Below are 57,671 nucleotides of genomic sequence, written 5' to 3' on the forward strand. Positions count from 1 at the left end.
CGGCCACCTTCAAGGCCGACAGCTTTACGATAACTTCAGACAACGGGTATAAGTATGTTTTCGATAAGACCGATATGGCCAAATATGACTGTGGAGATCACTGGCTGGGAAAAGATTACAAAACGGCTTACTACCTATCCAAAATCCTGAACCCGATCGGGGCGGAAGTTGCCACAATGGAATATGATGAAAGAAAAAAATATAAGGGGACGAGCACTTCTATTATGCTTTCACTTCAGAACAAGCTGAAAAGCATCACCAGCCGAAATGGTCAGGTGGTATTCGATTATGTCTACACTGAATCACTGGAATCTACCGATGGAGAAGAACTCATCAGCGATCCGTATAGCCTGCAGAAGATAAGCCTCAAAGACCCCACAGGAAATGAATTGTATTCTTATGTCTTTAATTATACGATGCTTTCCAAAGGTGCCGAAGCTTATAAGAAACTGAGGATTCTCAACTCCGTATTTAAAAACGATAAGAACGGAAACTTGCTGGAAAACAACTGGTTTACCTACCAATTTCCTAGTGGAGAAGGAAACCTTTCCAAAATGATTTCGCCAACCGGAGGGGTCACAGAATACAATTACGAAAATGGGGAACAATACTTCAATTATAATGACCCGGCTTTCCTGGCTTCCCTGGTAGGAACATCTTCTCTGAGATATCCTGGAATACAATACTTTTCTCCTATTACCAACGGTACTTTCAATACGACCCAGAGCCTCTCGTACCCTATTGTCATCTCCGGAAATACTGCTCAGAAAAAGAACTTCAGATTTGTTCTGAATCTTGAGGATTATACATTTCCAGAGCCTTCTACAGGGTTTCCTGGGCTCCCCGGCATTCCCGTTCCGCCTGTTAACCTTAAGATCACGCTGAAAAAAGGATCTGAAGTTGTTATTCCAACCATGACCATTACGGACAATTATACTATGGAACGATGGATCAATAATTATCCGGGAAACTATACCCTGGAGATCGTCTCGAATGGCGGCGCTACAGGTACAGTTACTTTTGGAGCCTCAGAAATCAAGGTCAATCCCGGGCCGTTCAGAAATGCAATGTCAGGTCCCGGAATTCGTTTGAAAAATATTAAAATTTATAAAAATATCAATGACAGTTCACCATCCCGCACGATAAATTATGAATATGATTCTTTTGAGTTACCCAACAGCTCCAGCGGATACGTCTATTCAAATACCGTTGATTCGGAAGATGAATTCGGCTCAAATTATACGCTGTATAAAAATGTAAAAGAATCGGAAACCGGAAAAGGATCGGTTCGCTACACCTTTAAAACCCCGGATGACTATCCTAAGCAGCAAACCGGGGGAACAACATTAGAGCCACAATACTTCTGGCCCTTTTATGATATGACGAAAGGCGGACTGATGTCTAAAAAAGAAACCTATGATGAGCAAAATGTGCTTTTAACCTCCGAGCAGTATGATTACGAGCTGGATCATTATTCTGATGTGGAATACAGCTTTAACGGAGGCAATAAAATCTCTTCAAAGCCATCTTATGTTAAAAAAAGTATGGTGACCAGCAAAGCGTACCTGGCTGATAACGGGATCCTGGAATCAAGTTCTGAAACCTGGATCAGCCCATCGAATATGAAGCCGTATTATACCAAAAATGTGGCGGACGGCGATATTTCGGAACAATTCATCACCTATGCCACAGGGCAAGCCGGATACAGCCATCTTGAAAATGCCTTTATGACCGGAATCCCTGTGATCCAGGAGCAAAAAATGAACGGGAAAACCCTTTCCAAAGCCATTACCCGGTACGAGAATGCTTCCCTGCTGCCAACTTCTGTATATGCTGCCAATATCAGTGACGGAAGCCTGAAGCTGAAAGGAAAAATGGATGCCTATGATGATAAAGGAAATATTGTACAGGCCTCTTCCGGAACGGGAACGCCTACCGCATTCATTTACGGATACAATAAAACGCAGCTGATCGCTAAAATAGCCGGTGCCAAATATGACGACGTAAAAACCAATGCCCTGGTGGTGGCCGCCATAACGGCCTCTGACAATGACAACACCAACCCTGCGACAGAAAGTGCTTTGGTCACCGCCCTTGAGAATTTAAGAACGCATTCTTCCATGGCCGCGTACCAGGTCACCACTTACACGTATGATCCGCTGATAGGCCTCACCACGACGACCTCCCCTAACGGACAGCGCGAAATGTACGAATATGACAGTGCAGGAAGGCTGAAAAAAGTGAAAAGTGCAGAAAGAAACAATGCGGGAGGTATCGTTGAGAAGACCCTGAAGGAATATCAATACCACTTTAAACCTTAGCCGACTTTTTTTTTAATTTTTAAAATGATAAAAGAATGAAAAAATTTCTAAATATACTGGGGACCTTACTGGTCATCTGTGTCTCCGCCCAAACGAATCTTACCGATACCCAGCACTACATCTACACCAAAACCTGCCTGACCGGCGACTGCACCAAAACCTCCGAAACGGTACAGTATTTCGACAGCTTCGGAAAGCCGTTCCAGACGGTCAGCATCAAATCGAGTCCTACGGGAAAAGATATGGTGCAGCATATTCCCTATGACCGCTTCGGAAGAAGTGTCGACAGCTGGAATCCTGTTCCGATGATCTCCCTGGGAGGGGCGCTTCAGGACAGCAGTGCCGTTAAAAACGCTGCCGTATCCGTATATGGGGACAGCCGTCCTTTTTCACATAGCGTGCTGGAAAAATCTCCATTAGGCCGTCCGCTCAGCAGCATCCCTTCAGGGCAGGAATGGCAGAACCATCCCGTAACCATGGGTTATTATGCCAATAAAGCCAATGAGGTAAAAAAATATACGGTAACCACCGGCTGGACGGAAGGCAGGACGGATGATGTGCTTTCATCGCCAGGGTTTTATCCTGCCAATACCCTCGTTAAAACTTCAGTAACCGATGGAGACGGCAACAAAACCGTTGAATATAAAAATAAAGCCGGCCAGGTGGTGCTTGTAAAGAAAGGAGTCGGAACGGATGAGGAAACCGATACCTACTATGTGTACAACGAATACAACCAGCTCGCTTTTTTGATCCCTCCGCTAGCCGTGAATGCGCCGATGAACCAGGCGACCTACGACAAGCTCTGTTACCAGTACCGGTATGACGGATGGAACCGCCTGGTAGAGAAGAAAGTTCCGGGAAAAGGCTGGGAATACATCATCTATGACCAGCAGGACCGGCCGATCATGAGCCAGGATGCCAACCTGAGAACCACAGACAATACGTTTAGGGCAAAAGGCTGGATGGTTAATAAATATGACAAGTTCGGAAGGACCGTCTACACCGGTTTTTTCCCGAGCACCGATTCCAGGGCAACCCTGCAGAACAATGTGAACAACCTTACCGTCAATGCGGAAAACAACGAGACAAGAAGTACCTCATCGTTCACCACCAACGGAATGGCGGTTTATTATACCCAAAATGCTTTTCCTGCAGGAGCGATCACGGTATTATCGGTAAATTATTATGACACCTACCCTTCCTATAGCTTCAACCCTTCTTTCCCGACGTCCGTATTCGGCCAGGAAATAATGACGAATGCCTCCAATTCGCCAATAAGTACGAAAAACCTGCCGACCCTGAGCCTGGTAAAAAATATTGAAGATAACAACTGGACCAAAAGCTATGTCTGGTATGACACCAAAGGGAGATCAGTTGCCACTTATGCCATCAACCATCTTGGGGGCTATACCCGTACCGAATCGGAGATCAACTTTGCAGGATGGGTAAAACAGACCAAAGCCTACCACAAAAGACTCGCGGCCGATACTGAAAAACAGATTACCCAGACGTTTGAATATGATGACCAGGGAAGACTCAAAAAACAATACCACCAGGTCGGCAGTAATGCGCAGGAACTTCTGGCAGAAAATACATATAATGAGCTTTCGCAGCTGGTCAATAAAAAAACAGGGAACAACCTCCAGAGTATCGATTACACTTATGATGTAAGAGGCGGACTGAAAAAGATCAATGATCCTTCCAATTTGAACGGGAAACTTTTTGCCTATGAAATCAAAACCAATACACCAGCTGTTGCTTCCGCAAAATACAATGGAACAATCACAGAGATTGACTGGCGAACGTCATCTGACAGTGTTTTGAAGAGATATACCTACCAGTATGACGGGCTGAGCAGGCTACAAAAAGCGACTTACTCCGAACCGAACGCTTCGGTCCCGCAGAATGGTTTTTATAACGAAGAGCTTACCTATGATCTGGGTGGTAATATTCTGGCATTACAGCGAAACACCAAAGGATTTTCCGGTATGAAAGAGCAGATTGATGATCTTATATACATCTATGATGCCAACAAACTTCTGACGGTCGCAGATCATTCTGCCAATTATGCCGGTTATCCGGATACTTCCGGGAATCTGATCTCCTATGATGACAATGGCAATATGACGAGCCATGAAGATAAAGGCATTGTAAACATACAGTACAATTACCTGAATCTTCCGGAAAATATAAAGTTTAACGCTACCTATCTTATCCGAAACCCGGCGACCGGAGAAGATGAAACAAGAAATGTAAGAACCGAGTATATTTACCGTGCAGATGGGACCAAGCTTCGAAAAAAATATACCATTTACGCTACAAAATTTAAATCAGAGCGTGCAACGACTACAGATTATTTAGATAGTTTCCAGTATACGATTAATTATCTGGGAGCCGTTTCTTTAGACTTTATTCCTACTTCAGAAGGTTATTACGATTTTGTAAAAAATAAGTATATTTACAGCTATACCGACCATCTGGGAAATATCCGCCTGAGCTATTACAGAAATACGACCAGTGGCAGCGCAGAAGTTCTTGAAGAAAACAATTATTATGCTTTCGGGATGAAGCATGATTGGAATAATGCATTAGCGGTAAACCCAGCCTATAATTACCAATATAACGGTAAAGAACTCCAGACTGAGACAGGTTGGAATGATTATGGAGCAAGGATGTATATGTCTGATATCGGAAGATGGGGCGTCATTGATCCGTTGGCAGAGCAGATGAGAAGATATTCTCCGTACAATTATGCCTTTAATAACCCGGTGATGTTCATAGATCCGGATGGAAGGAAACCGCATAACCCATTAGAATTCTATGGTCCGAACTCTGCTTTTAATCTTGAATTTGACCCTCTTACCAGCTTATATGGCACACCATTTAATGACGTAGGAAGAAGTCCCTATCTTCGAAGTTCATTACCCAATCAATGGTATTATGGCGGAAGCGGTGATTATTCCGATGATAAACCGGAGCCCGCTGGTGCAACCAGTACTGGAAGCAGTGATGGCCTTGGTGAATATTTAATACAAGAAGTTGTTCTATCAGGTAATCATTCTAACTGGGGGAAAGAGATATTAGAGGCTTTCGAGGATTCTATGAAAAATTGGGATATTGATTGGCATAAAACTTCTCAAGGATTTAGAACCTGGTCTGGAAATGCTTTTTCTATCAATAAATATCTTTTACAACCTGCTGCTGACAGAGCTTTATTATATGGTGCCGGAGAAGCTTATTCTACTACTAATTTAGTTTTTGAACAAGCACTTCCAAAAATATTAGGTTCACAAAAAATATATGTTCCATTGATAGAAATAAGTGCTGTAAAAGCACAAAGATTCGCTGCAGGAACTAAAATTGCAGGAAAAGTTTTAGGGGGTATTGGCATAGGGTTAGCTGGGGTCGATATGAGTATTAATGGAGTAAATACATCTAATTCATTAGATCTTGTTATGTCTGTATTAGCTGTTTCACCAACAGGCTGGGGACAGGCGATAGCTGGAACTTATTTTACAGCAAATTTTATTGTTACCTTAGCTACCGGCAAAGATATTGGACAACATATTGAAGGAGCGGTGAATAAATACTATAACGATGGTGTGAGAGCAGAAGAACAACGAAAATTTAATGCGGCCATGGGCTATTAAATATTATATATGATACTTACTGATTATTTATATTATCAAATTACCAACTTTTATTATCATTTTGAAAAAGATGGAACTCATAAAGCTTCAGGAATTATAGGAGTTTGTTCCTTACTTTCATTTAATTTGATATTTATATTGATGTTTTTAAATCATTTTTATGATATGAACACCTTGCCTTCGAATAAATATATTGTAATAATTTATTGTTTACCAATTATTTTATTAATAAGCTTGAGATATTGGAAATTTACTTCCTATGAAGAAATTAAAGATAAAGTAAAAGATTTTAGTAAGACAAAAAAAATAATAGCTGACATTCTAGTAATTGCTTATGCTGTCATTTCATTTTTTGGATTTCTAATCTTAAGTCTTTATATAGGCACATTAAAAAATACATTTTAATAATTAAGAAATTAAAATCAGGGCATTGTTATTAGATGCCTTGGTTTTATTTGTAAGCTAAGCCAGTAAATGATAGAGCTTATGATAAACCGCAGCCTGCTAGTGCTGCCAGTAATGGAAGTAGTGATAATCTTCTAGAAATTTTAATTCAAGAGATAGTTCTATCAGGTAATCATTCTCTTTAGGGAAAAGAAATACTTGAGGCCTTTGAAGCTTCGATGATACGATGGAATCGTCAAACTGACCCTATGGTCTGGGTAAGGAACGATGGGCCAATAAAAATGATGGGTAGTCCTGGTGATCCTTTTGCAATTTGGGAAGGTATAGGTATGGCTCTTTCATCTTCTGATAATAAAGCCATGAATTTGGCAGCATTACCACTAATGGTAATGACTAAAAATGGTGATGATGCACTTAAATTGTTAGCAGCGGAGAAAGGATTACTAAAAAATACATTACCTGTAAGTACTGAAGGAAAATTATTAGGTTCCATAACTAATGGACAAGTCATAATGAATGGTAATACTCAGGCCGCAGGAATGTTTGATTTTGTTATAACTCAATCTGGAGAAACATTATTAGGTAGAAAACATACATTTTTGTCGCAAGGAGCCGATGTATTAGCAGCTGGCGAATTAAAGATGAGAAATGGTAATATTGTAGGTATTAATAACCTATCTGGTCATTACGCTCCTAGTACTAATGCAGCAAATATGTACTTAGATATTTTTAAAGCTATAAACATCAATGTTTCCAAGGCTCATCTCCAGGTATATAACTCACAAGGTCAAATAGTTAATCATATATTACCAAAATGAAAAAAATAATTTTAAAAAATAAAAACTCGGAAATAATAGTAGATTCTAATTTATCATATTATTTATTTTCACATTTTTTAATGTTTTTCATAGAAGACGAAAATAAATTAAAAAATTATACACTTTCAAAAGATAAAATAAAGGATTTATATAATATTTTAGAAAATTATTTAAATGAAATATTGGAAAAATGGTATAAAGAACCTAGCGAAAAAGAATTTCAAAAACATTCTACTCGATATGAAAAAGTTAATCTAAATACAACAACTTATAAAATCAATTATAGAATGTCTGAAATAGGGCGTTTAGTATTCTTGCTAGATAAACTTTTAAAAATGATCGATGAGACATTTGTTAATAATGAGGAATTAAATATTATAATTAATGATATTTCATAAATGGAGGAGAGCTTCGTATTAACCGATACAGACAACTTTGGTCGTGTATCAAAGTTAGTGACGGCATAATTCCCAATCATTAATTTATTGAAAATCAACAAAATTTAAAATACATCAATAGAAAATAAGAGTAGGTATTCCCTACTCTTGTTTATTTTTGTCGATAAAAACATTCCTAAATGATTAAATATCATTCCTCATGTATCAAAGTTATTGCCCTCCGAAGGCTATTACAATTTTGAAAATAATCAATATATTTACAGCTATACAGACCATTTGGATAGACGAGTGAAAGAGAAGCTTTTACGAAGGCTACGAACGCAGTTCAATACGCCTGAGCTATTTCAGAAATACAGCCAGTGGCAGCGCAGAAGTTCTTGAAGAAAATAATTACTATCCGTTTGGATTGCGACATGATATCAATATTCTTTCAGCAAGCAATTCTTCCTACAAGTACCAATACAACGGTAAGGAACTCCAGACTGAAACCGGTTGGAATGACTATGGAGCAAGGATGTACATGAGTGATATCGGAAGATGGGGCGTGATCGATCCACTGGCAGAACAGATGAGGAGATATTCTCCGTACAATTATGCGTTGAATAATCCTGTCAATTTTATAGACCCAGATGGAAGGAAACCGCATAATCCATTAGAGTTTTATGGTCCTAATTCTGCTTTTAATTTTGAATTTGACCCTCTTACCAGCTTATATGGTACACCATTTAATGACGTAGGGAGAAGTCCCTATCTCCGAAGTTCATTACCCAATCAATGGTATTATGGTGGAAGTGGTGATAGTTCTGATGAAGCAGCCAGCCCTGCCAGCGTTGCCGGTAATGAAAGCAGTGATAATCTTCCAGAAATTTTAATTCAAGAAGTTGTTCTATCGAGTAATCATTCTGTCTGGGGAAAAGAGATATTAGAAGCTTTTGAAGCTTCTATGAGTAACTGGAATAATACTAACTGGTGGTCTAATACCAGCGCAATGGCATATACTGGTACTTTAACTTTACCCACAGGTGGAGGAGCTTCAGCAGGAACCTGGGGATCAATTAGAGGATTATCGGGCAGACTGGCATTAGGACTTAGAGCTGGTTTATGGGCTTTACCACTAATCTTAAATGGTGACAGTTCTCATGCGCGAGGCTATGATATTCCTTTGACAGGAACAACTGATGAACCTCAGAGTAATTTGTATTTATATAGAAACATGAGAAGTATAGTGGGAATGCCAGAATTAGGAAATTCTTTAAATACATTAGGTGTAAGATCAACTGATTTTTTACCGAATGTTACCGATTCAGAATATGTATTTGGCTCATCTGGACAAGGGATGTCAGTAACACCTGGATATGGAAACTTTATTCCTCAAACACCATTTGCCAATCCAGGTAAAACAACTTTATTTAGAATAAAAGCTACAGATGTTTTTATGTCAGGTTTAGGAATAAATATCGATGCTGTAGACCATGCTAATATAACACCAATAGGCAGAATGACATTACAACAATTTAGACTAAGAGTACAAGCAACTGCACCATTATGGAAACCAATAAAATGATAAATCAATTAAATATTTTTTTTAAAGCACTAGACTTTGAAACCGTTTCATCATTAAGCAATGAAGATTTTAAAATATTAATATTAGATTTTTTTTCAAAAGTAAAAGAACTAAAAGATAGAGGTTTGAGTCTTAATGAAGATTTAAAAAATTTTATAGATAACAAGCATATTGAATATTATGATTATTATGAAAAAAATACAGTTTATGAAGAAAGAATACAACTTATTCTTTCTGAATTAATTGGATTCTGTTCACCTCCAAGATTTTGGGAAACCTCTTTTGGTGATTATATGTTGAAAAAGTGGGGAATAACTCTAGCTAAATAGGTTGCCAAATACGGCAAACTCTTATTAGCTGATCACGTATAAAAGGTTAGTGATGGATAATTCTTAATAAATAACCTATTAGAAATCAATAAACATTAAAAACAAATTAACAGAAAATAAGAGTAGGCATTCCCTACTCTTGTTTATTTTTGTCGATAAAAAACATTCTTAAATGATTGAAGATCATTCCTCCTGTATCAAAGTTATTGGCCTTCGAAGGCTATTACAATTTTGAAAATAATCAATATATTTACAGCTATACCGACCATTTGGATAGACGAGTAAAAGAGAAGCTTTTACGAAGGCTACGAACGCAGTTCAGTAAGTTTGAACTATTTCAGGAATACAACCAGTGGCAGCGCAGAAGTTCTTGAAGAAAACAATTATTATGCTTTCGGGATGAAGCATGATTGGAATAATGCATTAGCGGTAAACCCAGCCTATAATTACCAATATAACGGTAAAGAACTCCAGACTGAGACAGGTTGGAATGATTATGGAGCAAGGATGTATATGTCTGATATCGGAAGATGGGGCGTCATTGATCCGTTGGCAGAGCAGATGAGAAGATATTCTCCGTACAATTATGCTTTTAATAACCCGGTGATCTTTATAGATCCGGACGGAAGGAAACCGCATAACCCATTAGAATTCTATGGTCCGAACTCTGCTTTTAATCTTGAATTTGACCCTCTTACCAGCTTATATGGTACACCTTTTAATGACGTAGGAAGAAGTCCCTATCTCCGAAGTTCATTACCCAACCAATGGTATTATGGTGGAAGCGGCGATTATTCTGACGATAAACCCGAGCCCTCTAGTGCTGCCATTAATGGAAGCAGTGATGGCCTTGGTGAATATTTAATACAAGAAGTTGTTCTATCGGGTAATCATTCTAACTGGGGGAAGGAAATATTCGAGGCTTTTGAGGATTCCATGAAAAATTGGGATACCGTAGCAATGGCATATACAGGTACTCTAACTTTCCCCACAGGAGGAGGAGCTTCGGCAGGAACATGGGCATCAATTAGAGGAGTATTGGGTGAACTAGCAGGATTATCTAGATTCGGAATATGGACTTTACCACTAATGTTAAATGGTGATAGCTCTCATGCGCGTGGATATGATATACCACTTACAGAAGCAACGGATATACCAGCTGATAGACCTCAAAATAATTTATATTTATATAGAATTATGAGAAATGTAAACGGTCTACCTATGGTTGGAACTGGTTTAGATAAACTTGGACTAAGAGATAGGGATATTAATAACCTTCCTAACTCTAGTAGAATAACAAATCTTTTTGAAAATGGGTTATCTGTAACTGCAGGCTATGGTAATGTAATACCACCTAATGTTCCTGATTTTTCCGGAGGGAAAGGAACACTTTTTAGAATACCGGCAAGCTCTTTAATATCTTATGGACTAATAGGAGTACCTGTTCCAAATGCTAATATTCCAAATTATGGACAAATACGTCCTGCAGTTCCTATGACTGTAGGTGCATTTAGAGCATTAATTCAAAGTACTGCTCCAGCTTGGCAACCTGTAAAATAATTAAAATATGGAAGAAAAAAATATCATTATTAGAAAAATTTTAGAAAAATTGTATATAGAATTCAATCCAGAAAATCTCTCTAAATTAACTCTGGATCAATATAGAGATTTCTTTTTTTCAATATTTGGATATATAAACTTTTATAAAAATAAATATCATTTGATTGAAGAAGACTTTGTGGAATTTAGCAAAAATATTCATCACAAATATAATTATGATGAATATGAAGATAATTGTTGGGAAAGAGTGGCTTTTTTTATGGATGAGTTGATATTTCGTTTTTCTACATCTCCTCCGTATTTTTTTCATTCTAACTTTGAAGATTTTAAAAATAAATTAAAAAGAGATTTTACAGAAGGTAATGGTTTGTAAAACTTGGAGTTAATGTATCAGAATTAGTGATGGCATAATTCCCAATCATTAACCTATTGAAAATCAATAAAAATTACACAAGAGTGGGCATTGCCTGCTCTTGTATATTTTTGTAGATAAAAACATTTTTAAATGATTGAAGATCATTCCTTGTGTATCAAAGCTATTGGCCTTCGAAGGCTATTACAATTTAAAAAAGACAGTATATTTACAGCTATACTGACCATTTGGATAGACGAGTAAAAGAAAAGCTTTTACGAAGACTACGAACGCAGTTTAGTACGGCTGAACTATTTCAGAAATACAGCCAACGGCAGCGCAGAAGTTCTTGAGGAAAACAATTACTATGCTTTCGGGATGAAGCAGGATATCAATATTCTTTCAGCAAGTAATTCGTCTTATAAATACCAGTATAATGGTAAAGAACTCCAGACTGAGACAGGCTGGAATGATTATGGAGCAAGGATGTATATGTCTGATATCGGAAGATGGGGCGTGATCCATCCTTTGGCAGAGCAGATGAGAAGATATTCTCCGTACAATTATGCCTTTAATAACCCGGTGATGATCATAGATCCGGATGGAAGAAGATCCATGATTTACAGTGCCGGGGGAATTATGCGCTGGGATTTTGATCCGATGACGACAATAAATGGTATTTCATGGTTCGAGGATTCTATTAATTATATTAGTTCAGGCAGATCCAGATTTCAAGCTGATGCAGGTGGTGGAGATGGTTCTGGAGATGCACTCTCACCTGGGGGAGCTTTTGTAGATTCGCAAGCCTTTAGAGATGTCATGGAGGCCATTTCTGCTGGCGGAACGGGTGGATTAACAAATATCGATGGGATATTACGCTGGTGGACAGATTTTGGACAGGAGGATAAAGGATTAATTGGATCTTTCAATATGTTGAAGTTGAAATCTTATGGTGATAATACTAATTGGGATGCTGGTGAAAATTGGTATAACTCTGGACCTGATGCTGTAAAAACGAGTTTTAACTGGGTCCAAAACAATCCAGGGAAATTTACTTCCATAGCTGGTATCATACAGGCTGGGTCTACAATAGCTGAAAAAGGATTGGCAAATTGGAATGCGCCATCCAGTATAACAAAAAGCAAGGTCTTTGCAGAGACCATAAGCACAAAACTACCTGCCTCTGCTAAGGCATTGGGAAATGCATCAAAAGTTTTTGGTATTGCTGGAAAAGTTGTTGGGGCTGTTGGTTTATTAAATACAGCCTACCAATATAGAGAAGGTAATATCTCAGGAATGAGAGCAGTTGTTGATGGGGTAATGGGAGTTGCCGGTTTCTTTCCAGCCACAGCTTGGGTATCCTTAGGTTATTTTGCCGCAATGGCGATTTATGAAACGTATTATAACGATGGTAAACCCGCATTTTAAGATGATTAGATTTATAAGATTACTTTTTTATCATATTTATATGTACTATGATAAATCAGAAAAATTAGGAAAAAGTTTAACTAAATTTTCTACATTTTGTGTTTTTGTAGTTATAATTTCTGTTTTGACAACAACTATTTACGATTTGTTTTGTCAATATTACGATGTTAACTACACTACGCTTTCAGGAAAGCCATACGTAATTGTTTGTGTTGTCATCGGCATTATTATCGCTTACTATCTGTATAAAGAAGGTTTTGAGGATTTTAATGAATATACTGATTATCATAAGAAGTATTATTTATATTTTTTTATTATAGTATTATTCACTCTTGGTCTATTTATCTATGAGAGTAATATTAGTAGAGAAAGAATTTTCAAGCAAAGAGCAATGAACAAAGAGCAAGTTGAAAATATGGAGAATAAATGAGAGTTAATTAGCTTCTTTCCTGCCACAACCTGGGTGTACTTAGATTATTTTAGGTCGCGATCAAAGTTAGTGACAGTATAATTCCCAACCATTAACCTGTTGAAAATCAGTAAAAATAAAAAAATACATTAATAGAAAACAAGAGTAGGTATTCCCTACTCTTGTTTATTTTTGCCCATAAAAATATTCTTAAATGACTGAAGGTCATTCATCGTGTATCAAAGTCGGTGATATAAGAATTTGTACTAATGCTACTTTAAAAATATTGTAAAAAAAGCAATCAAGGAATGTTTCTTACATCCGAAGATTATTATGATTTCATAAAAAGTAAGTATATTTACAGCTATACCGACCATCTGGATAGACGAGTAAAAGAGAAGCTTTTACGAAGACTACGAACGCAGTTCAGTACGCCCTGAGCTATTACAGAAATACGACCAGTGGCAGCGCAGAAGTTCTTGAAGAAAACAATTATTATGCTTTCGGGATGAGGCAAGATATCAATATTCTCTCGGTCAGCAATTCGTCCTACAAATACCAATATAATGGCAAGGAATTCCAGACAGAAACCGGCTGGAACGACTACGGAGCAAGAATGTACATGAGTGATATTGGAAGATGGGGTGTGATCGATCCGTTGGCAGAAGAGATGAGGAGATATTCTCCTTACAATTATGCCTTTAATAACCCGGTGATGTTCATAGATCCGGATGGAAGAAAATCCATGATTTACAGTGCCGGAGGAATTATGCGCTGGGATTTTGATCCGATGACGACGATAAATGGCGTTTCATGGTTCGAGGACTCTATTAATTATATTAGTACCGCTAGAACCCGATTCCAAGCTGATGCAGGTGGTGGAGATGGTTCTGGAGATGCACTCTCACCTGGGGGAGCTTTTGTAGATTCGCAAGCCTTTAAAGATATTATGCAGGCTCTTTCTGCTGGGGGAACGGGTGGATTAACAAATATCGATGGGATATTACGCTGGTGGACAGATTTCGGGCAAGAAGATAAAGGGTTTCTTGGTTCATTTAATATGTTAAAATTAAATAGTAGCACTAAAACAACAACATTTGCAAAAGTTACCAATCTTCTTGATGAAAATCCTTTTTTAAAAGCAGAAAATACAGTATATCACACCAAAGGAAATGCAGGAATATCAAATGTAGATTACCGACGTGTTACAAATATCAGTACAGGAGTCAGCAATAATTTAATATCTATGCAATTAAACTTATCTTTTCTTAATATGTATAATGAGCTTACTGCCGGATATGATACTAATGGATTTATGGTAAGTATTGGTGACTACTCATTTGGAGGTTCAGGAACCCTCTCTTTTGATATTATTAACAGTGACCTTTCATTAAACTTCGGGCAGAAAATGGATAATAATACAACAAGTATTAATTCGTATGGGATAAAACCGGGTACTGCTGCAATGGCTGTTGCAACTTATCTTTTATATAGATTGGTACCACCAACAATTATAAATCCCGCTCTTAATTCAGGTACAATTTTAGATAATCGAATAGTATTGTAAATAAACAAATTATGAGAAAGAAACTTTTATTAGTATACTGTTTTATCGGATTAATCGTAGTATGCTATCTGATTTACAGAACATTTTTGTTTTCGGAAAATAACGACAGACTAAAAGTTAATAATTCCAAACCAGAAGTAACATTAGAAATGCTATTGAATAACGATAGTATGAAAATTATTTATCTTAATAGCTTTACTTATGATAAAAAAAGTATAGGATTTAATGCAATAATAAGTAACAAATATTATGTTACCGCTACAAAATTAGGTAAGATTGAAAATAGTAAATTAATACTAACAAAATCCTCTAAAGGTTTTGAAAGAAACAGTGAAATAATTGGTTTTCCACCTATTGATATTGAAGAAAATGTCAGCAGATTCTTTGGATTTTATTATTATCCATTTCATATAAAAAATATAGAATACTACATAGAAGGAAAAGAACAAGCAAGATTTAACAATGGTTTCACAGAAATTATTTTCAAAGGTAATTTTATAGACTTTTCATTTAATAATCAAAACAGAAGAGATTTTGGTTATGTAACATCAAACGAAGAAATGTCGTTAAGTTTTATTGTATATAAGCATGACTTATATGCTATTAATACGAAGACATATAAAAACAGTGATTTTAAGAATTTACATTATCTGATAAGCGACAATAAGCAGCAATGAAAAAGAAACTTTTATTTTTATATGCCATAATAGCATTATCTATTATAGTATATCTTGTTTACAGAACGTTACTCTTCTCAAAATATGAAAACAAATTAGTAATTAACAAGTCCACGCCAGATTTTACTTTAGAGGACTTGCTAAATAATCGTAATATAAATGTAAAATATATTAAAAACTTTAATTATAATAAAAAATGTATTGGTTTTGAAGCTATAGTTAACAATAAAAATTATGTGATAGTAACAAAACTTGGTAAACTTAATAATAATCACTTTACCATTGATAAATCAGAGAAAGATTTTACAATCAATTATGAAATAACTCCTTTTCCACCCGATGTAAATGTTCAGATAGGGCAATATTTCAGTTTTTACGATTTTCCATTCCGTATAAAAAATACTAAATATTATTTGATGGGGACAGAGCTACAAAAAATCGAAAGTAGGTTTACAGAAATCGTTTTCAAAGGAAGTTATATTAATTTTTCATTTAATGGAAGTCAAAAAAAGGATTTTGGATATTTAACTCCCAATGAGAAAATGTCAGTAAGCCTAGTATTATTTAATAATGAGTTATATTCCGTTATTACAAAGGGGTATAAAAATTATCCTTTTAAGAGTTTACATGTATTAACAACTGAAAATCAATAAAAGGAAAAATCAAAAGAAAACAAGAGTAGATATTCCCCACTCTTGTGTATTTGTAATAATGAGATATTTTACAATTATCGTAGTTTGGAAAGTATTCCTCCGAGACATTTCAGAAATACGACCAACGGCAGCGCAGAAGTTCTTGAAGAAAACAATTATTATGCTTTCGGGATGAAGCATGAATATGTATAACCTGGTAGGGAACAATCCTTCTTACAATTATCAGTACAACGGCAAGGAACTCCAGAGCGAAACCGGATGGAACGACTACGGATGGCGACAGTATATGCCTGAAATCGGAAGATGGAACGGCATGGATCAGCTATCAGAGAATTATTATCCTACCAGCCCATTTGCCTATGTAGCGAATAACCCGATATCTTCTTTTGATGTTGACGGAAGATGGTTTAATCAGGATGGAAGTATTGATAGTTCTGGGCAAGCAGACCCTTTTAGGGTGATGGGAAGAAAATCCATGATGAACCAGGCTTTGGGAATGTTCCCGGAACAACGCGGTGGGGGAAGTGGCACTTTCGGAGAAACACAAGCCTTTAAAGATATTATTCAGGCTCTTTCTGCTGGGGGAACGGGTGGATTAACAAATATCGATGGGATATTACGCTGGTGGACAGATTTTGGACAGGAGGATAAAGGATTAATTGGATCTTTTAATATGTTGAAGTTGAAATCTTATGGTGATAATACTAATTGGGATGCTGGTGAAAATTGGTATAACTCTGGACCTGATGCTGTAAAAACGAGTTTTAACTGGGTCCAAAACAATCCAGGGAAATTTACGTCCATAGCTGGTATCATACAGGCTGGGTCTACAATAGCTGAAAAAGGATTTTCAAATTGGAATGCGCCATCAAGCATAACAAAAAGTCGTATTTTTGCAGAGACCATAAGTACAAAATTACCTACATCTGCTAAGTTTTTAGAAAGAGCTTCAACGGCTTTGAAATGGGGAGGAAGAATAGTTGGTGCAGTGGGTGTTGCAAATACGCTATATCAGGGAATTGAAGGTAATATATCCGGGACCAGAGCAGTCGTCGATGGTGTAATGGGAGTTGCCGGTTTCTTTCCAGCCACAGCTTGGGTATCCTTAGGTTATTTTGCCGCAATGGCGATTTATGAAACGTATTATAACGATGGTAAACCCGCATTTTAAGATGATTAGATTTATAAGAATATTATTTTATCACATATATTGGTATTATTACAAAGTTGATAAGGAAAGTAAAATATCTGCGAAAATAGCCACTTGGTTAGTTTTCACACTGTTATTTGGTGTAATTTTATATTCTGGATATGTTTTCTTACGTGTTACAAATAGCAATATTATTGTTCATACTCCTTATATTTATTATATAATATTTTTTATTGTAATTGGATGTTTGGTGGGAATGTATATTTATAATGAAGATTTTAAAAAATTTGATTCATTTAGAGATTATCACATAAAATACTATTTATATTTTTTTCTAATAGCTGGTCTTGCTATAGCTTTAGCTTTTTATTCGGGTAATATTAATAGGGAAAAGATTTTCAAGCAGAGAGAAATTGAGAAAGAGCGAATTGAAAATTCAAAATAATGGTCATTTATCATATTTAGTGATAAATAATTTCAGTGATTAACACTCAAAAAATAAAAAAACTAAATAATAAACCCCACCGCATTTGGACTGCCCCCAAAAAGTTAGACACTTTTTAGGGGCATTTTTATTTTATGTAAGTATCAACAAGATCGTAAAGTGTTTGTTTCGTACTTTCTTCAAGTCCAAATCCTTAATTCTGTCAACGTTCTTTTATCGAAAGACACTTGGCTGGTCTCTCCCAAGAGATGATCTAAAGTAACGCCTAAAGCATCGGCAGGAGAAATACTGTCTGGCCGCTCTGATACTTCAGGAAATGTAATTTCCTATGATGACAGTGGGAACATGAAAAATCATAAAGATAAAGGTATGGCATAAAACTAAAAAAAGTATATAATTACTTCACGGGCCGTAACAGGACAAATGCCTCACAGACCATTGAATATTTAGACGGATTCCAATACCATACGACCACTACGGGAGGCGGGACTATTCCAAATGGGTTACAGTTTATCCCTACTTCAGAAGGGTATTATGATTTCATAAAAAGTAAGTATATTTACAGCTATACAGACCATCTGGGAAATGTACGCCTGAGTTATTACAGAAATACAGCCAATGGCAGCGCAGAAGTTCTTGAGGAAAACAATTATTATGCTTTCGGTATGAAGCAGGATATCAATATTCTCTCAGCAAGCAATTCGTCTTATAAATACCAGTATAATGGTAAAGAACTCCAGACAGAAACCGGCTGGAATGATTACGGAGCAAGAATGTACATGAGTGATATTGGCAGATGGGGAGTCATCGATCCACTGGCAGAACAGATGAGGAGATATTCTCCTTACAATTATGCCTTTAATAACCCGGTGATGTTCATAGATCCAGATGGAAGAAAATCCATGATTTACAGTGCCGGAGGAATTATGCGCTGGGATTTTGATCCGATGACGACGATAAATGGTGTTTCATGGTTCGAGGATACTATTAATTATATTAGTTCAGGCAGATCCCGATTCCAGGCTGATGCAGGTGGTGGAGATGGTTCTGGAGATGCACTCTCACCTGGGGGAGCTTTTGTAGATTCTCAGTTGTTTAAGGATGTGATGGCATATCTAGAAGAACCTGGATTTGATTTTTCTCAGTTTGATTTTTCGAAGTTTGGAAATGACCTAGGGCCTGGACCAGGACCTGCGAGTGCTATAGCAGGAATATTAACTAGAGGCACTGGACTTATAGGGGCTGCAACAGCAGGCGGTATTGGAGCACTATGGTATAGTGTTAATACAGCTTTTGGCTCTGCCCACGTTCCGCAATGGGCTGGAACAAGGTATTCTTATAGTAATATTGGAAGTAAAACATTTAACTTTGAGCAGGTAAAGACAGAAGCAAGATCTACTCCTGTAAGAGAAAGAATGGGACAAGTAGGATCTTATACAATTATTTTTAGTAACAATCAAAAATATCATGGCAAAGGCTCACTTGAAAGAATGTTAACATCAGCAATTTTGAAAATGACTATGCATCATACAACAGTCAAATCTTTAGATTGGTTGCCTTCCGTTTCCAATAGAGAAGCTTTTAAAGCCGAATACAGAAGAATGCAAACAGACGCAACAAAACAATACCCAAAAGGTGTTAATAATCCAATAAATTATAACATTCGGCAATCACCCGGATACTTATACACTTTACAAGATGGTTTCTAAAATATATTATGATCAAAACGATCCAGGGTTACTTATTACAAGTAATATAGAAAAGTTTCATAAAAACATGAAATTAGGAATATTTCCAAAAACTAATTATGAAGAAATTCCTATCGAAAAAATACATCAATACAAAATAAAGGACATTGCTTTTGACGAAATCGATAACGCTTATTTCCAAAGTATCAAAGAGATATTTTCGAAGTGCAAATTTGAAGCAATAGCTTTTCATGAAACCATAGCAGATTTATCAGAAGTTGTTTTGGATGTAGAGCATTTAATTGTAGGCGATAAATCCAAAATCAATTTATCATCAAGTAATTTCAAGAATTTAAAAGAAATTACATTTTTGTCCGTAAAAACTTTTAAAGGAAAAATTTTAGATAAGTTTAAAAAAGTCGAAAAACTCATCCTTTGGTATGAAAACCAGAAATCTAACATTATTTTAGAAAACTTTCCAAATCTTAAAGAGTTTTATATTTATAATGGCTCAATAGTACAACTTGACTTAACTAAAAATCCTTTGATCGAGAGATTGCAACTTCATAGAGCATTAAAAATGGAAAAAGTATTGTTACCACCAACAATACATCTAAAAAGAGTCATTGTAGAAGCTTGTAATAAATTAGATACATCCAACTTACCAATAAACTAAAACAGAATATGAAAAAAAACAGCATTTTATTAATATTATTGGTTCTAGGGATATTAGTTTTAGGATATTATATTTACACATTACAAATAAAATCAGAAATAGCAAAGACTGAAAAAATTACATCGACGGGAGATAAAGAACTTGATAATTTAATCATCAAATTAAAGAAATCAATGGAAAATTATATGAAAGAAGCTAACCCTTCTTACTCTCAAAAAGATGTTAATGAATGTATATCTTTATTATCAAATTATGTGATAAACATTTTCAAAACTCATTCAAAAGATGATGCACTGTTAATTATAAAAACTACGGTTTTAAAATTAAATGATTTAAATGAGAGATGTGATCATTCTTTAATTGAAACAAATGAAAGAGAGCAGATTGCTGAAATAATCATTTTGGCAGGCCATAAAATGAAGTATAATTCTTTGAATGAAGATATTACTGAGAAATGGAGAGAATGGTAAAATAGAACCACTAAACGGCAAAGCCACCAGAAGTTCTTGATGAAAACAATTACTATGCGTTTGGGATGAAACACCTTTCCGGAGGATACGCAGTATACAAATACCAATACAACGGCAAGGAACTCCAGACAGAAACAGGATGGAACGATTACTGAGCCAGAATGTATATGTCCGATATCGGCAGATGGGGGTGATCGATCCGTTGGCAGAGCAGATGAGAAGACATTCTCCGTATAATTACGTCCTTAATAATCTACAATGAATAAAATGACTTATAAAATATTAAAAATTCAATTCTTTATTTTTTTTGCTATATCAAATAATATTTTTTCTCAAATAACTGTCAAATGGCAATTAGATTTACAGGATCAACAAGCTAAAATTGAGATTTATAATCAAAGCAATAAAAAAATAGCATTGCCTCTTGACACAACATCTTTTCAAGCCTACTACAAGGACAATTATGTTATATCCCGGTCCGAATGGAATAAAGATTATCCCTTTTATTCTTTCACTATAAATGCTTGTGATGCATCAACGAACAAGAGAATAGAAACTCATTCAAGTGCACCATACATAGATTTATCCGATTTTGAAAAGCAACGATCGAACATTGAATCTGCTAATGAAGATTACAATTCCAAGATAAGTTTCTGGAAAAAAAACAATAATCTGACAAGCGATTTAAGCGCTGAAATAAATTATTATTTACTTCACAATTTAATGTTTTTACAACCTAAAGAAACAAAAATATTTCATGTACCCTATAATTTGAAAAACATAACGAATAAAGATAATACAGTCCATGACTCATACCTTCTTGAGGAAGATAAGAATTATAATTTATTCTTAAGTTTACAGGTTAAAAATGATATATATAATTATTTAACTCCCCATCAAAAGCAAAAATTAAAAAAATATAAACTGTTTACAGGATCATTGGAAAGTAACAAAATTGAGATCAAGCGATAAAGGACAATCCGATTTTCTGAAAAGCAGGTATTGTTTTAGTGGAGTACTTTTATAAAATGACCAATATAGATACCTTACAAAATTAAAATAATGGAAAATAAAAGTATCGAATAACAGAATTACTTATCAGGATTAATAAAGAATCATTAGGAAATTATAGAATTGTTGATTTTTGGGAAGCCGATACGACAGCTATTTGTATCATAAAAGGAAACATTTTAATATATGTATCCTCTTTTAATTATGATAGAACCCATAAGTATAATGTCATTACTGAAAAATACGACACAGGAGAAATAATTAACACGGAAAAAGAATATGTTAACGATGAATTGGTAGAAATCATAAAAAGATTCAAAATGTAAATCAGTAATATTGCACAACTATTCCGTTCATTGGTAGTAAAAAAAGATTAAACGAATGATATGATTGATTTTATATTTGGAGGATTTGGAATATTCATAAGATGGATGGTCATCTATAAATTTAATTCAAAAAAAATGGCAGAAGCTTATAATTCAAATATAGCAGAGGAAGGAGCAAAAAATAATATGGCCGGTTTATTTTTAATACCAATAGCGATGATCATTGGTTTGTTGATAAATTATTGAGCCTTTTTTATCTTCTGCTCTGTTCATTGCGGCCTGTTTGAATGACTGGAAAAGTACGATGCCTTAATTCACCAATCATTTTAAAGGGCTGATTTTCAAATTTCGGAAATACCCCTCTGTACCGACATCGACAAATAAGCCGACGCCACCCGTTGTATCAGGACCTTGTTTAAGGTCATTCACGATGAGCGACGGATATTTGTTCTTATTTAAAAACAGTTTTGCCTGGCTGCCTCTGACTTCAATTTTTAAGGTGATCCATTCATCCAGGCCCATGTCCGCATAAGATTCATATTTCTCGGGATCTTCTTTCCTAAGCCGCTCATATTTAAAACCAGGGTAAGAAAAGTATTGAATCGAGTGATTGCGTCTCACCTGGTCTTCAGCTCTGCCATTCGTAGGGCGTATGTAGATGGATTCAAATCTGGAATTCATGTCATTAATCCTGAATGCCAATCCGATAAATCCGCGGTCTGTCGCAGAAGCCGTTGGGAGAAGCCGGCTTAGAACTTCTACCTCGATACTGCCATTTTTGAAGTTTGTGTTTTTTATCTTAACAAATGTAGGTTCGTCCGCTTCTTTCACGGTATTGTCTTTCACGACCCTAACGACTTTTTCTCCTTTCAGATCAACGATTTGACTATAGACTTTATGAGGGATAAGATTGCTCTCTTCCAAATTTATTTTTTGGCTAAATGCACTCTCCGTGGCTAACATGCAAAGAAACAGGATCGTTTTTAATTTTTTCATACCCTTTACTAATGATTTCAGATTGTTATACATTACATCTTATTTTTTAAAAAGCCCGGCATTCAGATCAGAACCCAAAGAACCTTCTGCCAGTTGCAGGTAATTGCGCTTACTCTGATCCTTTTCAATGACTACGGTTCCGCTGGTCTGTACGTTTTTCATTTCAAGAAAATCTGTGGAGGTTGGGATGCTGTCACTCAATGGACCGCTTCCATATCCTGCCAGTTTTTTATAATTCACAAAAATGCAGTCAGAAGCTTTGTAGCGGCGTGTGCTTCCTTTTTCCCTGATCCACACGGTGCTGGTATTGGCGATAATATTATGATGAAAGTCGAAATCATCGCCATTCGTGCCCTGAGTCGTCCATACTCCGCAGAAATAGCCGCCATAGACCAGTGAATGTTTCATGGCGCTGCGGCTCCCGGTCTTTCCTTCATTTTTCCAGAAGACCACAGGAATTTTACAATTGAAGAAAACGCAATGGTCAATAACCAGGCCATAGCCATTGGCGATCACCCCTACATGCAGTGGCAGTACCTCTTCATTTCCGGCGAAAAGGCATTGGGTAACCAGCAAATCGTCCAGTTTTTTTCCGTCGCGCCAGATCGGATATGAACGGCGCAGATTATCGGCATCAAGATAAGTATAATCAGGGCTGCCTGTAAACTTCAGACCTGCAATGGTAACGTGGCTTACCTCGGGTTGGATGCCTCTGGCCTCTTCTCCCCCCACACCGGGCTCGGGCGGCACAACAGTCATGATAACCGGCATCTTTTTCGGGGTCCATTCTACATCATCCGGCATCACTTCCGCACGAATGGTTAAACGGTTGGTAAACGTGTATTTATCGTTATTAAACAGTACCGTTTCAGTGATCAGATGCAGTCCCTCTTCAAGGATAATTGTTGTTTCTCCTTGGGCTTTATTTGAATTAACGCGCCTGGCAGCTTCTGAGAGCGACTTTAAAGGTTGTGCCTTTATTCCTGAATTCATATCATTGCCTGTCAGCGGATTAATATATAATTCTTCTGCCTTTATGGAAAATAAGCTCATTATGAAGAATAAAAGACATAGGGTCACAGATTTTGTCATTTCCTTTTTTTGGTAAAATTAGGAACATTCATGCCCTTCAAAATGGTCATTTTATCTTCAGAATTGTCAATTCATATATTCTTTCGGTATTGCTGGGGCGTGATCTGTGTCATTTTTTTGAAGAAACGGTTAAAGTTGGAAGGATCTGAAAATCCAAATTCGTAGCAGATCTCTTTTGCAGATTTATTCTGGTGCAGCTGTTTTTTGATCTCTGAAATAAGCTTGTGATGAATCATCTGCTGTGCGGTTAATCCGCTGAATTGCCTGCAGATTTTATTAAGGAATCCGGAACTTACGTTAAGCATTTTGGTGTAAGCTTCAACGGTTTGATCTTCTAAAAATTTCTCTTCCAGCAAAGAGCGGAATCTGTAGAAATCTGCATGGACGTAAGTGTCCCGCTGAACGTTATAAATTCCGGCGTAATAACGGTTGAGAACGATAAGTAACTGATAAAGAACCGACCTGATCAGATGATTGCTGTCATTCTGAATCTGTGCGAACTCCTCTTCTATTTCCTGTAAAAGTTCAAGGCATTTTCCGAATTCCCCTTCGTCGATCTTCATTTCGGCGGGCTGCGAATACTGATGAAAGTACTGAAACCGGTACAGAAACAACTCATCTGAAAAGAAAAGATGAAGAAAGTCTTTTTCAAAAAACAGCGTATAGCCTTTTATTCTTTCTTTAACTTCCCATCGGCGTATTTGTCCGGGACTGATAAAAATAATGGTCTGCGGAGCGATAGACATTCGTTTTCCATCCAGTGAAAATGTTCCCGATCCCTCTTCAATAAAAACAATTTCATAAAAACTGAGCTGATGTAATGTGCGGTCCCGTACATAATTTTTCAAAGTTTCAATGCGTCCAAGGTCCAGCAATAATTCCGAACCATATTTACAGGGCAGAAAATGATATGTTTTTATGGGGGAGGCTGTTACCATATTCTATACTTTTTATAACAAATCACGTGTTAAAAATACAAACTTTTGTTTAGTAATTATATTCACGCTGTTTAATGGTAATAAAAAAAAGAAATGACAGAAAGATTGTTTAGTTGTTTAAATGGTGAGTTATACGGAAGTTTTTAATATAAATCTGTTTTAAGATAAAACTTACCCATCGTCAATTTTTGTTCGGATACTTATTCCTAGCTTTGAAAAGATTGATTTTACAATCCTTTGGATGAATGAAACTTTCATAATAACTGATATGAAAAAGATAACATTTTTACTTGTTGTAAATATCCTGATCCCTTTTCTAATTCGGGCACAGACCACGTCGAAACAACTTGTACATGATTTTAGAAAAAATGAAGGTATCTGGACAGGGTCTTTAACCTACCTGGATTACGATTCCGGCAAACCTTATACCATGGCCGCCAATCTTGAAAATAAAAAGAATTGATAAAACCCAACAGTTTCTTTTTATCAATACTTATCCAAAAGAAAAAAGTGCAAATTCAACAGATACTGTAGCCATCTCAGCACACGGAAAATTCATTGCTAATACATTGGTGATCTCCAGAAAAGACCTGGCGGGAGACGGAGTGCAGATTATTACTGAAAAAACGGATGAGGATGGAAACAACGGAAGAAAAGCAACCATCAGGCAAACTTATACATTAGGAAAATACACATTTTCCGAACGTAAAGATGTAAGATATGCCAATGAAAAAAACTGGATCAAAAGACATGAATTTATCTATATCAGAAAAGATCGATCCGGTAAGATTCCCTTTTCCAGGATAGATTCGATCATGCAGGTTGCGTATGGTTATGGTATTTTCAATGGAAATATTCTCATTGCAAAAAACGGTGAAGTTATCTATCAGAAATCTTTTGGATTTGCCGATGGCAGAAAAGAAAATCCACTTAACCTGAGTATGAAATTTGATGTCGGTTCAATCAGCAAGGAATTTAACGGTGTAGGCATTATGCTTCTCAAAGAAAGAGGAAAACTCTCATTATCGACCCCTTTGTCCGTATTCTTCCCTGAATTCCCAGCATGGGCGCAAAAGATACAGATCAAACATCTCATTAACTATACCAGTGGAATTCCACAATCTCCCGGCAGTATAGCCTATGGAGGAGACTCTCCTTTATATGATTTTCTGAAAAAAACAGACAGCCTCTCCTTTGAGCCGGGGACACAATATGATTATAACTATGCAGATGTTTATCTTCAGCGCCAGATCATAGAGCGTGTCAGTAAAATGACTTATGCAGATTTTATAAAAAAAAATATATTTGATAAAGCAGGCATGAAAGCTTCCTTGGTAGACTATCCTGTCTCGTCGCAGGATATGGCTCAGTCTTTTAATGATGAAGGCATCCATACGCCATATCCTGCACATTTTACGGGATATATAAGATTTCCCATACATGATCTCTTCTTATGGGAAAAGGCACTCTGGAACGTACAGATTATTTCCCAGGAATCACTAATGCAGCTATCATCAGTATTTCCAACCGGAGAATCGAGCCTGGGCAGGGTCACTTTTATCAACGGCCGGCCTGAAAAGCACACGCATCAGGGTTCGAATAGTAATTATGAAGCTTTGGTAACAAAAACATTTGGTGACGATGTCATTATTGTAATGATGACCAACAACCAGCAATTAAAGGTTCAGGCTTTAAGCGAAACCTTGTCACATGCATTGCAAAATGACACATTTACCATACCACGAAAATCATTTTACCTGTCGGTCCGTGAAAAACTATTCATGAATGTAGATGAAGGATTAGCTTACTATAAAGACCTGAAAAATAATCATGCAGATGTTTATGATTTCTCTTTCGAAGTACCCGATTTGCTGAATTGCGGAAAATTTCTCCAGAGAAGAAAAAAGAATAATGAGGCCATAAAAGTTTTTGAGGTTGCCTTAAAGCTTGATACAAAGAAGGAAGATCTTTCATATGCCTATGAACTCATTGGAGATTCTTATATTTCTCTTAGGCAGCAGGAAAGTGCGTTGGAAAATTACAAGAAAGCAACCGAATTGGATGAGGGGAATAAAAATGCAGCAAGCAAATACCTGAAACTTTCACGTTAAAAATCACTTACCAATCAGGGATGTCTTTATTTTATCTGATTTTCCGAACGACCTCAAAAACCTATAAAATAACAAACACCATCCTAAGATAATTACAGGAGCTGCACAAAGAAAAAGCTGCCCCTAGAGACAGCTTCATCGATTTTATGATCTAACAATATTATTTCTTAGCTTTTACATCAACAGCAATTTCGATGTCCTTGCTGATCATCCATTCTGCAGGATCAGCCTCGGAAGTACCGAACTTGATTCCCCAGTCGGCTCTGTTTACCGTGAACTTAGCCTGGATCGAAGCAGAAGTTTCTGTAACGTCAACTTTAGCCGGGAAAGTTACGTTCATGGTTTTTCCTGATAAGGTAAGGTTTCCGCTTACGGTTTTATTGGCGCCTGCAACCGCATCAGCCGGAGCATTTTTAAGATCCGTTACGCTGGTGATTTTAAATTCCGAAGTAGGATTCTTTGCGGTATCGAAGAAATCAGGTGTTTTAAGGTGTTTTTCAAGATCTTCAGGTTTTTTGTCTTTCTCCGTTACGGAAGCCGGATCTACTTTCAGAGAGTTCATATCGATCACGAAATTTCCTGCTGCAACATTTCCGTTTTCAACACTCAGATCTCCGGATTTCACCATTAAAGTTCCCCAACGAGGAGCCATTCCTCCTTTATGGAAAGCTTTCCAGTTTACAACAGAGGCTGCTGTATCTACAGGCAGTACTTCTCCTTTACTTTCAGCAACCGTCTGTTCCTGAGCTGTTGTTGCATTTTCTGCAGACTTTTCCTTATTACAAGATGCGGCAAGAAGACCCACTCCTACCAATGCAATGACACTTAATTTTTTCATATTATCTAATTGTTTAAAAGTTTATTATTTACCGTGAAAAATACTTTACTGATTCATACACTTCACTTTCTGATGTCCAAAAATAAAGAACTTCGTGCTTCAGACCATTAACATACATCAATAAAATATGAACAAATCATTAACAAACATATAAAACATTGATTTACAAAGCAAAAACTTAACATGCATATTTAAAATATCATTTGTAAAAATTTTGGAAAAATTGTAATTTTGCGCGCTCAAAGTGTATAAACACTCTATTTTATGATAAAAAAACTAATACCGCTAGTACTTGTTGTCAATACAATCAGTTCAGTATGCGCACAGAACAACGCTGAAAATGCCATTGCAACATTTTCTGAAAAATATCCACAGGAAAAAATACATATCGTACTTAATAAAAACAGCTATATTGCCGGTGAAAACATCTGGTTCAAGTCCTTTGTGTTCGATGGCTACAGCCCTTCCCAGGTTTCTACCACTTTATTTGCCGAACTGTATGACCACAATAAAACGCTGATCGCTAAGAAATTCCTTCCCTTAATTAACGGAGAAGGCAACGGAAGCTTTACACTGCCCGAAAACTTAAAAGAAGACGTATACTACATCAGAGCCTATACTACCTGGATGAGCAACTTCAGTGAAGAATTTCAGCCTTTAAAGCCCATCACCATATACAATCCCTCCTCAGATGAAAAACTGACGAAGGCTGTTGATACCCCCTGGTCGGCATCTGCTTTTCCTGAAAGCGGAACTTTCATTGAAGGAATACCTACCAAATTCGCAGTCCGTCTTCAGTCCGAAGGCTCTACTCCCGGCGATTGGTCCGGCTACATAATCGATACAAAAAAACCGGACGTAAAAATAACATCTTTTAAAGGTTTTGACCAGAATGTAGGTTTATTCACCCTGACACCCGATGCCGGCGCTGCTTATCAGCTGGTCGTTACAGATTCTAAAGGAAAGCAGCAAACGGTCGTTTTACCCGAGCCCAAAAATTCAGGGGTCAACCTGCAGGTGGCTGTAACCAATGAAGCTATAAAATTTAAACTAAAATCAAAAAATATCGGCCCGTCAACAGCTTATAAAATCATCGGAACTTTGGGGAACGAAATGGTTTTTAAAGTAAATTCTGATAAGATCCTGGAACACTCCTTTTCCATTCCGACCAAAGAATCGATGAATGGAATTCTCCAGCTTACGGTTTTTGACGACAAAGAAAATATCGTGGCCCAAAGGCTCTGCTTTGTCAAGCCTGATGTGTTAAACGTAAAAAAATCAGTGATGCAGTCTGTATCTCTTCAGGAATCACCAAAGGCTCTGAATACTTTTAAGGTATCCTCTGTCGGGTATACCGCCTACACCGTTCTTGTGATGGACGGAATCTCTGAAAGTTCAGAAGATGAAAACAGCTTGCTCAGTACTTTATGGCTCACCGGTGATCTGACGTCTAAAATATACACGCCTTCACAATATTTTAAAGAAAATCACAACTCGGAAGCCCTGGATGCTCTGTTGATTTCTGAAAAATGGAAAAGATTCGACTGGAAAAATATCATAGCCGGAAACTATCCGACAATCAGATACCAGCCTCAGCCGTATGTGACGTATAAGGGAAAAGTAAGCATTAACGGAAAACCTGCCGTCTCTTCAGATCTCAACCTCCTTTTTGAAATGCCCGACCACGCCACAAGGTTTCATCAGGTAAAAACGGATGCCAATGGTTTTTTCTCTCTGAACGGACTGATCTTCGAGGATAACATTAAAGTTTCTTATCAGCTCAACGATCTTAAAATCCCAAAAGAACAGGTACAGGTGATCTTCCAGCCGGATAATACTTTTGTTCCTTACAGAAAAAGCCTTCCTTCAGACGGGTATATGCTTGAAAAAAGAATAAGCGGAGAGCCATTGCCTCCTCAGGTTACAAGATATGTGGCAGAAAAACAGACCCAGAGCTCCATCAATGAAAAGGTAACATTGATTGAGGAAGTAAAATTAAAAGTTAAGAAAAAAGATAAAACCCGCCTGCTTAATGAAAAATTAAGCACCTCCATGTTCAGAAGTTCCGATGAGCAGGTTTTTGATTTTGTGAATGACAATACAACACTGGGCTTTGCAAATATACTGATGTGGCTGCAGGGTAAAGTTGCAGGATTGGCCATTACAACCAATATGGGAAATTATAATGTAAAGTTAAGAGGATATGAAATTCCTATCTATTTGGATGAAATGCAGCTTGATCCTTCGATGATATCTTCTATTTCTTCTTCTGATGTGGCCATGATAAAAGTGATCAAAGGCTTTTTCTCAGCAGGATTCGGTGGGGGTTATGGCGCTATTGCCATCTACACTAAAAGAGGCGGAATGACGGGATATGTTCCGGACAATTCTTCTCCCAAACTTAATAAATATACATTAAATGGATTTGATAAGGTAGCTCCGTTTGCAACACCATCTTACAACGATGAGAGCTTTAAAAGCATTTCCAATGACGTACGCAGTGTTCTATACTGGAATCCGTATCTGCTTACTGACCCAGAGACGCCTGCCAATGTACAGTTCTACAATAACAACGACGCAAAAAACTATAAGATCATTATCATGGGGTACGACAATAAAGAAAATTTACCCGTTTATTACAATGCACTTGTACAGTAATTAAATTGATCGTGTGAATAAATAAAAACAGTCTTAATCAAGGCTGTTTTTTTGTTTTAAATTACAACCTCATTTAGAAGGATAAATTGAAGGCAGGTCACGTTTACAGACTAAACTTTATACTTTAATCAAATATGATCATCAAACCGATTATAAAAATATCTTATCCCATCCGAGAGGTCGCAATATTTTATAAAAAGTCAGTATTTTAGCCGCTTAAATTTTACAATGAACGCCACAAGCTATATCCGTCAGACCCTTGATATTTCAGAAAAAAGCATTACTTCTACCCTTCAGCTGCTTTCGGAAGACTGTACGATCCCCTTCATAGCACGCTACAGAAAGGATAAAACAGGAAACCTGGATGAGACACAGATTGAACAGATCTCAAAAATCAACAGGCAGTTTGAAGAAATCATCAAAAGAAAGGAAACCATTCTGAAATCTGTGGAAGAGCAAGATGCCCTGACTCCGGAATTAAAGCAGCGAATCGAGACAAGCTTTGATCTGCAGGAACTGGAAGATCTTTATCTCCCTTTCAAAAAAAGGAAAAAAACAAAAGCCGATGCCGCCAAAGAAAAAGGCCTGGAGCCTTTAGCAAAAATCATCATGAGCCAGAAAGCGCAGGACCTTAATTCTTTAGTAGCATCCCGATACCTCAACGGACAGGTAGCAACAGAAGAAGAGGCACTTCAGGGCGCAAGAGATATCATGGCAGAATGGATCAATGAAAATATGTATGTCCGTAAAAATCTCAGAAGGCTATTTCAAAGGAAAGCTGTAATCACTTCAAAAGTGGTCAAAGCGAAAAAAGATGAAGAAGATGCCCAGAAATTCTCGCAGTATTTCGAATGGGAAGAAAGCCTGAACAGAACTCCTTCTCACCGTCTGCTGGCCATGCTGAGGGCGGAAGCAGAAGGTTTTGTCAAAACAAACATCGCCATTGATAAAGACGAGGCCATTGAAATGATCGAAAATGCCATCATTAAATCCAATAACGAAACCACCACACAGATTTCACTGGCCATAAAAGACAGCTACAAAAGATTGCTGGAACCCGCAATTTCCAATGAGACCCTCCAGGAAGCCAGGGAAAAAGCAGATAAAAAAGCGATAGAGATATTTGCCGGAAACCTTACCCAACTGCTGCTAGCTCCGCCTCTTGGAGAGAAAAGAATCCTGGCGATAGACCCTGGATACAAAAGCGGCTGCAAAGTAGTCTGCCTGGACGAAAAAGGCGATCTTCTCCATAATGAGACCATTTATCCGCATGCACCGCAAAACGAATCCGGAATGGCTATGAAGAAAATACGTTCGATGGTGAATGCCTATCATATCGAAGCCATCTCCATCGGAAACGGCACGGCAAGCCGTGAGACAGAGTTTTTCATTAAAAAAATCGCATTTGACAGGCCGCTGCAGGTCTTTGTGGTTTCTGAGGCCGGCGCTTCGGTATATTCTGCCAGCAAGATTGCCAGGGATGAATTCCCCACGTATGACGTTACCGTTCGCGGTGCGGTCTCTATCGGAAGACGACTGGCTGACCCGCTGGCCGAACTCGTAAAGATCGATCCGAAATCCATCGGAGTCGGACAATATCAGCATGATGTAGACCAGACCCAACTGAAGAATGAGCTTGATTCTACGGTCATGAAATGTGTAAATGCTGTGGGAATTAATTTAAATACTGCCAGCAAATCCTTATTGAGCTATGTCTCCGGGATCGGTGAAAAGATGGCAGAAAATATAGTGAATTACCGGGCCGAAAACGGTGCCTTCGAAGACCGTAAGCAACTGAAAAAAGTACCGCGACTGGGAGAAAAAGCCTTTCAGCAGGCCGCCGCTTTCGTAAGGATCAGTAACCCGAAAAATCCGCTGGATAATTCTGCCGTACACCCCGAAGCCTATGGAATCGTGGAAAAAATGGCAAAGGATTTAAAAATAACCACCAACGGGCTGATTGCCAATAAAGAGAAAATTGCGCAGATCAGTCCGGAAAAATATATCACGGAAGACATCGGTATTTTAGGCATAAAAGATATTTTAAAAGAGCTTGAAAAACCGGGACTGGATCCTAGAAAAGCTGCCAAAGTATTTGAGTTTGACCCGAGTGTAAAAAAGATCACCGACCTGAAAACCGGCATGATCCTCCCGGGAATCGTCAACAACATCACCGCATTCGGATGTTTTGTCGACCTAGGCATCAAAGAAAGCGGGCTCGTACATATTTCCCAACTGAAAGACGGATTTGTTTCCGACGTAAATGAAGTGGTAAAGCTTCACCAGCACGTTCAGGTAAAAGTAACGGATGTGGATGAGGCCAGAAAAAGAATACAGCTGACCATGATTTTATAATTCATAAAAAAAGAATTTAACAAAGAAACGGCCGGTAACAATAGATCGTACCGGCTGTTTTGGTTATTAAATCTTATGATGTAAATAATGATTAATTCTCGTTAAGAAAAGCATGTTCCTCCCTGGACAACAGCATACCGGATTCTTTATTCTCCTTTACCTGAATATTTTCCCAAATGTTTTTTGTAAAATCAATCCTGGGTTCAATCCCCTTTTTATCAGATGGTGAAAAAGTATGATAAATGGTTTCCGTAGTAGATTTTCTCTCTTCCTCTGCGCCATCATACCTGATGATGAATTTGTCCGCTATGGTTTTCTTTAAAGCAGGAAGATATTTTCCGTCTTTTTTATAAAAATCATAAATAAGCTGTACATCACCCAGCTGAAATTCGTATTGTTTTCCTTCCGTATTGGTTTTTTTGTAAGGAGCGTATCCCGTCTGCTGATGGAGCGCCTCAAAGTAGGTGATCACCTTGTCTGCCTTATTATAGTGCATTTCTCCTTCGATATTGATGCCGTTATCCGTTTTGATCCGGATGCTGATGAGCTGCTCTTCCCCATCGTCTGAAAGAAGCCGCCCCGAAAACTTTGTATTTTTCGTGTTAATGGTCATCAGAAGCCTGTACACCTCAAAGCTGAAAAAATAGTCTCCCATGTCAGCATGGGAAAAATCATTGCTTTTTCCGTTAAAGACCGTTTTGCTATTATTTTTCAGGTATTTTACATTATTCAGCTGCATCTGCAGGATGTCATCGTAGTTTTTGCGCAGGCCCTCCCTGAAATTATAGGCATTGCTCTTGCTCCAGATTTTGGCATCGGCAATGACGAGAAAGTAAAGTTTGCCATTACTGAAACTTTTGGTTTTATAAGTAACATCATAGAGTGACGGCTTGTCGTAGTATTTTTTATGGTAATTTCTCTGGATATCTTCAAAAAGTTTCCTGATATCCACATCCACTATTTTGACTTCTTCAATATCAATAACAGCGGGTTTTAATGAAATTGCCTCCTGGTATGAACCGGCCTTAAGGGTTTTATATCCCGCAGCGGACACCACAAAATCTTTTGCCTGTTTGTCTAATGGCGCATAGCCGTCTTCATTGGAATATACCAGCTGATCGGCAAGAACAATTCTTGCTCCGCTTATGGGCTGATGGATTTCGGCGTCAAGAATCTGTATTTTCTGTGCGTACGCTGAGATCGAAAAAAATAAAGAAAGAATAAGAATCTGTTTCATACATGGTTGTTAATGGCAGCAAATATAACAGGAAAGTGCATACAATTCAACAGACCTTGAATTATTTTAATAATATTTAACCTTTAGAATACGTTTTCTATGGTAATGGATGTTTAACTCTAAGAAAATTTAACCTTCAGAACAAAACAAAGCCGGCTTAAAAGCCGGCTCCGTTATTATTTTTTAGATTCTTCAACAGAAACTTTTCTGAAATCCTTGAAAAGTTTGCTAAGCTCTAAAGCCGACTTACGAGCTCTTGTTCCAGCCGCTTTGTTACCTTTTTCTGCTTGTTGGTTTGCTTCAGTTGTAAAAGCTTCAAATTCCGCGTTGATTTTTTCAATTAATTCTTTCATTATTTTTAAAATTTAGGCTGCAAATATATGTTTTATGGCAATTCCAGCCTAACAGAGACGAAAAAATTTATAATAATTAATCAAAATTAAGAGTTTAGACCTGCTTTTAATTTATTTTTTGAAGTGAAATCCGATTTTTAATGTTTTTTATTCGGTATTCAACGATCTATTCTGCCCATTCACCGAAACACATGTCTGTTATTCCGGATTCCTGCGGAACTTTACGTCAGAAAAAGAGCAATAGTGCTCAACCAACTTTAAATATTTCACATCATGAAAGCAAAAATCGGACTTACAGAAAAAAATGCAGACGCCGTAGCGGCAGAATTGGCTAAATTATTAGCAGACGAATTCGTACTCTACACCAAAACAAGAAATGCCCACTGGAACGTGACCGGCGATAACTTCCACGCCATGCATATTTTCTTTGAAGAACAGTATACCCAGTTGGAAGACCTCATCGACAGCGTCGCAGAACGTATGCGAAAAATAGGACACTACGCCCCTGCTACCTTAAAAGAGTATCTTGAACTTACCCATCTTACCGAATACAGCGATAGAACCAATGACGGACTGGGCTATATGAAAGATCTTCTCAGCGATCATGAGAGCATCATCGATTTCCTCCGCGGAAACGTAACCCCTTTTGCTGATAAATATAAAGATTACGGAACCAGCGACTTCATTACGGGACTTATGGAAACTCATGAAGAAATGGCCTGGATGATCCGTTCTTATTTCAGATAGGATGACCAACAAAGGAAAAATAAAAAGGAATAAGTATATTTGTGTACATCATAAATAAACTATTCCTATGAAAGCTTTGATCGTCGACGACAATGATATTGCCAGAATGACTTTGGCCCATCTGGCGAAACAGATTCCCGGCCTTACCATTGTCAGAGAATATTCCAGCGCTGTGGAAGCTTATCTTCATCTTCAGAATGACCCTGTTGACCTGTTGTTTCTCGACATTGAAATGCCGGAAATGACAGGGATTGAACTCACCAGGAACCTTTCCGGAAGAGACACCATCATTATTTTTACTTCTTCCAAGAAAGAGTATGCGCTGGAAGCTTTTGAACTGAATATCGCAGACTACCTGCTGAAGCCCGTCACTCCTGCCAGATTTTTACAGGCCGTCAGCAAGGCACAGGCCGTCATTGAAAGCCGGAAGGAAAATGTTCAGGTCAGTAAAGACGAATTTCTCTTCGTAAGAGATTCCAACATTACCCGGCGTTTAAAGCTCGACGACATTTTTTATGCGGAAGCGATGGGCGATTATGTGAAGTTTTTTACCCGTGAAAAGACATACGTGATCCATGGCACCATGAAAGCAGCTGAAGAGCGCCTGCCAAAAGATATTTTCATCCGGGTGCACCGCTCATACATCATTGCCGTCGGAAAGATCGACACCCTCCAGGACGGCGGGATCATGATCAACGGAAAATTCATTCCTGTGGCTGATGCATACCGAAAAATGCTCAACACAAGAATGAATATTTTCTGATCGGCAGAATTATTTTAACAAGTCATTATTTATAGTTTATTTATGATTAAGGTAACTTCCGTAATGGGCAACAAAAAGTTCCGGTACTTCATCATCTTCAGTTTTCTGGTGGGGAGCCTGCTCCTGATTGCCGTTCAGATTAATTCGGCACGCAATACGAAAGGCCTCATCCAGAACAATAATACATTGTTGAATGAGCTGCGTTCCAGCAACCACCTCCGGGAAATCGACCGTGATATCCTGGGAGTTGAAAGCCGGATCAGAGCGTCCATTGCCACCAATGACACCACGCATCTGGAAGGGATAGACGAGAAGATCAACCAGATTGAAAATTTTCTGGATTCCCTCTCAAAAGACAATGCAGACACGACAGAGGAACGGCTGATCCACCGGCTCAGTGTTCTCGCCATGGAAAAAAAGGAAACCAAAGAAAAGCTGCTCCACCGCTATCTTACGCTGGGAAATATGGATGACAATACCTCCATTGCCAACCCGGGAGCAAGAAATAAATCCAATGAAATCACCGCCATTACGGGAAAGATCTACGAAAGCCGCAAGCAGCACATGATAGAACTCAGCAGGAAAAGCGAAGAAATGGGACGTAAAGCGCGGCTCTATGATATTTCACTTTTAGCGTTGCTCGTTTTAAGCGGTGCCATTGTAGGATTTCATATCCTGAGACAGTTCCGCCGGCAGTCTCTGCTGATCGAAGAGCTTGATATTGCAGAAAAAAAGGCCTCTGTGGCAGCCCAGACCAAAGAAAATTTCCTGGCTAATATGAGCCATGAGATCCGTACCCCGCTGAGCGGTATTTTAGGATTTACCAATTTACTTCAGAAAAGGCCTCTGGATGAGACCTCAGCACAGTTTGTCACCTCGATCCAGCAGTCGGGGGAAAATTTAATGGCCATTATCAATGATATCCTTGATCTGTCTAAAATTGAAGCGGGAATGATGAGGATCACTTCAGGAGTTTTCAGCATCAACGGACTGGTAGATTCGGTGAAAACGCTGTTCCTTGAAAGGGTAAAAGAAAAAAAACTCACCCTCTCTGGAAGCGTAGATCCCTCGATCCCGGATACGCTTATAGGGGATGCGACAAGACTTACGCAGATAATGGTCAACCTTATTGGCAATGCCGTAAAGTTTACCCAACAGGGAACCATCAGCATTGAAGTATATCCCAAAGAACGTTCAGGAAAGCATATTATTCTCGGTTTTAAAGTTTCAGACACCGGAATAGGGATTGAAAGAGAGAAGCTTGAAGAGATCTTCGAACGGTTTAATCAGGGTGAAGATTCCATCACGAGAAATTACGGCGGCACCGGGCTTGGACTGTCCATTGTAAAGCAGCTGATCCTTCTGCAGGGCGGAAACATCGAAGTAATCAGCGAACAGGGAAAAGGAACGACTTTTCATTTTTACATTCCCTATACGGTTTCTGAAGAACAGCTGAATATTGCCGCTCCCGTGAATACCGATTACTTTAAGGACCGCACCAATATTCCTTTGAAAGTATTGGTCGTGGATGACAATGCTATCAATCAAAGCCTGATGAATCATCTCCTCGGCCAGTGGAATATCGATTTTGATATCGTCTCCAATGGTCTTGAAGCGGTGGATTATCTCAGACAAAAGCCTTGCGATCTCGTGCTTATGGATATCCAGATGCCTCAAATGGATGGCTATACGGCAACCCGGCAAATACGTGAAGAATTAGGATTAAATATCCCCATCATTGCCATGACCGCCCATGCCATGGCCGGAGAAAGGGAAAAATGCATGAGCCGCGGAATGAATGAATATATTTCGAAACCTGTTAACGAAGAAGAGCTCTTCAGGATCATTTCAGGATTCGGACTGGAAAACACCGCATTCGAAAAAGAACAGACGGAAACCGGTATTCCTGACTACGATTATATTGATCTTACTTATATGAAATCGGTAAGCGGTGGCGATCGTAATTTTGAGCATCTCGTGACAAAACAATTCACAGAAAAAATTCCCCGGCACCTGGATGAACTTATGAAAGCCTATCACGACAAAGATTTTTCTACCCTGAAGCTGCGTGCCCATGACCTGAAATCCAGTGTAGCCATTATGGGACTTCTTCCGCTGCTGGAAGAAAAGCTTGACATCCTCGAAAAACCCTCAGAACATCCTGAAATCCTTGATAATACTTTGAAAGAAGTACAGAACATCCTTCTGCTGTCCATTGCCGAAGCAAAACAGCTGTTAACCTCACAAAACCATTAACAATGAATTTATTTTCGCCATTATATCTTCGCAGCCTAACGCTGAAAAACAGAATTGTCGTGTCCCCAATGCAACAGTACAGCGCCAACAACGGAATTCCCGGCAACTGGCATCTTGTACACCTGGGCAGCCGTGCGGTAGGCGGGGCCGGACTTATTCTTACTGAATGTACCGCCGTTTCCCCTGAAGGGCTTGCCACTTTAAATGACGTCGGCCTCTGGAACGACGAGCAGCAAGAAGCCTGGAAAAACATCGTAGATTTTGTTCATGAACAGGATGCTAAAATAGGCATACAGCTCTGGCATTCCGGAGGTAAAGGAAGCCTGAGGCATCCCAACCGGAGAATGAAACCACTTTCGGATGAAGAAGGAGGATGGACTGTAAAGTCTTCTTCTGAGACGGAAATCAACGGGGTTATTCCTAAAGAACTGACGATCGTTGAAATCCACGAGCTGACAAAAAAATTTACAGATGCGGCAGTCCGTGCAGTGGAAGCAGGCTTTGATACCATTGAGCTTCACGCCGGACACGGGTATCTTTTCCATCAGTTTTATTCGGAAGTAATCAATAAAAGACAGGACGAGTACGGGGGAAGTTTTGATAACCGGATCCGTTTTCTGGTAGAGACCGTTCGTGAAATCAGAAAAGTGGTTCCCGAAATCATGCCTCTTCTTGTCAGGGTCTCTGCGGTAGATTATATCGACACCCCGGAAGGCTGGACTTTGGAAGACAGCATTGCCTTGTCAGAAGTTCTGAAGGAAAACGGGGTAGATTTTATCACAGCTTCCGGCGGAGGGTTTACCAACGTGAGCAAAGACAAAGTCTTTCCCGGTTACCAGGTTCCTTTTGCTGCTGCCATAAAAGAAAAGACAGGAATTCTTACCGGTGCGGTCGGCATGATCACATCAGCACAACAGGCAGAAGAAATCATTACCTCCGGAAAGGCAGATCTGGTCGTGATGGCCAGGGAGCATTTACGGGATCCCTATTTTGCAATTCATGCCGCCAGCGAACTTGGTGCGGAAACTGAAATTCCGTGGCAGTATCAGAGGGCTTTTTAGTGGAGTTACAATAATTTAAATTTAACAAAAACAAAAAAGTTTTCAAAAGAATAACATCCAAGGTTAAAAATTATAGTACTCCTTATTCATCATTCAGATTAACTTTAAAAGCTGTTTAAACTTTTTATATAACCACAAAAGTCACAAAAGATGAGCTCAATTTTATCTTAAGTTGATGACTGTAAATGTAAAAAAGGCAAATAGTCTTAAAAAATCTTCGAATTTATTCTTTTGAGAACTTTGATTGTTTTTTAATCATTGCGTTACGATTATCCTTTGTGGCTTTTGCGGGTAGTTGTGCACTGAGTTTAAACAATATTATAGAAATAATATATTTAATGTGTTTATTAATAAGCATAAAACATATAAAATTAAACTTAATGCATAGAAACATCATCTTAAAGTATATTAAAGTACGTTTAAAGCATATTAAAATGAGCTTAAGGTATATAAAAGTACGCTTAAGGTGTATTAAAATGAGCTTAATGCGTAGAAACATCATCTTAAAGTATATTAAAGTACGCTTAAAGCGTATTAAAATGAGCTTAAGGTATATAAAAGTACGTCTAAAGTTTATTTTCAAGGCAAAAATCATTGATTTTTCCTCCATAAAAACAGATCTTCTGTAAAGAATATCTGAAAACAGGGTAAATAAGTTTAAAAAAGTTTTTAATTAAAAGCATTAAACCTTTTTGAATCTTTTAACTTCATTATTTGAAATACAGGAATTAAAAATGCACAACGGGAATTATTTAAATCAGTAAATATGGAAAATCAGGGAGCGTCTGTGGTGATTACACATCATATACTGGACGGCAAACAGAAAGAATACGAAGGCTGGCTGGATGAAATTATTCCCCAGACCAGACATGCCGAAGGTTTTATCGACCTGCAGATTGTAAGACCGATTCCCGGCCTTACATTTGTGTACACCGTTATTATCCGTTTCGACACCATCGCCCACCTTAAAAACTGGATGGATTCGGAGAGCCGTAAAAAGCTTATCGAAAAGGCAAACCCTTTATTCAGAAAAAACGATAATTACGAGATCCGATCCGGTCTTGATTTTCTTTTTACTTCAGAAAGCACCTCCGGAAAAGCGCCGGTCCGCTGGAAACAGTTTCTGGTGACATGGTCTGCTATTTATCCCCTGTCTCTGCTGGTACCTTTAATTCTCCTTCCCTTTCTAGATGTATTGAATGTTCCGAAGAATCATTATCTTGAAGCACTGCTCATTTCGGGAATTATAGTCTTCCTGATGGTATTTGTGGTTATGCCGGTTTATACAAAGCTGATCCGGAAATGGCTGTATCGGTAACTGAATCCAATCAATATCACCGGGCTTTAAGTTCGATGACTAAAAAGTTGCAGAAAAGCTTTAGCAGAAACTTAGTGTAGGTTTAAGCTAAAGCTTTTTTCTGTAATAACTCCCATTCCTGTTGATGACAGATCACAATAATCCCCGGCGAAGATCAGACTGAACATTTATTCATTATCAATTTTCTTGTAAATGTATCTCAACGGTGAACCAACAGTCTTTCAGATGATGATTCCCAACGACTGTTTTTGCCCGTTCAACGAATAAGCTCCCCGAATTTCGTGAAGATGAGGTAGCTTTACGATAGAAAATACGACAGACCTCATACATTCATCTTAAATATTAACATCATGAATCACTTAAGCTTTAAATACGAATTGGAAAAAAAAGAACCGCGCAGCAATGACGGGGGAACAACAAGAGGTGCCTCTGTGAAAGAGTTTCCTGCCTCCGTAGGTATTGCCGGAGTTTCGATGAGGTTGCAGCCGGGCAGCATGCGTGAACTCCACTGGCATGCCAACGCCGCAGAATGGGCTTATGTCGTTTCAGGAACGGTACGTACAACGATCATTCACCCGGATGGAAAAAGCTATACCGATAATTTCGAACCGGGTGACGTATGGTATTTCCCTAAAGGCTACGGACACTCTATCCAGGCAACAGGAACAGAAGAATGCCACTTTATCCTGATCTTCGACAACGGCAATTTTTCTGAAGACCATACTTTCAGCATCACCGATTTTATTTCGAGCATGCCTCCTGAGATCGTGGCGCAGAATTTAGGGATCACCCCGGAAGAAGTGGCTGCTCTGCCTCAAAAAGAAGCCTACTTTGCAGCAGGTCCGGTTCCGGATGAAATGTCAGCCATCGCCGCAGCTCGTCCTGAAGAATCTGATATCGCCCTTACCAGCCTTCACCGGTATCCTTTGCATGCCCAACAGCCGAGGATTATTCCCGGGGGAGGACTTCAGAGGCTGGTTACCCGAAAAGAATTTCCCATCAGCACCACCATGGCCGGTTCCGTCATCGAACTTCAGCCCGGAGCACTGAGAGAAATGCACTGGCATCCTAATGCCGACGAATGGCAATATTATATTTCCGGGCAGGCAGAGATGACGGTTTTTCTCGCGGAAGGAACGGCAGTAACGGAACAGTTCGGTGCCGGTGATGTAGGCTACGTACCGATGGGAGCCGGACACTACATAAAAAATACGGGAGATTCGGTATGTAAAGTACTGATCGGATTCAACAGCGGGATCTACGAATCCATTGACTTAAGCGAATGGCTTGCAGGAAATCCTGAAGACGTAATAACCACCAATTTCGGACTTGCAGAAGGCGAAGCGGAAAGGTTTCCGAAAAAGAAGATTTTTATTCAACCATAAAACGATCACCATTAACCATAAAAAAACAGATTATGTTACAGAAAGATACCGTTGCACCGGATTTCACCTTGTATGCAACTCCCGACCAGAAAATCACCCTTTCCGAATTTCGGGGAAAGAATGTGATCCTCGCCTTCTATCCTGCCGACTGGAGTCCTGTATGCAGTGACCAGATGGCACTCTATAATGAAATGCTGAAATATTTTAAACAATATAATGCTGAACTATTCGGAATTTCTGTAGACAGCAAGTGGTGTCACATGGCTTTTGGCCAATCGAGAAACCTGCATTTCCCTTTACTCGCAGACTTTGAGGCAAAAGGTGAAATTGCAAAACAATATGGTGTATATGATGAAGAGGAAGGAGAATGCAGACGGGCCCTGTTCGTTATCGATAAAGACGGAATTATTGCCTGGAGCTACCTGTCTCCCACCGCTGTAAATCCCGGAGCAGACGGCATCCTGGAAGCTTTAGAAACCTTAAAAACAAAATAATATGTCACTAAAACCATCAGTCAGCAAAAATGACCATATCCAGGGGAACCCGAATGCCGAACTGGTCATCGTAGAATATGGCGATTATCAATGTCCGTATTGCGGGGCAGCCTATCCTGTTCTTAAAGAGCTTATGAACGAATTCGGAAACGAGATCCGGTTCGTCTTCAGAAATTTTCCGTTGTCGGAGATGCATCCATACGCGAAACCCGCAGCAATGGCCGCAGAAGCAGCTGGCATGCAGGGCAAATTCTGGGAAATGCATGATGCGATCTATGAACATCAGCAAAACCTCAGTGAAAGCTTTTTAATAGAAATTGCAGAACAGCTGCATCTGAATATGGATCAGTTCAAAGAAGATATACAGAGCAGTGAACTTGCGGAAAAGATCGATTCGGATTTTGAAAGCGGAGTAATCAGCGGGGTGAACGGTACCCCATCATTTTTTATCAACGGGAAAAAATTCGACGGCGGCGCAACCGATCTGTTTGAGCTGGTGAGAGAAAATACGATCTGATTTAAAAAAAATCAGCAAAAAGTACGAAATTAAACCAGATTAATTTATACCAGATTTAACCTCTGTACATTTGCTGAAGAAATTAAAACAAAAACAATTACATTCATATTAACAACATTAAAAAAATTAACGAAATGAGTACACTTACCTTAAAAGACGGAACAGAAATTTTTTACAAAGATCAGGGCGAAGGACCGGTATTGATGTTTCACCACGGATGGCCATTGTCTTCGGACGATTGGGATGCACAGGTTATTTTCTTCTTACAGAGAGGATTCCGCGTGGTGACCCATGACCGAAGAGGCCACGGACGTTCAAGCCAGGATATCTACAACCATACCATTGAGCAATATGCGTCCGATGCCGCGGAACTGGTAGAATTTTTAGATTTAAAAGATGTGGTGCATATCGGCCACTCAACCGGCGGCGGCGAGGTGATCCGTTATGTAAACAAATATGCCAACGGAAGAGCGAAGAAAGCCGTACTGATCAGCGCAATTCCTCCGGTAATGGTAAAAAGCGAAACGAATCCCGACGGTGTTCCGATGGAAGTTTTCGATGGCATCAGAGAGCAGACGATGAATAACAGGAACCAGTTCTATTATGATCTTACATTTCCATTCTACGGATACAACAGAGAAGGCGCTGATGTGAAAGACGGTGTTCAGAGAAACTGGTGGAGACAGGGTCTCATGGGCGGAATCGTGGCACATTACGACGGAATCAAAGCTTTTTCTGAAACAGATCTTACGGAAGACTTAAAAGCAGTTGATATTCCTGTTTTGGTAATGCACGGCGAGGATGACCAGATTGTTCCTATTGCCAATGCTGCCTTAAAATCCATCAAATTACTGAAAAACGGAAAACTGATCACTTATCCGGGTTTCCCTCACGGAATGCCTACTACAGAGCACCCGACCATTAACAAAGACCTCCTTGCATTTATTCAGGAGTAATTATATTTAAGTGTTTTTTCTAAAGAGTGTTTCAGCAGATTCACTCTTTTTTGTTTAAATGATCTTATTTTTCTAAGATTAAAATTTACGAATCGCGGGTAAGCTTTTTCAGCATTCCTTTAAAAATTATTCCATGGAAAGGCAGGACCGAATACCAATACAGTCTACCGGAAATTCCGTGAGGCCGGAAAACTGCTTTTTGCCAAAGCTTCCCCCGATACATTTTAAACATCAGCCAGGCTTCACCCGGAAGTTTCATTTCGGCAAAGAGGATCAGCTTTCCTTCTTCCCTATTCGCGTAAAGTACCCTCCAGAAATCCAGTGCATCACCTTCATGCAGCCTGTCGGGATGGGTACGCCCGCGCCTGAGCCCCGGTCCGCCCACTAGCAGATCCATAAAACCCCTGACCTTCCAGAGACTCTGTCCGTACCATCCGTTATTTCCTCCGAGTCTGAAAATTCTTTCAATACATTTTTCGCGGTCGTCATAAGGAGCGCTCCTCAGGTCGGTAAAACAACCGTAATGAGGGACTTCCATGAAATCCTTAAGGCTGGTATCCCTGCGGCTGCTGATAAAGCTGTCTTTCCAGCTGGAAACAATTTCATTGGCCTGGATCTTGGCTAAAGTTCTTCTTAACGCGGTCTCATAAGAAAAAGGATGTATTCCTGTAATGCGTTTTATTTCGGCGAGACTTTCCGGGCGGCAGATTACTTCTATTTTCATGCTTCCGACCAGTGCCGTTGCCAGATTGTAGGAAGTTGAAGTAATAAAATAAAGCCAGTAAGAAGAAAGCCTAGGCGTCATAACCGGTAAGGTGAAAATTTTTCTTTTCAGCTTTCTAATCCTGGCAAATTCCATAAGCATATCTTTGTACGTGAGAACATCGTCACACCCGATGTCGAAGCTTTTGTCGTAGCTTTCTTCTTTAAAAAGGACAAAGATCAGGAAATCCAGAACATTGGCGATCCCGATAGGCTGGCATTTGGTATCGAGCCATCTTGGAGCCACCATTACTGGAAGTTTTTCGACTAGGTCGCGGATGATTTCAAAGGAAGCACTCCCCGATCCTATAATAATTCCGGCCCTTAAAACCGTCGCAGGCACGGTAGATTTCATTAAAATCTTTTCTACCTGAAAACGGGAACCCAGGTGTTTTGACAGTTCCTTTTCATTGACCAGGCCTGATAAATACACAATATGCTGACAGTCTGTCGTTTCAATAAAACCGGCAAAATTTTCTGCACATTTTTTTTCAGAATCTTCGTAATCGCTTGAATTGCTCATCGAATGCATCAGGTAATAGGCCCCTGAAATATCTTTCGGAATATTCTGCAGGGTTTCCGGCTTTAGAAAGTCTACTTCCACGACTTCTATCAGAGACTCGTCGATGTCTATACTTCTTGAAAAGCGGCTTGCATCCCTGCAGCAACAGACAACCTTGTATCCCTGTGCAGCAATCACACTTATCATTCTTTTGCCAATATATCCGGTGGCCCCGGTGAGCAGTATTTTTTTCATAGGAAATCATTCGGCGGATCAGTATCATTCAGTCTCCGAAAATCATACCCTTTTTAAAAAAATCAGGAAAATATTTAATGATGATGAACACACGATCAATTCACTATTTAATGATATTATTTAATTATGACAGTTTCCTATTTAATATTTTAAGGCTAAAAACTTTACTTTATATACCCATAAGTCTTTATAGATACAAAAAGTTCAATATATTTGCCTTAAGATAATTCATCAATAAAAATAGGCATAAACATCAATTCATGAAAAAACATTTAGGATTTTTATTACTTTTATTGCTCCCATTTAACGCATACAGCCAGCAGGATCTTTCGTCTGATGAGCTTTTTGTGAAAGCAAGAACCGCAGCATTTGACGAAAAAGACTATACCAAATCAATTGAGCTTGCCAAACAGGCATTACAGAAATCCCCGAATTATACTGATATTTCCGTATTCCTGGGCCGAGTATATACTTGGAATAAAGGTATAGAAGCTGCAAGAGCCGTTTTTGAAGATCTGGGAAAAAGAGACGTGCGCGATGAAGATTATTTTATAGCCTATGCCTCACTGGAATATTGGAATTATAACAATGCAAAAGCGGTTGAAATCACAGATAAAGGCCTTACCTATCATCCGCAATCGGAAGCTTTGTGGCTGTTGAAAGCAAGAGCCTATTACTCAGACCAAAAGTATAAGGAATCTGAAGAAGCCATCAAAAGTCTGCTCGCCATCAATCCGAAAAATACGGAAGCCATCAGCCTTGCCGTAAAGATCAATGACCTTGCCGCTAAAAACGCCATCAGCGTCACATACAATTACTCCCATTTTGATAAACAATTTTCAGATGACTGGCACATTGTAAGCGTTGGGTACAAAAGAGTAACCCCTATCGGTTCTGTCATTCTACGAGGAAACTATGCCAATAAATTTGCCGAAAACGGGACACAGATTGAGCTTGAAGCCTACCCGAGATTGTCTAAAATGTTTTACCTGTATTTCGGGGCAGCCTATTCTAATGATGTCGGCATTTTCCCGAAGTACCGGACAGGAGTTTCAGTAAACGCCAACCTGCCGCACAGCTTTGAGGCGGAGATCGGATACAGGCAGCTGTATTTCAGCAATAATATCTGGATGTATACGGCTTCTGTCGGAAAATACTACAAGAACTTCTGGTTCAACATCAGGACTTATATTACTCCCGACAACAAGAATATTTCACATTCTTACACCGGAACGGTAAGGTATTACACAAAAAGCGCACAGGATTATTTTGCCTTCCAGATCGGAACGGGGATCAGCCCTGAGGAATCGCGCAATAACCTTCTGGAGAACGAAACCTTTAAACTGAAAACCTTTAAAGTAGGCGCCGAATATAACTTTTCAATCAAGAAGAATCTTTTCTCGGTCGGCACCATGTATTTCAACCAGGAATACCGTCCCAACGAGAAAGGGAATCAGTTTGACATCACTTTAGGTTATACCCGGAAGTTTTAATTTATTTAATTTAAATTTTCATCATAAAAATAACGAATCCGCCTCAGTTGTGAGACGGATTCGTTATTTTTAAATGTTTAAGTTTTATTCCCATTCATATTTTTGCTCGACGGTGAATCTTTGACTGTTTTTGACATTTCCTTTGGCATTAGCAGGAAGACTGTTTGTAACTTTTGCGAAAATCTTATTCATCCTTTCCTCTTTAGCTGCAACATAGTCTTTTAAACTTATTTTATCTTTATTTAAAAATTGAGGCTTATAAGCTACATTTGTTTTATCATTTATATTCACTGATTCGGCTTTCCATATTTCATGATCCATATTATCGGGTTTTATCTCTAATATTAAGCCAGGAAGTCCATAAAATTTAAAGGGACCTGCTGAATATGGTAGTTTTTTTGCAAAGTAAGCAGTGATACTCGTTCCCCTGAAAACACCTGTGGCTTTGGTACATTCCTATCCCGCAATTTTCTTTGTTTGTTTTTCGTCAATAATCCAATTAATTTTTGGCACTTTATCATAAATAAAAAAGCCTCTCCCATCTATTGAGGATGTGAAAAAGAAATTCTTATCACGATCCTCATTTAAGTCAGACACAAAATATTCCTTTGATGGTTTTTTACCATTGTCTAAATTAATTGCCATCGTCCAATCACCTGTTAGTTTATTATTGATAATGATTGAATCCTGAATAGACAATATTTGACTGTTCTTTATAAATAAATCCTCATGTGTCGTTGTAAATGATGATAAAACCTTCACATATCTCACGTGAATCTGTTGAGAATTTATAAAGCATGAAAGAAAGATAAATACAGCTAAAAATAAATTTTTCATAAAAATGATTTTAAATATTGACGAGGCTGCCCAAAAGTTTGTACAGCCTGTTGTTATTTTATACTAATCTTATCTTTTTTAAAAAGATTCAATACTTTTTATATTATAACTGCCTTTTTCATAGCTTTTAAAATATGGATATTGAACCTATTTAAATCAAATTATTAATTAACATAAGGACTTATTAGCCTGAAATTTAATTATTTCCCTCCTTTTTTCATAAAGTTGCTGTACACGGAATCGGGTACCAGCTTCTGGGTCTGATAAAACCTGGAATTCATTTTTTTAAACTGATCAAATCGTCCGTTTATCTTTTTTGAGATCTGGGCATCGTCATAGCTGTCTTCCTCAAGGTTATTGAGAATGAAAAGCTTTCCGTCATGCACATAATATTTATCCGAAACAAAATCGGTAAGAAGACTCTTGCTCTGCATGATCGGATAGTCTCCTTTGTGAATATCCGAATCCGGGGTAAAGCCTTTCCCGACCCACGTAACGGTAGACGGCGTGCGCAGGTTATAATTTTTTCGGTAATAGGCAAGAATAGACGGAGCAACATCAAAATGGCTCACCGTTTTCTGGAATGTTTTTGGCGCTTTCAGCAAAGGTGAATAGATCATCATCGGTACGTGGAAACGGTCTATTTTAGCCTGAATCAGGATTTCCGGCATACTGTGATCTCCAGTGATAAAGAAGATGGTTTTGCCGAAATCCGGTCTTTTGCGGTAGCTTTCCATAAAATGTTTTAAAGCATCATCGGCATTAAGCATGGAGATCAGCTGATCCTTGTACTGTCCGGCCCATTTTCTCTGATCGGCGTTCAAGATATTGGATTTCATCCTGTCATTGTATATTTTTTCGTAGTATGCTTTATTATTGATCAGAAAAGGATTGTGCGTAGAAAGTGTAAGGACCATATTAAAGTACGGTTTGGCCTGTACCTTCTGGGAAGCCAGCACTTTGCTGAAAACTGCCTGGTCTTCATACCCCCAGCTGTCGCCGCTGCTGCTGGCAGGAAGCTTACGGTAAGAACTTTCATAAGAGGCGATGTCGACGATATTATTCACTTTACTGTAGTCCAGATATTCTCTGTACCGGTCAAAAGACAGATGCCCACCGTAATAAAACCCTGTTTCGAAGCCGTTTGACTGGAGAATATTAAATAAATTAAAATGATCCGGTGTTTTTTCAATTTCCAGGAATCCGTTTTTGCCAAATGGTAAAGAACCTGTAAGCGAAGGCAGGGCGGCAAAAGTTCTTCCCGCCGAGCTCAGGCCGTTCTGCCAGTAAAGACTCTTGTGCTTAAGAGAATCCAGGAAAGGCGTAAAATTACCGATGTATCCTTTCGGGGAAGTATAGGCATGGCCGAAACCTTCGAGAACGACAAAAACCAGGTTGGGAACTTCTTCAGATTTATTCATATACGGTCCCAGAAAATCCGGTGTATCTTCTTTTCTCCAGAAAGGAAATGCCTGATCTAGCATTTTAACGTCTGATGCCTGATCTTCATCCCCGTTTATCAATTCTGCGAGTTCAGGGTGATCACTGATAAAGTTATCTTCATTGGCTTTAAAGAAATAAGCCCACTTACTTTTTGCGGCGTTCTGGCTGAACTCGTCTGCACTGTCCAGCATTTTGGATTGCAGGGCATCCGCAGGAATAAAGAATGCGATAAGTCCCAATGACAAAAAAGCAACTCCCGGATAAATAGATTTAAAAGCAGATCTTCCTGCCATCCACAAAGGAATGAAGGACACTGCCAACAAAATCGCCATCAGCGCATAATTCTTCAGATTAAGCATTCCGCTTGCCTGGAGAATCTGCTTCATTTCTTCTTTGCTGTAATAAATAAGATCGGCGCCCAGTAAATTTCCCGTCTCGGAAAAATACAGGAATAAAATATACTGTAAAACGACAACAAACCCGCATGCGACCACCGCAAGGATTCTTGCCCATCCTTCTTTTATAAAATTAATGACAAGATAAATCACCCCAAGCCCGAATATAAGTTCGAATGCAAACAGGATATTATCGGTAAACAGTGAACCCACAACTTTAGAAGTATCTATTTTTGTAAACATATACCTGTACCAAAGCCATTCAGCCGCCACACCCATGAAAAACAGGACAGTGAAGGTCGCTGCGACGATTCCCCATTTCCGGAGGCCGATTTTAAGAATAGCCCATATCCTTTCTTTTAAAGGTAAATTTTTAGTATTCTGACTGAACCCCTGCCTGGTCATTTCTCCCCAGCCATGTGATTTTTTAAAGTAATCGATAAATCCGTTAACACCTGCTCTCACTACGATCGGGTGAAAGTAGAAAGGTTCTGAAAAGGCTGTTCCTATAAGGGTAAAGAAGTCTTTTCTTTTGCTGTACACCTGGTGGCTGACCATGTCTACCAAAATTCCATACACGGAGTAGAGGAAGCCGGTAGAGAGCACCAGTGCAAAGAGAATGAAAAAGAAAGGCCAGTTGATAATGCCTAAAAGTAAAAAAATGATAAAAACAATATATCCCGAAAATTCTACGAGCGGTCCCAGAAACTCAAAGAAGAACCAGTATGGTAGGCTTACCATACCCAGTTTTCTGTATTTTGGGTTGAACATCATTTTACGGTGTTTCCAAAGGGTCTCTATCGTTCCGCGCATCCATCGGTTTCGCTGTTTTTTCAGAATGTCTTTTGTTTCCGGAACTTCAGTCCAGCACAGCGGATCCGGGATGGTAAGCACCTCGTAAGGCTCATTGCGCTCTTCCATATATTTTCTCATGCGCACCACCAGTTCCATGTCTTCTCCCACGGTATTTTTATCGTACCCTCCGCAGTCGAGAACGATCTTCCGGTCAAAAACCCCAAAAGCCCCGGATATCAAAATTAATCCCGAAGCACGGGACCAGGCCATTCTCCCAAGTACAAATGCGCGGATGTATTCTAACGCCTGTGTTCTTCCCAATACGGTTTTAGGCATATTGACGCTGACTACTTTTCCATCTTCAATAACACAGTTGTTGGCAAGACGGATCACGCCTCCGCAGGCAATGATTTTTTTGTCGGTCTGCTCCAGAAAAGGCTTTGCCAGTTTCAGAATGGCATCCTGCTCAAGGATACAGTCTACATCAATGCACACCAGATATTCTCCCGAGGAAACATTGATCCCCACATTCAGGGCATCTGCTTTACCTCCGTTTTCCTTATCGACCACAATAAGTTTTCTGAAAGCCTGATTCCTGCTTTTGTAGATTCCTTTTATTTTATTGGTTTCTATTTTTCCCTGTACAAAGTACGATACACATTCGAGGTCATACGCTTCAATGAGTTTCTGCATAGAATCGTCCTTACTTCCGTCATTGATGATGATAATTTCCAGATTATGGTAGTAAAGAGATAGTAAAGATCTTACGTTTTCGACAATCGTCATTCCCTCATTATAGGCCGGCGCAAGAAGACTGAAAACCGGCGCGTTCGGATTGGCGGCAATAATATTGTAATCGGTAAAGACATTTTCTTTTTTGTAGCGCAAAACAGCACCAAAGGCATAAATCCCGACCCAGGTATAAATAATGGCCACCGCCGATCCGTACAGCAGATACAGCCAAATAACAATGTCATATATAACGTGTGAAAACTCTAACATACTTTTTCCTGTAATGCGTATTTGATGATTTGAACTAATTCTTCCGGAGCCTCTTCTTTTGCTGCGATTTCCGATAAATATTCTCCATGACCCAATGTGAAAAGAGCCTGTGCAGCGTTCACTTTGATTCCTGAAGCCGCCCCTTCTTCCGAAAGTTCCTGTTTAAGCAGATCTGTACAGCACTGATCTTTCGAGATTCTGATCACCCTAAGGATTTCAATACGAACCTCGTCGGGCTGATCGTAATATACTTTTGAAAGATCTTCGACCATCTGGGGATTTTCCAGTGACATAATGGCCTGCACCGATTTTATTCTCACTTCAAGCGGTGCTTCCCCAAGCAATTCAAAGACTTTTGAATAAAAAGACAGCAGCTGGAATTTTTTGATGAGCTTAAGCGTGAAAATAACGGTTGTTTCATTCGGGCTTTCCAGCCATTTGCCGATGGTGGCTTCCGAATCCGGCGGTAAGGAGGAGATCGACAGAAGAAGCCTGAGCTGCTGCCATTCTGAAATTTTAGAGGTAAAACTATCCAGGAACTGCAATCCTTCAAAACCATTAAACCTAACCATCGCATATTGCGCCTCCTGATACACCCGAACCGAAGGATGTGACAGGAAAGTAGAAATTTGCGGAACCGCTTCCTCAACATCCATGACGGTAAGTTCATGTATGCCTCTGGCAATAAGGTGATTCTTTTTCTGGCTGAGTTTTTTCTCGGCTTCTTTCCGCAGGTGATATTCTTTAAAAAGACCTTTTATTCTGTTCTTTGCCGCTCCGGAAAACTTTTTTTCGGAATCCACAAGCTTCTTCAGAAACAAATTGCGGAATGCAGAATTGCCGGCCAATGTATTAAAATGAGCATCTTCGGCCAGCTCATCTTCTCCATAAACGATAACATCAGATATTTTTTTATTGATGATTTCCGACCAGCCGGCTTCCCGTGCAGATTGATTATACTCTATAACATTATAAATGAGCACAATGATGGCCAGTAAGACCACCAGAGAAAGCATGATGATAAAAATGACAAAAAGAAAATGGACTGATGTAACGAGCATTCTGTTTTATTTTGATAAAAATCTTTTAACCCTCAGCATCAACTCGCTGGGACTGAACGGTTTTACGATAAAGTCTGCAGCCCCGAGGTCAAAAGCATTCAGCACTACTTCTTCCTGTCCCATACTGGAAAGCATGATCACCGGTATATTTTTTCCCATGCCCTGTATTGCCGAAAGAATCTCTATTCCCGATGCGAAAGGCATCATAATATCGGTAATGGCAAGATCTACCTCTTTTTCCTGTATGGTCTCGATGGCTTCTTTGCCGTTGCGGGTAAGGATCACTTCATGCCCTTCCTTAAGGAGTTTATGTTCTATTGTTTTAAGAATCAATTCATCATCTTCTGCGATCAAAATTAACATAGCTTTGATTTTTATTTTATTAAACTTTTTATGATATCTAATCCTATTGTTATTTCTTCTTTTATTTCCCTGTTCATGGCTTCAAAATCCATCGTCCCGTCAGCTTTCATTTCCCAGTTCAGGGCACATTCCGAAAGTCTGAAAAGACCCGCTGTTCCGGAGGTTCCTTTAAGTTTATGAAGAATTATTTTAGCCTCAGTTATATTCTTTTCAGCAGCGGCCTTTTCAATATTCTTTTCAGCATGGGTAAGCTCCTGAACGACCAGGTTTAAAAACATTTTTTTAAAATCTTCATCGTCATCTCCGATGTTTTCATTGAGCACCTCAAATTTGATGTACTTTCCCGGATCCGTTTTTTCCTGGACTATCCCATCGCTATTCTCGTCATTTATTGTAATGTATTTTTTGAGCATTTCCATCAGATCAGCCTGTCTGAGAGGTTTTGGCAGAAAATCATTCATCCCTGATTCCAGGCATCTTTCTTTTTCACCCACCACATTTCCGGCAGTCACACCGATGATCGGGACATTGGCATATTCGGGCAGCATACGGATCTGCCGGGTAGCATCCATACCGTTCATGACAGGCATTTGTACATCCATCAGAATCAGGGAAAACTTTTTTATTTTGCAGGCTTCCAGAGCTTCCAGGCCGTTTACCGCTTCGGTAAAACGGGCATCGGGAACAAGGGACTTCATCATTTTGTTATTGAGCACCATATTGACAGGATTATCGTCTACCAGCAGAACTTCAAGCTCTGTGATAAATGAATACGGATCTTTGTCCGATGATTCCTGATCGGTTATTTCGATCACATTGCTGTGCGCCACACGTCTGAGCGTTTTGTACAACTCGTCGGATTTGATCGGCTTCAGGAGGAAATAAGAATTATCTTCTTTGCGAAACGAGTTGATGACATCATGCTCTTCGGAAGAAGTGTGAAGAACTACCAAAGGAGAAATTTCTTTTCTCTGGTTAAAAAGTTCCCTAATTTTATCTATGGTTTCCAATCCGGAAATGACCGGCATGTGGTAATCCATCAGGATGACGTCAAAATGTTCCCCTTTCAGCAGGATCTGGAGAGCCTCCATCCCATTAGCCGCAAGCGTGGATTCAATATTTTTATAAGCGAGCATGTGCTGCAGAATAATCCTGTTGGCCTCATTATCATCTACCACGAGGGCTTTTTTCACGGTAATATCCTCTTCATCCACATATTGGGTCATCTCAAAAGGCACTTCAAGATCAAAGAAGAACACGGATCCTTTTTCCGGGGCGCTGATCAGGGAAAGATGGCTTCCCATGTATCTCAGGATATTATTGGAGATGGTAAGTCCGAGGCCGGTACCGCCGTAGCGTTTACTGATCGAACTGTTTTCCTGAGTAAAGGCATCAAAAATATACTTCTGTTTTTCTACCGGAATACCGATACCGGTGTCTCTTACTGAAAACCTGAGGGTAATGTTTTTATCGTCAATATTCAATTTTTCAACCTTCAGTTCGATTTCGCCCTGTTCGGTGAACTTAACGGCGTTTCCGAGGAGATTGATCAGAATCTGCTTTAACCTGGATTCGTCCAGCAATAAAGTCTGGGGAAGACCGGGCTCAATATTCAAAAGAAGTTCTATATTTTTTTTCTGAGACTGATAAAGAATCACATTGATGACCTGCCCTACCATGTCGTAGACATCACTCTTTTCAATCAGAAGCTCCAGTTTCCCGGATTCTATTTTAGAAAAATCAAGGATATCATTGATAATATTCAGGAGATTTTCACCGGATTCATTGATGTAATTGAGATATTGTGTCTGGATCTCATTGAGAGGGGTTCTCAGCAAAAGATCGGAAAACCCGATGACCCCATTAAGAGGCGTACGGATCTCATGACTCATATTGGCCAGGAATTCAGACTTTGCCTTACTTGCGATTTCCGCCATTTCTTTGGCATTTTTCAATTCCTCATTGACCTGTACGGCATTTGTAATATTCTGTACGGATACTATGATCCCTCCTATTTCATCATCTTTAAGATACCATGGACCTACTTTAAGATTGTAATGCTGGAGTTCCCTGCCCTCAAAACTGATCACAAAATCTTCGTTGATGTATGTTTTTCCCTGCAGTGCATTGCGGTATATTTCTTTTCTTTCTTCCGGAACATTGGGGGAAATTACAAAAAGATTGTTCCCGATAAGATCGACATCATTCATCTGGAATTCATCCCTCCAGCTGCTGCTGACAGAAAGGTAGTTCAGGTCTTTATCAAACATGGCTACAGCAACCGGAACATAGGTTACGAAAGACTGCATCATAGCTTCTTTTTTCGTCACTTCAAGATACATCCTTTTGAAGGCATCAATATCCTGGATGATTCCGAATACCCTTTTGCAAACGCCATCTTCAAATTCAGGAATCCCTTTTACCCTTACCCAGATTTTTACGCCGTCATTGCGGACCAGCTGGAATTCGTCATCGAAAGACACTTCTTCGGTGACCGCCCTGTTGAAATGATATTCCATTCTTTCACGGCTTTCCTGTATGTAGAACCCGATGGCATTTTCGAAAGTAGGCTGAAAATTGTTTTTGATCCTGTGAATTTCTTTGGTACTCTGCGACCAGAAAACGCTTCCGGTCTTCATATTTACTTCCCATCCTCCGACCTGGGCCACAGAGCTGGTTTGCTCAAGCATTTTTTTGGTATGAATGAGATCTTTCTCCAGCATCATCCTTTCGGTGACGTTCAGAGCGGTACTTACCACATAAGGTTTTCCTTCCTCATCGGTTTCAACGAGATTATGATACATCCAGATCAGTTCTTCACCGTCTTTGGTTTTCAGGATCATCGTTCCGACGTCTTCTTTATTCTGGTTGATCCTTTCTAGATATTGTTTCAGAAGCAGCCAGTTCTTTTCAGGGACAAGATCCCTGAGGTTGAGATCTTTCACTTCCTCTGCCGAATAATGCAGGATCTCCCGGCCTTTTTCATTGACTGCCAGAATGTTTCCCTCCATATCGTGCATGCTCATGAGTCCGATCGCATTTTCAAAAAAGCTTCGGAAACGTCTTTCGGAACTTTCCAACAGCTGTTTTTCTTCAATCTGCCGGGTAATATTAATTCCGAAGCAGAAAATTTCGGAATTCTTCTGATTCTGTCTTAGAAGCCACTCAACAATTACAGAACTTCCGTCGTTAATTTTAGTAGAAGTGGTGAAAGAAAGTTCTTTCCCGGCATCCGGAAAGTCTTCAATTTCTGCCTGCTGTTCCTGTTCTCCGACAAGGGTAAAGAAATTGGTTTCAACAATTTTATCTTTGGCGGTCCCGAATACTTTCTCAAAAGCGGGATTAACGTCTTTGAACATGAAACGGTTATCCAGAACACAGATCAGGTTATTCGAAATATTGAAAGTCTGCTGAAAATATTCTGCATTGATCGTTTGTCTGCCGCTCAGCAGGATTTTTGTAATAACTTCGCCCAGTTTTTTGAGTGCAGCAATCTGCTCATCGCTTATGGTTTTGGGTTTAAAGTCAATTACACAGATGGTTCCCAACGCAAATCCTTCGTCATCGATAAGCGGTACACCGGCGTAAAATCTTATCCCGCCCTCCAGGATCATCGGATTATGTGCAGACCGCTCATCGAGAAGCGTGTCGTTGATGACAACAGCATCCCCACTTTCGATCGTATACTGACACAATGTACTGGTACGATCTACAGCGTCGATGGAAATTCCGATGCAGCTTTGCATCACCTGCCGGTCACGCTCCATAATAGCAATAAGGGCGGTAGGACACTCGCTTATGAGACATGCCGTCTCTGCAAAAACATCCAATTGAGGATCTTTACCTAAGTTTAAAAGATCGAAGATTTCTAACTTTTTCAGTCTTCCTTCTTCGTTACCGGGAATTGGATATTGATTCATATTAATAACTAATTTCTTATATAATGTTAAATATAATCAGAAAAATGCTAAAATAATAGTTTTTTATAAAGTTTTAGAATTATATCACATTCAAGAGATTAGCAGTTTTCAGCGTTAAAACTAATAAAAATTTATGTGACTATCAAAGAGCAGGCAGATATTCCGGAAAAAGCAGGTATCTAAATTGTAAGCACCTGCCTGCCCGCAAGCTTATTATTATTTAATCTAAAAAGCCCCTCAGAAATTGAGGAGCTTATAAGAAATGACTGCAAAAATGAAGTGTATAGATAGATCAAAGGTAGGTGATCTACAGATTCCGCTTTATGACCGGTGTCATGTTGTCTCGTTTTTATTTTCATTTTATACGTCTTTTGAGATTGATTCGGCTATGATCTCTGCCTGCTTATCAAGCTCAAGCTTAAGACATCCCAAGATAAACTCGGTATAATACAGCTGGGCGTTCACCTGCCTTGTCCTGGAATGAAGATCCAGTTTTTCCGAAAGAATAACTTTTCCTTTATACACTATTGCAAAGTGAGCATAAAGCTTCTGCCTGGATTCCGGAACGGGAGTCGCATATCCCGTTACGCCTATCGACCAGTCGGTTTTGAATATTTCTGCGACATTCAGCGCCATGGTTTCCGCTATTTCCGGAGATACGCAATCGCAGGCCGCCGCCTTACCTTCGTCGATGTGAAGCAGGTCAACTTTCTCCTCCAGCGTGTACGCTGTGATGCCGCCCTTGTAAAAATTTGAAGCTTCCTTCATCTGCGAAAATGAAAACTGCAGAAACCCGGATGTCACACTTTCTGCCAGTGAAATCGTTTCATTGATCGTTAAAAGATGATTCCCTATATAGTCGAAAAGATTC

The 57,671-nt window shown here is 39.0% G+C and carries 48 protein-coding genes and 2 pseudogenes (2 of these 50 cut by a window edge); 36 read left to right on the forward strand and 14 right to left on the reverse strand.

Annotation, left to right across the window (positions count from 1 at the left end):
- The 22 genes and pseudogenes from AC0N32_RS16410 to AC0N32_RS16515 all read left to right on the forward strand — a co-directional run.
- Positions 1 to 2,321, forward strand: partial view of a hypothetical protein gene (locus AC0N32_RS16410; RefSeq protein ID WP_476394920.1) — the 3' portion only. 535 nt of this gene lie to the left of the window's left edge; only the last 2,321 of its 2,856 coding nucleotides appear in the window; its start codon lies off the left edge, out of view; the stop codon is at positions 2,319 to 2,321.
- A 35-nt stretch (positions 2,322 to 2,356) separates the two neighbouring features.
- Positions 2,357 to 5,971: a DUF6443 domain-containing protein gene (locus AC0N32_RS16415; RefSeq protein ID WP_476394921.1), complete on the forward strand. Its 3,615-nt coding sequence runs from the start codon at positions 2,357 to 2,359 to the stop codon at positions 5,969 to 5,971.
- Positions 5,972 to 5,980: 9 nt separating this feature from the next.
- On the forward strand, positions 5,981 to 6,376 hold the full coding sequence (locus tag AC0N32_RS16420) for a hypothetical protein (protein ID WP_476394922.1): 396 nt from the start codon (positions 5,981 to 5,983) through the stop codon (positions 6,374 to 6,376).
- Between the two features lie 281 nt (positions 6,377 to 6,657).
- The gene (locus AC0N32_RS16425) at positions 6,658 to 7,194 is read left to right on the forward strand and encodes a hypothetical protein (protein ID WP_476394923.1); all 537 of its coding nucleotides are present in this window, start codon (positions 6,658 to 6,660) and stop codon (positions 7,192 to 7,194) included.
- The gene (locus AC0N32_RS16430; RefSeq protein WP_476394924.1) at positions 7,191 to 7,592 is read left to right on the forward strand and encodes a hypothetical protein; all 402 of its coding nucleotides are present in this window, start codon (positions 7,191 to 7,193) and stop codon (positions 7,590 to 7,592) included. Before AC0N32_RS16425 ends, AC0N32_RS16430 begins: the two co-directional genes overlap by 4 nt.
- 219 nt (positions 7,593 to 7,811) lie before the next feature.
- A pseudogene (locus AC0N32_RS16435) lies at positions 7,812 to 8,229 on the forward strand (RHS repeat-associated core domain-containing protein); the annotation flags it as partial.
- A 908-nt stretch (positions 8,230 to 9,137) separates the two neighbouring features.
- Positions 9,138 to 9,485 (forward strand): hypothetical protein, encoded by a 348-nt coding sequence (locus AC0N32_RS16440; protein WP_476394925.1) that lies wholly within the window; start codon positions 9,138 to 9,140, stop codon positions 9,483 to 9,485.
- A 327-nt stretch (positions 9,486 to 9,812) separates the two neighbouring features.
- Positions 9,813 to 11,045: an RHS repeat domain-containing protein gene (locus tag AC0N32_RS16445; RefSeq protein WP_476394926.1), complete on the forward strand. Its 1,233-nt coding sequence runs from the start codon at positions 9,813 to 9,815 to the stop codon at positions 11,043 to 11,045.
- Between the two features lie 7 nt (positions 11,046 to 11,052).
- Positions 11,053 to 11,418 (forward strand): hypothetical protein, encoded by a 366-nt coding sequence (locus AC0N32_RS16450; RefSeq protein ID WP_476394927.1) that lies wholly within the window; start codon positions 11,053 to 11,055, stop codon positions 11,416 to 11,418.
- Between the two features lie 357 nt (positions 11,419 to 11,775).
- Entirely contained in the window at positions 11,776 to 12,825 is a 1,050-nt protein-coding gene (locus AC0N32_RS16455; protein WP_476394928.1) for an RHS repeat-associated core domain-containing protein, read from the forward strand.
- 40 nt (positions 12,826 to 12,865) lie between these two features.
- Positions 12,866 to 13,255, forward strand: coding sequence for a hypothetical protein (locus tag AC0N32_RS16460; protein WP_476394929.1), 390 nt, complete (start codon positions 12,866 to 12,868; stop codon positions 13,253 to 13,255).
- 487 nt (positions 13,256 to 13,742) lie between these two features.
- Complete coding sequence (locus AC0N32_RS16465) at positions 13,743 to 14,801, forward strand: RHS repeat-associated core domain-containing protein (protein WP_476394930.1); 1,059 nt, start codon at positions 13,743 to 13,745, stop codon at positions 14,799 to 14,801.
- An 11-nt stretch (positions 14,802 to 14,812) separates the two neighbouring features.
- Positions 14,813 to 15,478, forward strand: coding sequence for a hypothetical protein (locus tag AC0N32_RS16470; RefSeq protein WP_476394931.1), 666 nt, complete (start codon positions 14,813 to 14,815; stop codon positions 15,476 to 15,478).
- Positions 15,475 to 16,131: a hypothetical protein gene (locus AC0N32_RS16475; protein WP_476394932.1), complete on the forward strand. Its 657-nt coding sequence runs from the start codon at positions 15,475 to 15,477 to the stop codon at positions 16,129 to 16,131. The genes AC0N32_RS16470 and AC0N32_RS16475 overlap by 4 nt, the downstream gene beginning before the upstream one ends.
- 184 nt (positions 16,132 to 16,315) lie before the next feature.
- On the forward strand, positions 16,316 to 17,302 hold the full coding sequence (locus AC0N32_RS16480) for an RHS repeat-associated core domain-containing protein (protein ID WP_476394933.1): 987 nt from the start codon (positions 16,316 to 16,318) through the stop codon (positions 17,300 to 17,302).
- A gap of 1 nt (position 17,303) precedes the next feature.
- Entirely contained in the window at positions 17,304 to 17,726 is a 423-nt protein-coding gene (locus AC0N32_RS16485; RefSeq protein WP_476394934.1) for a hypothetical protein, read from the forward strand.
- Between the two features lie 665 nt (positions 17,727 to 18,391).
- On the forward strand, positions 18,392 to 19,435 hold the full coding sequence (locus AC0N32_RS16490; protein WP_476394935.1) for an RHS repeat-associated core domain-containing protein: 1,044 nt from the start codon (positions 18,392 to 18,394) through the stop codon (positions 19,433 to 19,435).
- Between the two features lie 67 nt (positions 19,436 to 19,502).
- On the forward strand, positions 19,503 to 20,090 hold the full coding sequence (locus AC0N32_RS16495) for a hypothetical protein (protein ID WP_476394936.1): 588 nt from the start codon (positions 19,503 to 19,505) through the stop codon (positions 20,088 to 20,090).
- Between the two features lie 8 nt (positions 20,091 to 20,098).
- Positions 20,099 to 20,560, forward strand: a complete 462-nt coding sequence (locus AC0N32_RS16500) for a hypothetical protein (RefSeq protein WP_476394937.1) — start codon at positions 20,099 to 20,101, stop codon at positions 20,558 to 20,560.
- 139 nt (positions 20,561 to 20,699) lie between these two features.
- Entirely contained in the window at positions 20,700 to 20,822 is a 123-nt protein-coding gene (locus AC0N32_RS16505) for a hypothetical protein (protein ID WP_476394938.1), read from the forward strand.
- Positions 20,819 to 21,532, forward strand: a complete 714-nt coding sequence (locus AC0N32_RS16510) for a hypothetical protein (protein WP_476394939.1) — start codon at positions 20,819 to 20,821, stop codon at positions 21,530 to 21,532. The genes AC0N32_RS16505 and AC0N32_RS16510 overlap by 4 nt, the downstream gene beginning before the upstream one ends.
- 425 nt (positions 21,533 to 21,957) lie before the next feature.
- Positions 21,958 to 22,143, forward strand: a complete 186-nt coding sequence (locus AC0N32_RS16515) for a hypothetical protein (RefSeq protein ID WP_476394940.1) — start codon at positions 21,958 to 21,960, stop codon at positions 22,141 to 22,143.
- Positions 22,144 to 22,218: 75 nt separating this feature from the next.
- Here AC0N32_RS16515 and AC0N32_RS16520 read toward each other — a convergent pair whose 3' ends face one another.
- From AC0N32_RS16520 to AC0N32_RS16530, 3 genes are all read right to left on the reverse strand, one after another.
- Positions 22,219 to 22,893 (reverse strand): 3-keto-alpha-glucoside-1,2-lyase-like domain-containing protein, encoded by a 675-nt coding sequence (locus tag AC0N32_RS16520; RefSeq protein ID WP_476394941.1) that lies wholly within the window; start codon positions 22,891 to 22,893, stop codon positions 22,219 to 22,221.
- A 39-nt stretch (positions 22,894 to 22,932) separates the two neighbouring features.
- Positions 22,933 to 23,985 (reverse strand): hypothetical protein, encoded by a 1,053-nt coding sequence (locus tag AC0N32_RS16525; protein WP_476394942.1) that lies wholly within the window; start codon positions 23,983 to 23,985, stop codon positions 22,933 to 22,935.
- Between the two features lie 71 nt (positions 23,986 to 24,056).
- A complete protein-coding gene (locus tag AC0N32_RS16530) occupies positions 24,057 to 24,923 on the reverse strand; it encodes a helix-turn-helix domain-containing protein (protein ID WP_476394943.1) in 867 nt (288 codons plus the stop codon).
- A gap of 268 nt (positions 24,924 to 25,191) precedes the next feature.
- On the opposite strand from AC0N32_RS16530, the gene AC0N32_RS16535 reads away from it, so the two are divergent.
- Together AC0N32_RS16535 and AC0N32_RS16540 are read left to right on the forward strand one after the other, a co-directional pair.
- Complete coding sequence (locus AC0N32_RS16535) at positions 25,192 to 25,386, forward strand: hypothetical protein (protein ID WP_476394944.1); 195 nt, start codon at positions 25,192 to 25,194, stop codon at positions 25,384 to 25,386.
- Positions 25,367 to 27,034 carry a serine hydrolase gene (locus AC0N32_RS16540; RefSeq protein WP_476394945.1) on the forward strand — a complete coding sequence of 556 codons (1,668 nt, stop codon included), beginning with the start codon at positions 25,367 to 25,369 and terminating at the stop codon, positions 27,032 to 27,034. Before AC0N32_RS16535 ends, AC0N32_RS16540 begins: the two co-directional genes overlap by 20 nt.
- Positions 27,035 to 27,194: 160 nt before the next feature.
- Here the strand turns inward: AC0N32_RS16540 and AC0N32_RS16545 are convergent, their stop codons facing one another.
- A complete protein-coding gene (locus AC0N32_RS16545) occupies positions 27,195 to 27,872 on the reverse strand; it encodes a YceI family protein (protein ID WP_476394946.1) in 678 nt (225 codons plus the stop codon).
- A gap of 264 nt (positions 27,873 to 28,136) precedes the next feature.
- Here AC0N32_RS16545 and AC0N32_RS16550 point away from each other — a divergent pair, with 264 nt between their 5' ends.
- Positions 28,137 to 30,530, forward strand: coding sequence for a hypothetical protein (locus tag AC0N32_RS16550; protein WP_476394947.1), 2,394 nt, complete (start codon positions 28,137 to 28,139; stop codon positions 30,528 to 30,530).
- A gap of 228 nt (positions 30,531 to 30,758) precedes the next feature.
- Positions 30,759 to 32,885: a Tex family protein gene (locus AC0N32_RS16555; RefSeq protein WP_476394948.1), complete on the forward strand. Its 2,127-nt coding sequence runs from the start codon at positions 30,759 to 30,761 to the stop codon at positions 32,883 to 32,885.
- Between the two features lie 91 nt (positions 32,886 to 32,976).
- Here the strand turns inward: AC0N32_RS16555 and AC0N32_RS16560 are convergent, their stop codons facing one another.
- Both AC0N32_RS16560 and AC0N32_RS16565 read right to left on the reverse strand, forming a co-directional pair.
- Entirely contained in the window at positions 32,977 to 34,122 is a 1,146-nt protein-coding gene (locus AC0N32_RS16560; protein WP_476394949.1) for a hypothetical protein, read from the reverse strand.
- 176 nt (positions 34,123 to 34,298) lie between these two features.
- On the reverse strand, positions 34,299 to 34,475 hold the full coding sequence (locus AC0N32_RS16565; protein ID WP_034684091.1) for a histone H1: 177 nt from the start codon (positions 34,473 to 34,475) through the stop codon (positions 34,299 to 34,301).
- Between the two features lie 273 nt (positions 34,476 to 34,748).
- Between AC0N32_RS16565 and AC0N32_RS16570 the strand changes: the two genes are divergently transcribed.
- The 9 genes from AC0N32_RS16570 (at position 34,749) to AC0N32_RS16610 (ending at position 43,972) form a co-directional block, all read left to right on the forward strand.
- The gene (locus AC0N32_RS16570; RefSeq protein WP_476394950.1) at positions 34,749 to 35,222 is read left to right on the forward strand and encodes a Dps family protein; all 474 of its coding nucleotides are present in this window, start codon (positions 34,749 to 34,751) and stop codon (positions 35,220 to 35,222) included.
- A gap of 67 nt (positions 35,223 to 35,289) precedes the next feature.
- Complete coding sequence (locus tag AC0N32_RS16575; protein ID WP_476394951.1) at positions 35,290 to 35,985, forward strand: LytR/AlgR family response regulator transcription factor; 696 nt, start codon at positions 35,290 to 35,292, stop codon at positions 35,983 to 35,985.
- 42 nt (positions 35,986 to 36,027) lie between these two features.
- A complete protein-coding gene (locus AC0N32_RS16580; RefSeq protein ID WP_476394952.1) occupies positions 36,028 to 38,241 on the forward strand; it encodes a hybrid sensor histidine kinase/response regulator in 2,214 nt (737 codons plus the stop codon).
- Between the two features lie 2 nt (positions 38,242 to 38,243).
- Positions 38,244 to 39,302, forward strand: a complete 1,059-nt coding sequence (locus AC0N32_RS16585) for an NADH:flavin oxidoreductase/NADH oxidase (RefSeq protein WP_476394953.1) — start codon at positions 38,244 to 38,246, stop codon at positions 39,300 to 39,302.
- Between the two features lie 766 nt (positions 39,303 to 40,068).
- Complete coding sequence (locus AC0N32_RS16590) at positions 40,069 to 40,620, forward strand: antibiotic biosynthesis monooxygenase (RefSeq protein ID WP_476394954.1); 552 nt, start codon at positions 40,069 to 40,071, stop codon at positions 40,618 to 40,620.
- A gap of 350 nt (positions 40,621 to 40,970) precedes the next feature.
- The gene (locus AC0N32_RS16595) at positions 40,971 to 42,005 is read left to right on the forward strand and encodes a cupin domain-containing protein (protein ID WP_476394955.1); all 1,035 of its coding nucleotides are present in this window, start codon (positions 40,971 to 40,973) and stop codon (positions 42,003 to 42,005) included.
- A 32-nt stretch (positions 42,006 to 42,037) separates the two neighbouring features.
- Positions 42,038 to 42,499, forward strand: coding sequence for a redoxin domain-containing protein (locus AC0N32_RS16600; RefSeq protein WP_476394956.1), 462 nt, complete (start codon positions 42,038 to 42,040; stop codon positions 42,497 to 42,499).
- A 1-nt stretch (position 42,500) separates the two neighbouring features.
- Entirely contained in the window at positions 42,501 to 43,016 is a 516-nt protein-coding gene (locus tag AC0N32_RS16605) for a DsbA family protein (RefSeq protein WP_476394957.1), read from the forward strand.
- Between the two features lie 134 nt (positions 43,017 to 43,150).
- Entirely contained in the window at positions 43,151 to 43,972 is an 822-nt protein-coding gene (locus AC0N32_RS16610) for an alpha/beta fold hydrolase (protein ID WP_476394958.1), read from the forward strand.
- 85 nt (positions 43,973 to 44,057) lie between these two features.
- Here the strand turns inward: AC0N32_RS16610 and AC0N32_RS16615 are convergent, their stop codons facing one another.
- Complete coding sequence (locus tag AC0N32_RS16615; RefSeq protein ID WP_476394959.1) at positions 44,058 to 45,491, reverse strand: SDR family oxidoreductase; 1,434 nt, start codon at positions 45,489 to 45,491, stop codon at positions 44,058 to 44,060.
- 260 nt (positions 45,492 to 45,751) lie between these two features.
- Between AC0N32_RS16615 and AC0N32_RS16620 the strand changes: the two genes are divergently transcribed.
- Positions 45,752 to 46,984 carry a YaiO family outer membrane beta-barrel protein gene (locus AC0N32_RS16620; RefSeq protein WP_476394960.1) on the forward strand — a complete coding sequence of 411 codons (1,233 nt, stop codon included), beginning with the start codon at positions 45,752 to 45,754 and terminating at the stop codon, positions 46,982 to 46,984.
- Between the two features lie 84 nt (positions 46,985 to 47,068).
- Here AC0N32_RS16620 and AC0N32_RS16625 read toward each other — a convergent pair.
- The 7 genes and pseudogenes from AC0N32_RS16625 to AC0N32_RS16655 form a co-directional block, all read right to left on the reverse strand.
- A pseudogene (locus tag AC0N32_RS16625) lies at positions 47,069 to 47,428 on the reverse strand (GLPGLI family protein); the annotation flags it as partial.
- A gap of 12 nt (positions 47,429 to 47,440) precedes the next feature.
- The gene (locus AC0N32_RS16630; protein ID WP_476394961.1) at positions 47,441 to 47,821 is read right to left on the reverse strand and encodes a hypothetical protein; all 381 of its coding nucleotides are present in this window, start codon (positions 47,819 to 47,821) and stop codon (positions 47,441 to 47,443) included.
- A 200-nt stretch (positions 47,822 to 48,021) separates the two neighbouring features.
- Positions 48,022 to 51,456: a sulfatase-like hydrolase/transferase gene (locus AC0N32_RS16635; protein WP_476394962.1), complete on the reverse strand. Its 3,435-nt coding sequence runs from the start codon at positions 51,454 to 51,456 to the stop codon at positions 48,022 to 48,024.
- A complete protein-coding gene (locus AC0N32_RS16640) occupies positions 51,450 to 52,517 on the reverse strand; it encodes a HEAT repeat domain-containing protein (protein ID WP_476394963.1) in 1,068 nt (355 codons plus the stop codon). Before AC0N32_RS16640 ends, AC0N32_RS16635 begins: the two co-directional genes overlap by 7 nt.
- 6 nt (positions 52,518 to 52,523) lie before the next feature.
- Positions 52,524 to 52,880 (reverse strand): response regulator transcription factor, encoded by a 357-nt coding sequence (locus AC0N32_RS16645; RefSeq protein WP_476394964.1) that lies wholly within the window; start codon positions 52,878 to 52,880, stop codon positions 52,524 to 52,526.
- An 11-nt stretch (positions 52,881 to 52,891) separates the two neighbouring features.
- The gene (locus tag AC0N32_RS16650; protein ID WP_476394965.1) at positions 52,892 to 56,800 is read right to left on the reverse strand and encodes a response regulator; all 3,909 of its coding nucleotides are present in this window, start codon (positions 56,798 to 56,800) and stop codon (positions 52,892 to 52,894) included.
- 360 nt (positions 56,801 to 57,160) lie between these two features.
- Positions 57,161 to 57,671, reverse strand: the 3' portion of a protein-coding gene (locus AC0N32_RS16655) for a CinA family protein (protein ID WP_476394966.1). It continues 116 nt past the right edge of the window; only the last 511 of its 627 coding nucleotides appear in the window; the start codon falls outside the window, past its right edge; it ends in the stop codon at positions 57,161 to 57,163.

The sequence above is a fragment of the Chryseobacterium endophyticum genome, from assembly GCF_056333165.1.

Bases quoted from the DNA above. Each gene is read 5' to 3' on its own strand.
- AC0N32_RS16415 (WP_476394921.1), top strand. From the start codon at position 2,357: ATGAAAAAATTTCTAAATATACTGGGGACCTTACTGGTCATCTGTGTC.
- AC0N32_RS16420 (WP_476394922.1), top strand. From the start codon at position 5,981: ATGATACTTACTGATTATTTATATTATCAAATTACCAACTTTTATTAT.
- AC0N32_RS16425 (WP_476394923.1), top strand. From the start codon at position 6,658: ATGATGGGTAGTCCTGGTGATCCTTTTGCAATTTGGGAAGGTATAGGT.
- AC0N32_RS16430 (WP_476394924.1), top strand. From the start codon at position 7,191: ATGAAAAAAATAATTTTAAAAAATAAAAACTCGGAAATAATAGTAGAT.
- AC0N32_RS16440 (WP_476394925.1), top strand. From the start codon at position 9,138: ATGGAAACCAATAAAATGATAAATCAATTAAATATTTTTTTTAAAGCA.
- AC0N32_RS16450 (WP_476394927.1), top strand. From the start codon at position 11,053: ATGGAAGAAAAAAATATCATTATTAGAAAAATTTTAGAAAAATTGTAT.
- AC0N32_RS16455 (WP_476394928.1), top strand. From the start codon at position 11,776: ATGAAGCAGGATATCAATATTCTTTCAGCAAGTAATTCGTCTTATAAA.
- AC0N32_RS16460 (WP_476394929.1), top strand. From the start codon at position 12,866: ATGTACTATGATAAATCAGAAAAATTAGGAAAAAGTTTAACTAAATTT.
- AC0N32_RS16465 (WP_476394930.1), top strand. From the start codon at position 13,743: ATGAGGCAAGATATCAATATTCTCTCGGTCAGCAATTCGTCCTACAAA.
- AC0N32_RS16470 (WP_476394931.1), top strand. From the start codon at position 14,813: ATGAGAAAGAAACTTTTATTAGTATACTGTTTTATCGGATTAATCGTA.
- AC0N32_RS16475 (WP_476394932.1), top strand. From the start codon at position 15,475: ATGAAAAAGAAACTTTTATTTTTATATGCCATAATAGCATTATCTATT.
- AC0N32_RS16480 (WP_476394933.1), top strand. From the start codon at position 16,316: ATGTATAACCTGGTAGGGAACAATCCTTCTTACAATTATCAGTACAAC.
- AC0N32_RS16485 (WP_476394934.1), top strand. From the start codon at position 17,304: ATGATTAGATTTATAAGAATATTATTTTATCACATATATTGGTATTAT.
- AC0N32_RS16490 (WP_476394935.1), top strand. From the start codon at position 18,392: ATGAAGCAGGATATCAATATTCTCTCAGCAAGCAATTCGTCTTATAAA.
- AC0N32_RS16495 (WP_476394936.1), top strand. From the start codon at position 19,503: ATGAAATTAGGAATATTTCCAAAAACTAATTATGAAGAAATTCCTATC.
- AC0N32_RS16500 (WP_476394937.1), top strand. From the start codon at position 20,099: ATGAAAAAAAACAGCATTTTATTAATATTATTGGTTCTAGGGATATTA.
- AC0N32_RS16505 (WP_476394938.1), top strand. From the start codon at position 20,700: ATGGAACGATTACTGAGCCAGAATGTATATGTCCGATATCGGCAGATG.
- AC0N32_RS16510 (WP_476394939.1), top strand. From the start codon at position 20,819: ATGAATAAAATGACTTATAAAATATTAAAAATTCAATTCTTTATTTTT.
- AC0N32_RS16515 (WP_476394940.1), top strand. From the start codon at position 21,958: ATGATTGATTTTATATTTGGAGGATTTGGAATATTCATAAGATGGATG.
- AC0N32_RS16520 (WP_476394941.1), bottom strand. From the start codon at position 22,893: ATGAAAAAATTAAAAACGATCCTGTTTCTTTGCATGTTAGCCACGGAG.
- AC0N32_RS16525 (WP_476394942.1), bottom strand. From the start codon at position 23,985: ATGACAAAATCTGTGACCCTATGTCTTTTATTCTTCATAATGAGCTTA.
- AC0N32_RS16530 (WP_476394943.1), bottom strand. From the start codon at position 24,923: ATGGTAACAGCCTCCCCCATAAAAACATATCATTTTCTGCCCTGTAAA.
- AC0N32_RS16535 (WP_476394944.1), top strand. From the start codon at position 25,192: ATGAAAAAGATAACATTTTTACTTGTTGTAAATATCCTGATCCCTTTT.
- AC0N32_RS16545 (WP_476394946.1), bottom strand. From the start codon at position 27,872: ATGAAAAAATTAAGTGTCATTGCATTGGTAGGAGTGGGTCTTCTTGCC.
- AC0N32_RS16550 (WP_476394947.1), top strand. From the start codon at position 28,137: ATGATAAAAAAACTAATACCGCTAGTACTTGTTGTCAATACAATCAGT.
- AC0N32_RS16555 (WP_476394948.1), top strand. From the start codon at position 30,759: ATGAACGCCACAAGCTATATCCGTCAGACCCTTGATATTTCAGAAAAA.
- AC0N32_RS16560 (WP_476394949.1), bottom strand. From the start codon at position 34,122: ATGAAACAGATTCTTATTCTTTCTTTATTTTTTTCGATCTCAGCGTAC.
- AC0N32_RS16565 (WP_034684091.1), bottom strand. From the start codon at position 34,475: ATGAAAGAATTAATTGAAAAAATCAACGCGGAATTTGAAGCTTTTACA.
- AC0N32_RS16570 (WP_476394950.1), top strand. From the start codon at position 34,749: ATGAAAGCAAAAATCGGACTTACAGAAAAAAATGCAGACGCCGTAGCG.
- AC0N32_RS16575 (WP_476394951.1), top strand. From the start codon at position 35,290: ATGAAAGCTTTGATCGTCGACGACAATGATATTGCCAGAATGACTTTG.
- AC0N32_RS16580 (WP_476394952.1), top strand. From the start codon at position 36,028: ATGATTAAGGTAACTTCCGTAATGGGCAACAAAAAGTTCCGGTACTTC.
- AC0N32_RS16585 (WP_476394953.1), top strand. From the start codon at position 38,244: ATGAATTTATTTTCGCCATTATATCTTCGCAGCCTAACGCTGAAAAAC.
- AC0N32_RS16590 (WP_476394954.1), top strand. From the start codon at position 40,069: ATGGAAAATCAGGGAGCGTCTGTGGTGATTACACATCATATACTGGAC.
- AC0N32_RS16595 (WP_476394955.1), top strand. From the start codon at position 40,971: ATGAATCACTTAAGCTTTAAATACGAATTGGAAAAAAAAGAACCGCGC.
- AC0N32_RS16600 (WP_476394956.1), top strand. From the start codon at position 42,038: ATGTTACAGAAAGATACCGTTGCACCGGATTTCACCTTGTATGCAACT.
- AC0N32_RS16605 (WP_476394957.1), top strand. From the start codon at position 42,501: ATGTCACTAAAACCATCAGTCAGCAAAAATGACCATATCCAGGGGAAC.
- AC0N32_RS16610 (WP_476394958.1), top strand. From the start codon at position 43,151: ATGAGTACACTTACCTTAAAAGACGGAACAGAAATTTTTTACAAAGAT.
- AC0N32_RS16615 (WP_476394959.1), bottom strand. From the start codon at position 45,491: ATGAAAAAAATACTGCTCACCGGGGCCACCGGATATATTGGCAAAAGA.
- AC0N32_RS16620 (WP_476394960.1), top strand. From the start codon at position 45,752: ATGAAAAAACATTTAGGATTTTTATTACTTTTATTGCTCCCATTTAAC.
- AC0N32_RS16630 (WP_476394961.1), bottom strand. From the start codon at position 47,821: ATGAAAAATTTATTTTTAGCTGTATTTATCTTTCTTTCATGCTTTATA.
- AC0N32_RS16635 (WP_476394962.1), bottom strand. From the start codon at position 51,456: ATGTTAGAGTTTTCACACGTTATATATGACATTGTTATTTGGCTGTAT.
- AC0N32_RS16640 (WP_476394963.1), bottom strand. From the start codon at position 52,517: ATGCTCGTTACATCAGTCCATTTTCTTTTTGTCATTTTTATCATCATG.
- AC0N32_RS16645 (WP_476394964.1), bottom strand. From the start codon at position 52,880: ATGTTAATTTTGATCGCAGAAGATGATGAATTGATTCTTAAAACAATA.
- AC0N32_RS16650 (WP_476394965.1), bottom strand. From the start codon at position 56,800: ATGAATCAATATCCAATTCCCGGTAACGAAGAAGGAAGACTGAAAAAG.